At 68.7% G+C, this 54,339-nt stretch carries 61 protein-coding genes and 1 tRNA gene (1 of these 62 running past the window's edge); 38 read left to right on the forward strand and 24 right to left on the reverse strand.

The window, feature by feature from the left end; genetic code table 11:
- The first annotated feature begins 467 nt into the window (after positions 1-467).
- The gene (gene tssA, locus ASG87_RS09010; RefSeq protein WP_056004040.1) at positions 468-1,535 is read left to right on the forward strand and encodes a type VI secretion system protein TssA; all 1,068 of its coding nucleotides are present in this window, start codon (positions 468-470) and stop codon (positions 1,533-1,535) included.
- Positions 1,536-1,590: 55 nt separating this feature from the next.
- On the opposite strand, the gene ASG87_RS09015 is transcribed toward tssA, so the two are convergent.
- A complete protein-coding gene (locus tag ASG87_RS09015) occupies positions 1,591-2,340 on the reverse strand; it encodes a hypothetical protein (protein ID WP_056004043.1) in 750 nt (249 codons plus the stop codon).
- A 121-nt stretch (positions 2,341-2,461) separates the two neighbouring features.
- Between ASG87_RS09015 and ASG87_RS09020 the strand changes: the two genes are divergently transcribed.
- From ASG87_RS09020 to ASG87_RS09045, 6 genes are read left to right on the forward strand one after another with little or no spacing between them, the layout of a single operon-like run.
- On the forward strand, positions 2,462-3,319 hold the full coding sequence (locus tag ASG87_RS09020) for a M15 family metallopeptidase (protein WP_056004388.1): 858 nt from the start codon (positions 2,462-2,464) through the stop codon (positions 3,317-3,319).
- Between the two features lie 34 nt (positions 3,320-3,353).
- Positions 3,354-3,614 carry a PAAR domain-containing protein gene (locus tag ASG87_RS09025; RefSeq protein WP_056004046.1) on the forward strand — a complete coding sequence of 87 codons (261 nt, stop codon included), beginning with the start codon at positions 3,354-3,356 and terminating at the stop codon, positions 3,612-3,614.
- A gap of 43 nt (positions 3,615-3,657) precedes the next feature.
- A complete protein-coding gene (locus ASG87_RS09030; protein ID WP_056004050.1) occupies positions 3,658-5,040 on the forward strand; it encodes a hypothetical protein in 1,383 nt (460 codons plus the stop codon).
- A 34-nt stretch (positions 5,041-5,074) separates the two neighbouring features.
- Positions 5,075-8,809 (forward strand): type VI secretion system membrane subunit TssM, encoded by a 3,735-nt coding sequence (gene tssM / locus ASG87_RS20615; protein ID WP_056004053.1) that lies wholly within the window; start codon positions 5,075-5,077, stop codon positions 8,807-8,809.
- A complete protein-coding gene (gene tagF / locus ASG87_RS20620) occupies positions 8,806-9,801 on the forward strand; it encodes a type VI secretion system-associated protein TagF (RefSeq protein WP_235499601.1) in 996 nt (331 codons plus the stop codon). Before tssM ends, tagF begins: the two co-directional genes overlap by 4 nt.
- 3 nt (positions 9,802-9,804) lie before the next feature.
- On the forward strand, positions 9,805-10,587 hold the full coding sequence (locus tag ASG87_RS09045; RefSeq protein ID WP_056004056.1) for an OmpA family protein: 783 nt from the start codon (positions 9,805-9,807) through the stop codon (positions 10,585-10,587).
- A gap of 415 nt (positions 10,588-11,002) precedes the next feature.
- Here ASG87_RS09045 and lpxK read toward each other — a convergent pair whose 3' ends face one another.
- The 15 genes from lpxK to ASG87_RS19310 form a co-directional block, all read right to left on the reverse strand.
- Positions 11,003-11,986: a tetraacyldisaccharide 4'-kinase gene (gene lpxK / locus ASG87_RS09050; protein ID WP_056004059.1), complete on the reverse strand. Its 984-nt coding sequence runs from the start codon at positions 11,984-11,986 to the stop codon at positions 11,003-11,005.
- A gap of 10 nt (positions 11,987-11,996) precedes the next feature.
- Positions 11,997-13,766 (reverse strand): lipid A export permease/ATP-binding protein MsbA, encoded by a 1,770-nt coding sequence (gene msbA / locus ASG87_RS09055; RefSeq protein WP_326937889.1) that lies wholly within the window; start codon positions 13,764-13,766, stop codon positions 11,997-11,999.
- Positions 13,763-14,191 carry a biopolymer transporter ExbD gene (locus ASG87_RS09060; protein WP_056004062.1) on the reverse strand — a complete coding sequence of 143 codons (429 nt, stop codon included), beginning with the start codon at positions 14,189-14,191 and terminating at the stop codon, positions 13,763-13,765. The genes msbA and ASG87_RS09060 overlap by 4 nt, the downstream gene beginning before the upstream one ends.
- Positions 14,192-14,198: 7 nt before the next feature.
- Positions 14,199-14,852, reverse strand: coding sequence for a MotA/TolQ/ExbB proton channel family protein (locus ASG87_RS09065; protein ID WP_056004396.1), 654 nt, complete (start codon positions 14,850-14,852; stop codon positions 14,199-14,201).
- 118 nt (positions 14,853-14,970) lie between these two features.
- Positions 14,971-17,310: a DNA internalization-related competence protein ComEC/Rec2 gene (locus tag ASG87_RS09070; RefSeq protein ID WP_056004066.1), complete on the reverse strand. Its 2,340-nt coding sequence runs from the start codon at positions 17,308-17,310 to the stop codon at positions 14,971-14,973.
- A gap of 470 nt (positions 17,311-17,780) precedes the next feature.
- Positions 17,781-18,479, reverse strand: coding sequence for a lipoprotein-releasing ABC transporter ATP-binding protein LolD (gene lolD, locus ASG87_RS09075; RefSeq protein WP_056004069.1), 699 nt, complete (start codon positions 18,477-18,479; stop codon positions 17,781-17,783).
- Between the two features lie 4 nt (positions 18,480-18,483).
- Entirely contained in the window at positions 18,484-19,728 is a 1,245-nt protein-coding gene (locus tag ASG87_RS09080; protein WP_056004072.1) for a lipoprotein-releasing ABC transporter permease subunit, read from the reverse strand.
- Between the two features lie 104 nt (positions 19,729-19,832).
- Positions 19,833-20,264: a hypothetical protein gene (locus tag ASG87_RS09085; RefSeq protein ID WP_056004075.1), complete on the reverse strand. Its 432-nt coding sequence runs from the start codon at positions 20,262-20,264 to the stop codon at positions 19,833-19,835.
- Positions 20,236-20,475 carry a succinate dehydrogenase assembly factor 2 gene (locus tag ASG87_RS09090; RefSeq protein WP_056004399.1) on the reverse strand — a complete coding sequence of 80 codons (240 nt, stop codon included), beginning with the start codon at positions 20,473-20,475 and terminating at the stop codon, positions 20,236-20,238. The genes ASG87_RS09085 and ASG87_RS09090 overlap by 29 nt, the downstream gene beginning before the upstream one ends.
- 8 nt (positions 20,476-20,483) lie before the next feature.
- On the reverse strand, positions 20,484-20,906 hold the full coding sequence (locus ASG87_RS09095; RefSeq protein WP_082582860.1) for an MAPEG family protein: 423 nt from the start codon (positions 20,904-20,906) through the stop codon (positions 20,484-20,486).
- 27 nt (positions 20,907-20,933) lie between these two features.
- A complete protein-coding gene (locus ASG87_RS09100; protein ID WP_056004080.1) occupies positions 20,934-21,719 on the reverse strand; it encodes a succinate dehydrogenase iron-sulfur subunit in 786 nt (261 codons plus the stop codon).
- 104 nt (positions 21,720-21,823) lie between these two features.
- Positions 21,824-23,611: a succinate dehydrogenase flavoprotein subunit gene (sdhA, locus tag ASG87_RS09105; RefSeq protein WP_056004083.1), complete on the reverse strand. Its 1,788-nt coding sequence runs from the start codon at positions 23,609-23,611 to the stop codon at positions 21,824-21,826.
- 5 nt (positions 23,612-23,616) lie between these two features.
- Positions 23,617-24,006: a succinate dehydrogenase, hydrophobic membrane anchor protein gene (gene sdhD, locus ASG87_RS09110; protein ID WP_056004086.1), complete on the reverse strand. Its 390-nt coding sequence runs from the start codon at positions 24,004-24,006 to the stop codon at positions 23,617-23,619.
- Positions 24,003-24,398 carry a succinate dehydrogenase, cytochrome b556 subunit gene (gene sdhC / locus ASG87_RS09115; protein WP_056004090.1) on the reverse strand — a complete coding sequence of 132 codons (396 nt, stop codon included), beginning with the start codon at positions 24,396-24,398 and terminating at the stop codon, positions 24,003-24,005. Before sdhC ends, sdhD begins: the two co-directional genes overlap by 4 nt.
- A gap of 78 nt (positions 24,399-24,476) precedes the next feature.
- On the reverse strand, positions 24,477-24,644 hold the full coding sequence (locus ASG87_RS19310) for a DUF1674 domain-containing protein (protein ID WP_082582861.1): 168 nt from the start codon (positions 24,642-24,644) through the stop codon (positions 24,477-24,479).
- A 144-nt stretch (positions 24,645-24,788) separates the two neighbouring features.
- On the opposite strand from ASG87_RS19310, the gene ASG87_RS09120 reads away from it, so the two are divergent.
- Positions 24,789-25,592: a folate-binding protein gene (locus ASG87_RS09120; protein WP_056004093.1), complete on the forward strand. Its 804-nt coding sequence runs from the start codon at positions 24,789-24,791 to the stop codon at positions 25,590-25,592.
- Positions 25,593-26,025: 433 nt separating this feature from the next.
- Positions 26,026-26,460, forward strand: a complete 435-nt coding sequence (locus ASG87_RS09125; protein WP_235499602.1) for a cell wall hydrolase — start codon at positions 26,026-26,028, stop codon at positions 26,458-26,460.
- Between the two features lie 83 nt (positions 26,461-26,543).
- Here the strand turns inward: ASG87_RS09125 and ASG87_RS09130 are convergent, their stop codons facing one another.
- Both ASG87_RS09130 and ASG87_RS09135 read right to left on the reverse strand, forming a co-directional pair.
- Positions 26,544-27,029, reverse strand: a complete 486-nt coding sequence (locus ASG87_RS09130; RefSeq protein ID WP_056004100.1) for a glycine zipper 2TM domain-containing protein — start codon at positions 27,027-27,029, stop codon at positions 26,544-26,546.
- Between the two features lie 11 nt (positions 27,030-27,040).
- On the reverse strand, positions 27,041-27,625 hold the full coding sequence (locus ASG87_RS09135; protein WP_082582862.1) for a glycine zipper 2TM domain-containing protein: 585 nt from the start codon (positions 27,623-27,625) through the stop codon (positions 27,041-27,043).
- A gap of 179 nt (positions 27,626-27,804) precedes the next feature.
- Between ASG87_RS09135 and ASG87_RS09140 the strand changes: the two genes are divergently transcribed.
- The 22 genes from ASG87_RS09140 (at position 27,805) to ASG87_RS09245 (ending at position 46,736) form a co-directional block, all read left to right on the forward strand.
- Complete coding sequence (locus tag ASG87_RS09140) at positions 27,805-28,584, forward strand: TatD family hydrolase (RefSeq protein ID WP_056004103.1); 780 nt, start codon at positions 27,805-27,807, stop codon at positions 28,582-28,584.
- A gap of 113 nt (positions 28,585-28,697) precedes the next feature.
- Entirely contained in the window at positions 28,698-29,216 is a 519-nt protein-coding gene (locus tag ASG87_RS09145) for a MarR family transcriptional regulator (protein ID WP_056004106.1), read from the forward strand.
- Positions 29,217-29,236: 20 nt separating this feature from the next.
- Positions 29,237-30,736, forward strand: coding sequence for an efflux transporter outer membrane subunit (locus ASG87_RS09150; RefSeq protein ID WP_056004109.1), 1,500 nt, complete (start codon positions 29,237-29,239; stop codon positions 30,734-30,736).
- Positions 30,723-31,937, forward strand: a complete 1,215-nt coding sequence (locus tag ASG87_RS09155; protein ID WP_056004112.1) for an efflux RND transporter periplasmic adaptor subunit — start codon at positions 30,723-30,725, stop codon at positions 31,935-31,937. The genes ASG87_RS09150 and ASG87_RS09155 overlap by 14 nt, the downstream gene beginning before the upstream one ends.
- 9 nt (positions 31,938-31,946) lie before the next feature.
- A complete protein-coding gene (locus ASG87_RS09160) occupies positions 31,947-33,509 on the forward strand; it encodes a DHA2 family efflux MFS transporter permease subunit (protein WP_056004115.1) in 1,563 nt (520 codons plus the stop codon).
- A gap of 74 nt (positions 33,510-33,583) precedes the next feature.
- Positions 33,584-34,075 (forward strand): polyhydroxyalkanoate synthesis repressor PhaR, encoded by a 492-nt coding sequence (gene phaR / locus ASG87_RS09165; RefSeq protein WP_056004118.1) that lies wholly within the window; start codon positions 33,584-33,586, stop codon positions 34,073-34,075.
- 369 nt (positions 34,076-34,444) lie between these two features.
- Entirely contained in the window at positions 34,445-35,848 is a 1,404-nt protein-coding gene (locus ASG87_RS09170; protein ID WP_056004121.1) for an NAD(P)/FAD-dependent oxidoreductase, read from the forward strand.
- A complete protein-coding gene (locus ASG87_RS09175; protein ID WP_056004124.1) occupies positions 35,841-36,254 on the forward strand; it encodes a DUF3293 domain-containing protein in 414 nt (137 codons plus the stop codon). Before ASG87_RS09170 ends, ASG87_RS09175 begins: the two co-directional genes overlap by 8 nt.
- Positions 36,255-36,308: 54 nt before the next feature.
- Entirely contained in the window at positions 36,309-36,944 is a 636-nt protein-coding gene (ccmA, locus tag ASG87_RS09180) for a cytochrome c biogenesis heme-transporting ATPase CcmA (RefSeq protein WP_056004126.1), read from the forward strand.
- Positions 36,941-37,627 carry a heme exporter protein CcmB gene (gene ccmB / locus ASG87_RS09185; protein WP_056004129.1) on the forward strand — a complete coding sequence of 229 codons (687 nt, stop codon included), beginning with the start codon at positions 36,941-36,943 and terminating at the stop codon, positions 37,625-37,627. Before ccmA ends, ccmB begins: the two co-directional genes overlap by 4 nt.
- Positions 37,627-38,385: a heme ABC transporter permease gene (locus tag ASG87_RS09190; RefSeq protein WP_056004132.1), complete on the forward strand. Its 759-nt coding sequence runs from the start codon at positions 37,627-37,629 to the stop codon at positions 38,383-38,385. Before ccmB ends, ASG87_RS09190 begins: the two co-directional genes overlap by 1 nt.
- A gap of 2 nt (positions 38,386-38,387) precedes the next feature.
- Positions 38,388-38,570 carry a heme exporter protein CcmD gene (gene ccmD, locus ASG87_RS09195; protein ID WP_056004135.1) on the forward strand — a complete coding sequence of 61 codons (183 nt, stop codon included), beginning with the start codon at positions 38,388-38,390 and terminating at the stop codon, positions 38,568-38,570.
- Positions 38,571-38,610: 40 nt separating this feature from the next.
- Positions 38,611-39,093, forward strand: a complete 483-nt coding sequence (gene ccmE, locus ASG87_RS09200) for a cytochrome c maturation protein CcmE (RefSeq protein WP_056004138.1) — start codon at positions 38,611-38,613, stop codon at positions 39,091-39,093.
- Positions 39,090-41,060, forward strand: coding sequence for a heme lyase CcmF/NrfE family subunit (locus tag ASG87_RS09205; RefSeq protein WP_056004141.1), 1,971 nt, complete (start codon positions 39,090-39,092; stop codon positions 41,058-41,060). The genes ccmE and ASG87_RS09205 overlap by 4 nt, the downstream gene beginning before the upstream one ends.
- Positions 41,057-41,599 carry a DsbE family thiol:disulfide interchange protein gene (locus ASG87_RS09210; protein ID WP_056004144.1) on the forward strand — a complete coding sequence of 181 codons (543 nt, stop codon included), beginning with the start codon at positions 41,057-41,059 and terminating at the stop codon, positions 41,597-41,599. Before ASG87_RS09205 ends, ASG87_RS09210 begins: the two co-directional genes overlap by 4 nt.
- The gene (locus tag ASG87_RS09215; RefSeq protein ID WP_056004147.1) at positions 41,599-42,066 is read left to right on the forward strand and encodes a cytochrome c-type biogenesis protein; all 468 of its coding nucleotides are present in this window, start codon (positions 41,599-41,601) and stop codon (positions 42,064-42,066) included. Before ASG87_RS09210 ends, ASG87_RS09215 begins: the two co-directional genes overlap by 1 nt.
- Positions 42,063-43,112, forward strand: a complete 1,050-nt coding sequence (locus ASG87_RS09220) for a tetratricopeptide repeat protein (protein WP_056004150.1) — start codon at positions 42,063-42,065, stop codon at positions 43,110-43,112. The genes ASG87_RS09215 and ASG87_RS09220 overlap by 4 nt, the downstream gene beginning before the upstream one ends.
- Entirely contained in the window at positions 43,113-44,261 is a 1,149-nt protein-coding gene (locus ASG87_RS09225; RefSeq protein WP_056004153.1) for a homoserine O-acetyltransferase, read from the forward strand.
- A gap of 67 nt (positions 44,262-44,328) precedes the next feature.
- The gene (locus ASG87_RS09230) at positions 44,329-44,910 is read left to right on the forward strand and encodes a cysteine dioxygenase family protein (RefSeq protein ID WP_056004156.1); all 582 of its coding nucleotides are present in this window, start codon (positions 44,329-44,331) and stop codon (positions 44,908-44,910) included.
- A 25-nt stretch (positions 44,911-44,935) separates the two neighbouring features.
- A tRNA-Leu gene (locus ASG87_RS09235) sits at positions 44,936-45,021 on the forward strand.
- Positions 45,022-45,218: 197 nt separating this feature from the next.
- Positions 45,219-46,451 carry an integrase arm-type DNA-binding domain-containing protein gene (locus ASG87_RS09240; RefSeq protein ID WP_056004159.1) on the forward strand — a complete coding sequence of 411 codons (1,233 nt, stop codon included), beginning with the start codon at positions 45,219-45,221 and terminating at the stop codon, positions 46,449-46,451.
- A gap of 90 nt (positions 46,452-46,541) precedes the next feature.
- Positions 46,542-46,736, forward strand: coding sequence for a hypothetical protein (locus tag ASG87_RS09245; RefSeq protein ID WP_056004161.1), 195 nt, complete (start codon positions 46,542-46,544; stop codon positions 46,734-46,736).
- 581 nt (positions 46,737-47,317) lie between these two features.
- Here ASG87_RS09245 and ASG87_RS19990 read toward each other — a convergent pair.
- Complete coding sequence (locus ASG87_RS19990) at positions 47,318-47,680, reverse strand: hypothetical protein (protein ID WP_157510987.1); 363 nt, start codon at positions 47,678-47,680, stop codon at positions 47,318-47,320.
- 281 nt (positions 47,681-47,961) lie between these two features.
- On the opposite strand from ASG87_RS19990, the gene ASG87_RS19315 reads away from it, so the two are divergent.
- From ASG87_RS19315 to ASG87_RS19320, 7 genes are all read left to right on the forward strand, one after another.
- Entirely contained in the window at positions 47,962-48,324 is a 363-nt protein-coding gene (locus ASG87_RS19315) for a DNA-directed RNA polymerase (protein WP_157510997.1), read from the forward strand.
- Between the two features lie 164 nt (positions 48,325-48,488).
- Positions 48,489-48,701 (forward strand): hypothetical protein, encoded by a 213-nt coding sequence (locus ASG87_RS09250; protein WP_056004164.1) that lies wholly within the window; start codon positions 48,489-48,491, stop codon positions 48,699-48,701.
- Positions 48,698-49,546: a ParB N-terminal domain-containing protein gene (locus ASG87_RS09255; RefSeq protein ID WP_157510988.1), complete on the forward strand. Its 849-nt coding sequence runs from the start codon at positions 48,698-48,700 to the stop codon at positions 49,544-49,546. Before ASG87_RS09250 ends, ASG87_RS09255 begins: the two co-directional genes overlap by 4 nt.
- A gap of 213 nt (positions 49,547-49,759) precedes the next feature.
- Positions 49,760-50,287 carry a hypothetical protein gene (locus ASG87_RS09260; RefSeq protein ID WP_056004169.1) on the forward strand — a complete coding sequence of 176 codons (528 nt, stop codon included), beginning with the start codon at positions 49,760-49,762 and terminating at the stop codon, positions 50,285-50,287.
- Positions 50,280-50,849 carry a hypothetical protein gene (locus ASG87_RS09265; RefSeq protein ID WP_056004172.1) on the forward strand — a complete coding sequence of 190 codons (570 nt, stop codon included), beginning with the start codon at positions 50,280-50,282 and terminating at the stop codon, positions 50,847-50,849. The genes ASG87_RS09260 and ASG87_RS09265 overlap by 8 nt, the downstream gene beginning before the upstream one ends.
- Before the next feature lie 145 nt (positions 50,850-50,994).
- Positions 50,995-51,624 carry a hypothetical protein gene (locus ASG87_RS19995; RefSeq protein WP_157510989.1) on the forward strand — a complete coding sequence of 210 codons (630 nt, stop codon included), beginning with the start codon at positions 50,995-50,997 and terminating at the stop codon, positions 51,622-51,624.
- A 141-nt stretch (positions 51,625-51,765) separates the two neighbouring features.
- On the forward strand, positions 51,766-52,041 hold the full coding sequence (locus ASG87_RS19320; protein ID WP_082582864.1) for an AlpA family phage regulatory protein: 276 nt from the start codon (positions 51,766-51,768) through the stop codon (positions 52,039-52,041).
- A gap of 322 nt (positions 52,042-52,363) precedes the next feature.
- Here the strand turns inward: ASG87_RS19320 and ASG87_RS09270 are convergent, their stop codons facing one another.
- The 5 genes from ASG87_RS09270 to ASG87_RS09285 all read right to left on the reverse strand — a co-directional run.
- Positions 52,364-52,591 (reverse strand): hypothetical protein, encoded by a 228-nt coding sequence (locus tag ASG87_RS09270; protein WP_056004173.1) that lies wholly within the window; start codon positions 52,589-52,591, stop codon positions 52,364-52,366.
- Positions 52,588-53,040: a glycoside hydrolase family protein gene (locus ASG87_RS09275; protein ID WP_200949042.1), complete on the reverse strand. Its 453-nt coding sequence runs from the start codon at positions 53,038-53,040 to the stop codon at positions 52,588-52,590. The genes ASG87_RS09270 and ASG87_RS09275 overlap by 4 nt, the downstream gene beginning before the upstream one ends.
- Positions 53,041-53,196: 156 nt before the next feature.
- Positions 53,197-53,394 carry a hypothetical protein gene (locus ASG87_RS20000; protein WP_157510990.1) on the reverse strand — a complete coding sequence of 66 codons (198 nt, stop codon included), beginning with the start codon at positions 53,392-53,394 and terminating at the stop codon, positions 53,197-53,199.
- Between the two features lie 139 nt (positions 53,395-53,533).
- On the reverse strand, positions 53,534-53,776 hold the full coding sequence (locus tag ASG87_RS09280) for a hypothetical protein (RefSeq protein WP_056004176.1): 243 nt from the start codon (positions 53,774-53,776) through the stop codon (positions 53,534-53,536).
- Between the two features lie 175 nt (positions 53,777-53,951).
- A protein-coding gene (locus ASG87_RS09285) for a formylglycine-generating enzyme family protein (RefSeq protein WP_056004180.1) crosses the window boundary here: on the reverse strand, positions 53,952-54,339 show its final stretch. The gene runs 1,559 nt beyond the window's last position; the window shows 388 of its 1,947 coding nt (coding positions 1,560-1,947); its start codon lies beyond the right edge, outside the window; its stop codon occupies positions 53,952-53,954.

Consider the following 54,339-nt stretch of genomic DNA (forward strand, 5'->3'; position numbering starts at 1 on the left):
ACCGAGGCGGGCGCCTTGGCGGCGAGCGCGCTGGGTGCGGGTGCCGGCGCGATGGGCGTGGGCAGCACGGCGATCGGCGCGCTGGCCTATGCGACGGAGCAGGGTGCGTTCGCCGGNCGCGCCGTCGCCTTCCAGGGCGTACAGGCGGGTCGCGGCGCTGAACATGACTGACAGTTCGCCTGCGACGCTGAAATCCGATTCAGCCACCACCATCCATCTCCTTGGCCGCACGATCCCGCCCGATGTCGCCGGGCGGCTTTCCATGGCAAGTCGCAAGAATACCCGCAAAGCCTGCCCGCGACGTGAACAGGTAGCGTGAAGTGTGGCGCACAACTCCCTTATGATCGGTGCGATGGATTCGCCGCGCACGCCACCTGCCCGCAGGCGGAGTCACGCGGTTTCTTCGCGCCGCGGACCGCGCAACGACATACCCTCGCCCACGGATCATTCCAGCCAGGATCGCTGACATGCTCGACCTCCCTTCCCTGCTCGCACCGATCGCCGACGGCCAGCCCTGCGGCGAGGATCTCTCCTACTCGGCGGAATTCGACGCCATCCAGGAGTTCCGACGCGCCGACGATCCTTCGCTCGACCAGGGCGAATGGGTGACCGAACTGAAGAGCGCCGACTGGCCGGCCGTCGCCAGCCACTGCTCGGCATTGTTGCAGGCGCGCAGCAAGGACCTGCGCCTTGCCGCCTGGCTGACCGAGGCGCACACGCGCCTGCACGGGTTCGCCGGGCTCGATGCCGGCCTGCGGCTCACCGCCGGCCTGTGCGACCGCTATTGGGAGACCCTGCATCCGGAACTGGACGGCGAAGAGAACGAACTGCGTACCGGCACGATCGCCTGGCTGCTGAACCAGTCGATCCAGTGGGTGCGTTCGGTGCCGCTCACCGACGGTGCCCAGGGGCGCTACGCGCAGGTCGATTTCGAGGCCGCGCGCTCGCGCCATGCCCACGAGGGCGGCGAATCGCACCTGCCCGCACCGGCCCAGCTCGAAGCCGCGCGCGCGGCCACCGCCTTCGCGTTCTACCAGCGCCTGGCAGCCGAGGCCCCGGCCTGCCTGCAAGCCCTGCAGGCTCTGCAGGACGTGGTGGATGCGCGGCTCGGCCAGCAAGGGCCGAGCTTCGCCGCCACCCGCGACGCCTTCGAATCGGCGGTGCACACGGCGCTGCGCTTCGCGCGCGACGCCGGCGTGCACGCCGACGGCAGCGAGCAGCTCGCGGCCGCATCGCCGGCCGGCGATGCTTCGCCGCCGCCGGCCGATCGGCCGGCCGACGCCTCTTCGTCCCGGGCCATCGCGCACGGCGAGATCGGCTCGCGCAAGGAAGCGCTGGCGCAACTGCGCAAGGTCGCCGAGTTCTTCCGGCGCACCGAACCGCATAGCCCGGTGGCCTACCTCGCCGACAAGGCCGCGCGCTGGGGCTCGATGCCCTTGCACGTATGGCTGAAAAGCGTGGTCAAGGACAGCGGATCGCTGGCCCACCTGGAAGAACTGCTGGACGTGGGTCCGGACGAATCCCGCGACGCGTGACCAAGGCGCCGGCCCTGCCGGCGCGTCGACATCGGCGGATGCGGCCCGGCCCGGGCTAGTTGGCCTGCCTCGGCGCCGGGCACGAGGGCGTTTCGCCGAGGTGCCCGGCGCAGATCCGCTGGCGGCAGGTGACGCCGGCGACGGTATTCGCGGCCGGGCACACTTTCAGGCGGCGCTCGATACGCTCGGCCTCGGAGACCTGCACCGCCGCCGCGGCCCTGCCGCTCCCCGGCGGCGCCTTCGGCCGGCTGTCCAGGTGCCGCATCAGCGCAGTCAGCAGGTCCACGTCGTCGTCGCGCCTGGTCGACTTGCCGGCCGGGCGCCGCTCCGCCGCTGTCGTCGCCGCCGGACGGGCCGGCGGCGCGAAGACCTTGTCCAGTTCGATCGCCGCCTGGCGCTGCGCGGACGTGGCGGCGGCCGGCGCGGGAACCGCCGCCTGGCTTGCACGGGCCGGCGCGTCGCTGACGATCATCGCGGTCGCCTGGCCTGTCGTCGCGTCGATGGTGGCGCCGGTTCCGCCGGCGCGCCCCTCGCTGCCTGCGGCGGCCTTCGCAGGCGCGTCCGCCGCGGTCGCGGCCACCGGGCTGCGCGGCGATTCGTCCGAGGACAGCCACAACAGCAGGGCGACCACGCACACCCCGGCCACGCCGAACGCGATCCAGCCGAACCGCCGCGCTTTCGCCGGTCTCCCGGGCTTGGCCGTGGTGCCGGCGATGTCGGCTAGAATCCGGTTCCGCTGCGCGGCCGGTTCGGTATCGCCGACGAATAGGCTGGGCCGTTTCGGCCGTTGATCCTGCGGGTCCAAGCGTAACTCCCTTTCGGCTTTGGCCTCGGGCGAAGCACGGGACCCTGCGTGGTCCCGCCGCGATTGTAATCATCGGACCGGCTCGGTCCAACCAGTCTTAAGGATGGGGCTGCAACACGAAATGGCTTTCGCACTGATCCCGCTGTTCGTCGCCGCGCTCGCACTCGCCTGGCTGTGCTGCTTCCCGGATGCCCGCGAGCGCCTGGGCGCCCGGCTCGGGCGCATCGGGCAAGGCTTCGCCTCGCTGCTGCACCGACTCGGCCGACGCACGCATCGTACATGGCGCAACTCTTCCGATTCCGTGCGCCAGGGCAGCACATCGCTCGGTCGCGACATCCGCCGCCACCGCGCGGCCCTTGTCGCCATCGTGGTCCTGCTGCTGGTGCCCCCGCTGCTGGTGATCGGCCTGCGCCGGCACGTGATGCTCGACGGCTTCGACGTCACCCTGCGCGACGGCGGCAGCAATGCCGAGCTGGTCGCCAGCCTGCTGCGCGGCGAGCAACTGGTTCCGCCGCCGCCGCTGCCCCCGGAGATCTTCACCACCCGTGAGGTCGAGATGATCCGTCCCGACCTGGGCGGCGCGAGTCGCGCCTGGGACAGGCTCGACGACGATTTCCGCCAGCGCCTGCTGGCGGTGTTCAAGGTGATGAAGGAGCGCTACGGCTACGACATGGCGCTGCTGGAGGGCTACCGCAGCCCCGAGCGGCAGGCCATGCTTTCCACCCAGGCCAAGACCGTCACAAACGCCGGCGCCTATCAGAGCTACCATCAGTACGGTTTGGCCGCTGACAGCGCGTTCTATCGGGATGGTAAGGTTGTCATCTCGGAAAAGGATCCGTGGGCGATGCGCGGCTACCGGCTGTACGGCGAGGTGGCGCAGGCCGCGGGACTGGTATGGGGCGGACGCTGGAAACTGATGGACTTCGGCCACGTCGAGCTGCACAAGGCCGGGGCCGGGCCCAGCGCACGCCGGCATTGAACCCGGTCAGGGATTTTCGGTAGGGACACTGAGTATGACGAAACCTTTCATCGTGATCGGCGACAGGACCAGCCACGGCGGCGTGGTCACCGGCTCGTCCACCACCAGCGACGTCGCCGGCAAGAAACTCGCCCGGGTGGGCGACAAGGTCAGTTGCCCCAAGTGCGGCGCCAACGCGATCGCCACCGGCGACACCACCGTCATCATCGACGGCCAGCCCGTTGCACGCCACGGCGACACCACGGCATGCGGCGCCACCCTCATCGCAAGCCAGAGCACCACTGGCGCGGGCTGAAGGATCGGCCGGCGCCGCAGGCGCCGGTGGTGAGGAACCGTACATGGCGAAACGCCCGAAACTGCGCACGCTGCTGTGGATCGCCCTGGTCTTCGGACTGGTGTGGGCCGGCATGATCGTCTACTGGCGCAGTACCTATCGCATCCCCAACGCCGCCGACGTGGCGGTCTGGTTCGTCGGCCTGCCGCTGGCGCTGGTCGTCGGCTTCGTCGGCCTGCGCAGCGGCATCGACTGGCTCAAGCGCCCCCGCCCGTCGCCGTCCGCCGCCGGCGATGCGGTCCCCGCCACGGCCGAGGCCGCCGATCCGACGCTGTCCTTCACCCTGTCCCTGCTCGACAGCCGCCTGCGCCTGCCGGCGGGCGAAACGCCCGAGGAGGTCGCCGACGCCGCCCTGGCGAACCGGCGCCCGGGGCTGCATCCCTCGCTGCGCGACGCGCGCGGCCTGCCGGTGTACGCCGCATCGGTGGACGCGGTGGCGCCGGACGCCTTCGAGGACACCTCGACGGAACCGTTCGACGGCTGGCAGGACGAGCACAAACGGTCCCTCCTGCTCGCCGCCGAGATCGCCGCCGAACTGCTCGAACGACATGCGGCCCCCGCCGACGACGAGACGCCGGAGCCGACCGCGCCGATCGCCATCCAGTTGCTGCTGCCGGAGCGCTGGAGCGAGGCCGTGCGCACCGCGGCGGTGGCCTGGTTCGGCCACCGGCTGGTGAGCGAAGGCTGGCGCGCGCCGGCGATCTCGCTGCATGCCGTCGCGGTGGCGGACGGCGTGCAGGCCCTGGCGCGCATCGACGAGCTGAACCTGCTGCTGAACCGCAACGGGGCCGACTCCCGCCACCTGCTGCTGGCCTGCGACTCGCAGGTGGGCGAAACCGCCGTGGCGGCGCTCGCCTCGGCACGGCGGCTGATGGGCAACGAGCAGCCGGAAGGGCTGATTCCCGGCGAAGGCGCCTGTGGCCTGCTGCTGGCGCGCGGGCCGGCGTCCCCGGCCCTGCCGGCGGCACGCCTGCACCGGCTGCTCGCCGGCCTGCGCGAGCACTCCGCCGACGCCGCCGGGCGCCCACGCATCGACACGGTGGTCCACCTGCTCGAGCAGGCGCAGCAGCAGGCCGGGCCGGACGCGACGCCCGCCTGCGTGGTCAGCGATGCCGACCACCGCGCCAGCCGCGTCACCGAGATCACCGAGGCGATCGCCGCCGCGCATCCCGACCTCGACCCGACCGGCCAGGGGCTGCACCTGGGCATGGCCGGGGGCGACAGCGGCGCCGTGGCGATCCTCGCCGCGCTGGCGGTGGCCGCCCAGCGCAGCCTCGCCGGGCAGCAACCGAGTCTTGTCGTGTCCGTGCGCGAGCCGCATGCGCGGGCCGTCGTGCTGGTCGGCCCGCCACACGACGACGACGCAGTTCAAGGCAAGGCGGCCTGACCGCCGCACCGTTCCGACAGGGAAATCGCTCCAGATGAATCGTCTCCGCTATTTTCTCACCGACTCGCGCACGCTGGCCTCGATCGGCGTGGCGGTCATCGCCGCCATGTTCTTCCTCGGCAGCAATACGCTGAAGATGCTCGCGTTCTGGGCGGCGATCGCGCTGGCGGTGGTCCTGCTGGTGCTGCTGGCCCTGTGGATCGCCCGCCGCATCCGCCACCGCCGCGCCGCGCAGCAGCTCGGCGAGATCGTCACGCACAGCGCGCCGGGCAACGCCAAGGGCAGGCCCAGCGCCGAGACCGACGCGCTGCGCGAGCGCATGCACGAGGCGATCAAGGCGATCAAGACCTCGCGCCTGGGCCAGACCAAGGGCACCGCGGCGCTGTACGAGCTGCCGTGGTACATGGTGATCGGCAACCCGGCCGCGGGCAAAAGCACGGCGGTGATCAACTCCGGCCTGCGCTTCCCGTTCGCCGACAAGCAGGCCAGCGTGATCCAGGGCATCGGCGGCACGCGCAACTGCGACTGGTACTTCACCACCGAGGGCATCCTGCTGGACACGGCCGGCCGTTACTCGGTGCACGAGGAGGACCGCAGCGAATGGCTGACCTTCCTCGAACTGCTGCGCAAGAACCGCCCGCGCGCGCCGATCAACGGCATCATCATCGCCGCCAGCATCGCCGAGCTGACCGGCAACCGGCCGGAATTCGCGATCAACCTGGCCAAGAACCTGCGCCAGCGCGTGCAGGAGCTGACCGAGTGGCTGGAGGTGATCGCGCCGGTCTACGTGGTGTTCACCAAGGCCGACCTGATCTCCGGCTTCAGCGACTTCTTCCGCACGCTCGACCCGGCCGAACGCGAGAAGGTGTGGGGCGCCACGCTGCCGTTCCAGCCGGAGACGAACCGCGACGCGGTGGACCTGTTCGAGCGCTACTTCGACGAGCTGTCCGAAGGCCTCAAGGAAATGGGCCTGGCGCAGATGTCGCTCAACCGCGGCAACGCGCAGGCCCCCGGCCTGCTGACCCTGCCGCTGGAATTCACCGGCATCAAGGCCACCCTGCGCACCTTCATCACCACCCTGTTCGAGGACAACCCCTACCAGTTCAAGCCGGTGTTCCGCGGCTTCTACTTCACCAGCGCGATCCAGGAAACCGCCTCGGTGCACCACGCCTCCGAGCGGATCGCCAAGCGCTTCGGCCTGGGCCGCAGCACCGAGAAGCCCGAGGCCGGCATCGCCTCCAAGGATGGCTACTTCCTGCTCGACCTGTTCCGCAAGGTGATCTTCGCCGACCGCCAACTGGTGCAGCAGTATTCCAGCCGCAACCGCGTGCGCATGCGCTATGCGGTGCTGCTCGGCTCCGCGCTGGCGCTGGGCCTGGCCCTGGGCGGCTGGGCGTGGTCGTACACCAACAACCGCCAACTGGTCGCCAACGTGCAGGCCGACCTGGACAAGGTGGTGCAGTTGCAGAAGGACCGGGTCGACCTGCAGTCGCGCCTGCAGGCGCTCGAAGTGCTGCAGGACCGGCTCGAACAACTGGGCCGCTACAAGGTCGACCACCCGCTGATGCTCGGTCTGGGCCTCTACCAGGGCGGCGCCATCGAGGCCAAGCTGCGCGGCGAGTACTTCGCCGGCATGCGCTCGCTGATGCTGCAGCCCGCCACCCAGGGCATCGAATCCTACCTGGGCGAAGTCGTGTCGCACGCCGCGGAGCTGAAGCCGGCCCAGGCCGGCGCCGCCAGCGAGGGCGCGGCCAGGCCCGCCAGCGCGAACGACCTCTACCAGGGCCCCTCGCCCACCAACGCGCAGGACGCCTACAACGCGCTCAAGGCCTACCTGATGCTGGCCGACGCAGGCAAGGTCGAGCAGGTCCACCTGGCCGACCAGCTCACCCGGTTCTGGCGCCGCTGGCTGGACGCCAACCGCGGCGTGATGTCGCGCGAGGAGCTGAGCCGCAGCGCCGAGCGCCTGATGACCTACTACATCGCGCAGTCCGGCGCCCCAGGCTGGCCGACCATCGAGAACAAGATCTCGCTGACCGACGACACCCGCCAGGCCCTGCGCCAGGTGATGCGCGGCCTGCCGGCGCGCGACCGCGTCTACGCCGAGATCAAGGCGCGCGCCGCCACGCGCTTCCCGCCGGTGACGGTCAACAGCCTGCTCGGCGAACAGGACGGCAAGATCCTTGTCGGCAGCTATGCGATCCCGGGCACCTTCTCGCGCGAGGCGTGGGAGGGTTACGTGAAGGACGCCATCCGCGACGCCGCCAACAAGGAGCTCAACAGCACCGACTGGGTGCTGCAGGCCACCCAGGCCGAGGACCTCACGCTGTCCGGCAGCCCCGAGCACATCCAGAAGGAACTGGAGGCGCTGTACGCGAACGAATACGTGCAGCAGTGGAAGAAATTCCTCGCCGGCGTCGCGGTGACGCCGTTCGCCGACTTCGACGATGCCGTCGCCGCCATGAACCGCCTCGGCGACGCGCAGAACACCCCGATGCGCAAGCTGCTCGACGGCGTCTACCGGGAAACCTCCTGGGACAACCCGTCGCTGGTGAACGAGGGCCTGAAGAAAGCCCAGGGCGGCTTCATCAACTGGTTCAAGCGGGTGATCCTGCGCCGCCAGCCGCGCGGCGTGAACCTCGACGTGAACCTCAAGGCACCCGGCGGCGGCGAGATCCCGGTCGGCCCGGTCGGCAAGGAGTTCGCGGGGGTCGCCCGCCTGATGGTGGCGCGCGACAGCAATCCCCCGCTGGTGCAGAGCTACCTGGACGTGCTCTCGCGCATCCGCACCCGCCTCAATGCGATCAAGACCCAGGGCGATCCGGGCCCCGGGGCACGCCAGTTGATGCTCAAGACGCTCGACGGCAGCGGCTCGGAGCTGTCCGACGGCCTGCAACTGGTCGACGAACAGATGCTCACCGGCGTCACCGACAGCCAGCGCCAGGCCCTGCGCCCGCTGCTGCTGCGCCCGCTGGTGCAGACCTTCGGCGCGCTGATCGCACCCACCCAGACCGAGATCAACAAGGTGTGGGCGGCCCAGGTCTACGAACCGTTCCAGAAGGAACTGTCCGGCAAGTACCCGTTCGACGAACACGGCCAGGTGGAAGCGGCCAATGCCGAGATCGCGCAGATCTTCGGGCCGGACGGCGCCATCGCCAAGTTCAGCAACGACGCGCTCGGGCCGCTGGTGATCCGCCGCGGCAACACCATGATCGCCAAGCAGTGGGCCGACCTGGGCATCACCCTGGCGCCGGCGATGATGGCCGACTTCGCGCAGTGGGTCGCGCCGCTGGGCCAGACCACCGACAGCAATTCGCAGTCCACCTTCAAGCTGCAGCCGGGGCCGGCGGCGAACGGCATCTCCGAGTACACCATCCAGATCGGCATGCAGTTGCTGCGCTACCGCAACACGCCGTCGCAGTGGACCACCTTCGTGTGGGACAGCAGCCAGCAGGGCCAGGTCGTGCGCATCAGCGCGGTGACCTACGACGGGCGCACCACCGAGATCGCCAGCTACAACGGCCAGCGCGCGCTCACCGAACTGATGACCTCAGGGCACCCGACCCCGGTGGAAGGCTCCAAGGACGTCTACGACCTGAGCTGGACGAACGGCCCGTACACGGTGCCGGTGAGGCTGCAGATCATCAGCAGCCCCGGCCGCAACGCGAACGGCACCCAGCGCCAGGGCCTGCGCGGCATGACCCTGCCGGCCACCATCGCCGGCAACGCCGAGCCGGCGCCCGTCGCCGCTGCCGGAGCCGCCCAGTGAACGCCGCGGTGAACGGCCTGGAACAGTCGGTGGGGATCAGCTATTTCGGCAAGCTCCCCACGCGCGGCGACTTCGTCAAGGCGACCGACAACCACCAGTTGATCTCGATCCTCGACCGCTGGGTCGGCCAGGGCATCGAACTGCTCGCCCAGGACGTCGCCTGGAAGCAGTTGTACGACGGCGGCGTGCCGATGCACTTCGCCTTCATGGGCTCGCGCAGCAAGGCGGTGATCGCCGGCCACCTGCTGCCCAGCCAGGACGCCTCCGGCCGCCGCTTTCCGTTCATCGCGGCGGCCTCGATGGAGGTGGCGCAGCCGCTGCGCTTCATCGCGCGCAGCCCGCTCGGCTTCTCGCGCCTGTACGCGCGCCTGCAACGCGAGGCCCACCAGGCGCGCCACGCGCCGGACCCGGGGGAAACGCTGCAGAACCTCGCCAGCCAGCGCATCGGCGTGAATACCCATGCCGATGCGCTGGAGCCGGCGTTCCAGGATTTCCTGGAAATGCAGTCGATCGGCTCGCTCGAATCGCTAATCGCGGCCAGCGGGCACGCGGTTTCGGTGCGGCGCATCCTGATCGCGCTGGGCATCCTGCTGCAGCCGGTGCTGGGCGGCGGCGCCGGCCGGCTCGGCAAGGGCCTCACCCTGCCGCTGCCGCAGGACCCGATGTACCGCAGCCTGGTCGCCACTTTCTGGCTGGACCTGGTCTCCGGCTTCCTCGGCCGGGCCGACTTCGAGCTGCTCACCCTGGTCAAGGACGGCCCGGCGCCCACGCTCACCATCGGCTTCAACGGCGCCCAGGGGCGCAGCCTGCAGGCGATGTTCGACCGCAGCGTCGACGAAGAGGAAAACATCCTGCTGGACGACCCCGACTGGGCCGACGACCACGCCGACGACGACTACGCCTTGAAGAAACTGTCCAGCTACACCGGCCAGGAAGGGCTGTCGCTGCGCACCGCGCGCGACACCTTCCGCGAAACCTTTTTGGGAGCCTGACCCATGCGCATCCGATCCGCCGCCCTGCTCGCCCTGCTCCTCGCCGGCACGGCCGCCGGCGTCCCGGCCGCTGCCGACGGCACCGCCGCCGGCAACGACAAGGTGGTCGTCAGCGGCACCTTGCCGAGCGAGGCGGTCAAGGCGCAGATCCTGGCCAAGCTGCGCGAGATGTACGGCGCCGACAAGGTGGTCGATCGCGCCGAGGTCAGCAACGTGGTCGCCCCGGGCAACTGGGAGCAGTACGTCACCGCCATGCTCGACGCCAACCTCAAGCAGGTCAGCCACGGCCAGCTCAAGGTCGAGGGCAACGAGATCCGCATCAGCGGCGAGGTGCCCAACGAGTACCAGCGCCAGCAGGTGCCCAGCCAGCTGGCGGCGCATTTCAACGGCACGTACCATATCCATCCGGACCTGCGCATCGGTACCTCCGACCAGCAGGTGCTGGACCAGGCGCTGGCCAACCGGGTGGTCGAGTTCGAGAGCGGCAGCGCGATCCTCACGCCGCGCGGCCGCCTGGTGCTGGACGAGATGGCCGCGGCGATCGTGAAGCTGCAGGACCCGAAGATCGCCATCGTCGGCAACACCGACAGCTCCGGCAACCGCGCGGCCAACATCCAGCTCAGCCTGGCCCGCGCCGCCGCGGTGCGCGACTACCTGGCCGGCAAGCGGATCCCGGTGGCGAGCATGACGGTGAGCGGCAACGGCCCGGACCAGCCCATCGCCGACAACGCCACCGAGCAGGGCCGCGCGCGCAACCGGCGCATCGATTTCAAGATCCTGCGCTGAGACTCGGAGACTGCTCAAAGTCTCCCAGGCATCCCCCTGAAACGTCATCCCGGCGGCTCTAAACGGCCGAAGGGCCGGTCAAGCCGGAACCCAGAGCTTCTAGGTTTGGGGGAAGAGAAAGTCGCTGGATTCCTGCTCTTGCCCCCCCCCCTTTTCGGGGTTCGCAGGAATGACGAGCGGGGAGCGTGGGGGGATTCCAGTCTCCCAGGTATCCCCCTACGAAGCGTCATCCCAGCGAAGGCTGGGATCCAGTGCCTCTAGGTTTTAGGGAAGGGAAAAGTCGCCGGATGACCAGCCCCTCGGCTGTTGAAAAGCGCGCCCAGCTCGACCGGCCCTGCGACCGTTGAGAGTTGCAGGAATGACGAGCGGAGAGCGTGAGGGGAGCCAGTCCGACCGGGAGACTTTGAACAGGCTCTCAGCGCGACGGGCGCGCCTGCGCGATGCGCTGGCGCAGGGCCTCGTGGAAAGCGCGCGGCAGCTCCGCGCGCACTGGCACCCGCCACCAGTGCGGCTGCGCGAAGCGCTGGCACTTGACGGCGTCCTTGTCGGTCATCAGCACCGGCAGGGCATCGCCGAAATCCAGGTCGCCCGGTGCGAACAGGTGGTGGTCGGGAAAGGCGTGTTCGATCACCTCGATGCCCCGCTGGCGCAGGCTGTCGAAGAAGCGTTGCGGATGGCCGATCGCCGCCACCGCATGCACGCGCTCGCCGGCGAAGGCGGCGACGGGCTGGTGGTGGCCGTCGGCCAGGGCGCAGGCCTCGTCGCCCAGCAGCGCCATCGTATAGGCCCCCTCCAGCGCCGCCCCGTTGCAGACGCGCAGGTCGACCGCCCGCAGCCGCTGCAGCGGCTCGCGCAGGGGGCCGGCCGGCAGCAGCCTTTGGTTGCCGAAGCGGCGCACGCCATCGATCACGCAGATCTCCACGTCGCGCGCGAGCCGGTAGTGCTGCAGGCCGTCGTCGGCGACCACCACGTCGCAGCCGGCGTCGAGCAGCAGCCGCGCCGCCGCCGGGCGGTCGCGCCCCACCGCCACCGGCACGCCGCCGCCGCGCAGCAGGCAAGGCTCGTCGCCGAACTGCTGCGGATCGGGTGCCTCGCCCAGCAGCGCGGGCTCGCGCTGGCGCCCGCCGTAGCCGCGGCTGACCACGCCGGGGCGCAAGCCGTGTCCGCGCAGGTCCTCGACGATCGCCAGCGTGAGCGGCGTCTTGCCGGTGCCGCCCACCGTGATGTTGCCGACCACCACCACCGGCACCGGCAGGCGCTCGCTGCGCAGCCAGCCGAGGCGATACAGGCGCCGGCGCAGCCGGACCACGCCGCCGTAGAGGAACGCCAGCGCCCCGGCCCACCAGGGCGCGCGGCCGTTGCCGTACCAGGAGGCTTCCAGCGTGTCGGCCAGCGCCACCGCGGCGGCCTCAGTCGCCGGCCGGCTCGTGGAATTGCATGCGGTGCAAGGCGGCGTAGTGCCCGTTCGCCGCCAGCAGTTCGGCGTGCGTGCCGCGCTCGACGATGCGGCCCTGGTCCATCACCGCGATCTGGTCGGCGCCCTCGATGGTGGACAGCCGGTGGGCGATCACCAGCGTGGTGCGGTTCAGCATCAGCTTCTGCAGCGCCTGCTGGATCAGCCGCTCCGACTCGGTGTCCAGCGCGCTGGTGGCCTCGTCCAGCACCAGGATCGGCGCGTTCTTCAGGATCGCCCGGGCGATCGCGATGCGCTGGCGCTGGCCGCCGGAAAGCAGGTTGCCGCTCTCGCCGATCTCGTTGTGGATGCCCTTGGGCAACTTGGCGATGAACTCCATGGCGTTGGCCGCCTCGGCCGCGGCGACGATCTCCGCCTCGCTCGCGCCGGCCAGTTCGCCGTAGGCGATGTTGCTGGCCACGGTGCCCTCGAACAGCACCACGCTCTGCCCCACCCAGGCGATCTGCCGGCGCAGCGAGGCCAGCGTGTAGTCGGCGATGTCGTGGCCGTCGACCAGGATGCGCCCCTCGTTCGGTGCGTAGAATCGCGGCAGCAGGCTGACCAGGCTGGTCTTGCCGCTGCCCGAGCGCCCCACCACGGCGGTGACCGAGCCGGCGGGACACGCCAGGTCGATGCCGTGCAGCACCGCCGCCGTCGTGTTCTCGTAGGTGAGGCCCACGTGCTCGAAGCGGATATCGCCGCGGCTGCGCTCCAGCACGCGGCTGCCGCTGTCACGTTCCGGCGGCAGGTCGATGACGGCGAAGAGATCCTCGGCGGCGGACACGCCGCGCTGGATGTCGGCCTGCACGTTGGTCAGGCGCTTGAGCGGGGTCATCAGCCCGGCCATGGCGAAGATCACCGTGGTGTAGGTGCCGGCGGTCATGCTCTCCATCTGGAAGGGGCGCGTCGCCAGCCAGATGATCGCGGCCAGCGCCAGCGCCGCGGTGGCCTGCACCATCGCGCCGGACAGCGCGCTGGTCGAGGAGATCTTGAGGTTGAACTGCGCCGTGCGCTCGGCCACTTCGTCGAAGCGCTGCTGCTCGACGGCCTGCGCGCCGTAGATGCGCACCTCGCGGTGCCCTTCCACCACTTCCTTGACCGACCCGGCCACCGAGCCCATGGTGTTCTGCACGCGCTTGCTGATGCGGCGGTAGCGGCGGCTGATCCAGGTGACCACGCCGATCACGGTGGGCACCATCACCAGCAGCGCCAGCGTCAGATAGGCGCTGGCCAGCAGCATGTTGCCGATCAGCCCGACCACCACCAGGCCATCCTGCAGCACCGACTTGAACGCCGTGGTGGACGCCTTGGCCACCTGGTCGGTAGTGTAGGTGATGCGCGAGATCTGCTGGCCCGAGGATTCGTTGGCGAAACGCGGCACCGGCAGGCGCAGGTAGCTGGCGAACACGTCCTTGCGGATGTCCTGCACCACGTTGCGGCTGAGCAGGCCCATGCCGTAGTCGGAATAGTACGAGGTGAAGAAGCGCACCACCGCCAATGCCACGATGCCGATCGGCAGCCAGAAGATGGTCCAGGGGTCCTTGTCCACGAACAGGCCGTCGATCATCGGCTTGATCGCGCGCACGAACAGGGTCAGGCACAGCGCGTCCACGATCATCGCCAGTATGGTGCCGACGCCGGCCCAGCGGTAGGGCAGCAGGTAGCTCAGCAGGCGGCGGTAGACCTGCCAGGTCTGCATCCAGTCGATACGGCTTTTCTTGCTCACCGTGCGTCCGCCCTGGCTGGCGTCGTCGCGATGGAGAGCCGGGTGAAGCCGAGCTGCCCCAGCGCATCCATCGCGGTCACTACGTCCTGGTGCGGCGTCATCGCGTCGGCGCGGATCGTCACCTGGCGGTCGCGGTCCTCGCCGGCGACGCGCGCGATCGCCTGCTTGAGCGGGTCGATCCCCTCGCCCAGCACCTCGTCGCTGCCCACGTAGTAGCGGCCGTCGCGGTCGATCATCACGGTGAGCGCGGGCGCCTGCATGTCGCGGTCCTCGGTGCTGGCCTTGGGCAGGGTCACCTGCATGCGCGAATGCTGCACGAAGGTGGTGGTCAGCACGAAGAACATGAGCAGGGTCAGCAGCACGTCGATCAACGAAATCACGTTGATCTCGAAATCGTCCTGGCGGCGGTCGTTGCCTATGCGCATCGACGGCTCAGCCCGCGCTCGGCCCGACGGCGGCGGCGGGCGCCGCCGCGCGGCGCGTGCGCGCCGGGGCCGGCGCGGACACCGTCAGGTCGTCCAGCAGGGCGATGGCCTGCTTCTCCATCTCCACGCAGTAGCCGGCCACCCGCGAACGGAAGTAGCGATGCAGCACGTATGCGGGAATCGCCACGATCAGGCCCGAGGCGGTGCAGATCAGCGCCTCGCCGATGCCACCGGCCATCTTGGTCGGGTCGGCCATGCCGCCGCCCATCACCTGCATGAACATGCGGATCAGGCCGATCACCGTGCCCAGCAGGCCCAGCAGCGGGCCGATCAGCGCGATCGTGCCGAGCGTGTTGAGAAAGCGCTCCATCCGGTGCACCACGTGCCGGCCGGTGTCCTCGATGCGCTCCTTGATCTGCTCGCGCGGGCGGTTGCGCACGGCCAGCGCGGAAGCGAGCAGTTCGCCCAGCGGCGAGCCCTGCGCCAGCGTCTCCAGATGGCCCGGATCGAGCTGGCCGGCGCGCGCCCACTGGCGCACCTCCTCGCCCAGCCCGGGCGGCAGCACCACGCTGCGGCGCAGGGTCAGGCAGCGCTCCAGCACGATCGCCAGGGCCACCGCCGAACAGATCAGGATCGGCAGCATCGCCCATCCGCCAGCCATCAGGATTTCAAGCACGACGACTCCCGCGCTCCGCAGCTTGTGGAAAGCGCGCATCATAGCAGTCCGGCCCGGCGGTTCCGCGGCACCGGTGGCAGTTGCGGCAGCGCGCCGCCGGTGCCTATTCGCGCCAGTAGCGCGGCCGGCGCCGGCGCCAGGCATGCGCCGCGTGCGGCGCGTCGTCGACCGGAAACTCCAGTTGGATCGCGCCGCTGTCCGCCGTGTTCAGCAGCGGCACGCCCGCCGCGGCGTAGCGCTGCACCACCCGCGGGTGCGGATGCCCGAAGCGGTTCAGCCAGCCGGCCGAGACCACCGCCAGTCCCGGCCGCACGTCCGCGATGAAGGCCGCGCCGGACGAACTGCGGCTGCCGTGGTGCGGCACCAGCATCACCGTGTTCCCGTCGCGGCCGGGCCCGAGCGCCGCGGCCACCTGCGGCTCGACGCGGCGGCCGATGTCGCCGGTCAGCAGCAGCCGCCCGCCGCGGCCCTGCACCAGCAGCACGCAGGAGCGGTCGTTGTTCCGCGCCGCGGCGGCACCGGCTTCCGGAAACAGCACCCGGAAATCCACCCCGTCCCACCGCCATGCCTGCCCGGCCGCGCAGGCGCGCATCGGCAGCGGCATGCGCTCCGGCTCGCCGGCATAACGCCGCGCCAGCGGGAAGGCGGCCGCGACGGCGGGCGCGCCGCCGGCGTGGTCGTTGTCGGCATGGCTGACCATCAGCACGTCCAGCCGGCGCAGGCCCAGCGCATGGATCGACGGCAGCACCACCGCGCTTCCCAGGTCGTAGCCGGAGGGATACGCGGCCCCCGCGTCGTACAGCAACGTGTGGCCGCGAGTGTGCACCAGCACCGACAATCCCTGCCCCACGTCCAATACCCAGGCCTGGAACGCGCCGTCGTCCGGCACCGTGCGCCACGGCACCGCCAGCGGCAGGAACAGCAGCGGCGCCAGGCTGCGCAGAGGCATCCCCGAAGGTGCGAACAGCCAGAGCGCACCGAGCATTGCCAGCAGCAGCGCCCACGGCTGCACCTCGGGCAGGTACCAGTGCGCCCCCGGCCACGTCGCCATGCTCTCCAGCAGCCACCATTGGCCGTGCGCCAGCCAGCCGGACAGCCACCACAGCGGGGCGGCCGCCGGCGGGCACAGCAGGAGCAGCAGGGTCCCGGCCAGGGCGCACGGGACGATCACGAAGCTCACGAACGGCACGGCCACCAGGTTGGACAACGCCCCCACCAGCGACGCCTCGCCGAAGAACCACATCGTCAGCGGCAGCAGCGATACCGTCATCACCAGTTGCCCCATCGACAGCTCGTGCAGGAAGCCGCGCAGACCGGCGGGCCGTGCGGTCAGGCACAGCATCAGGAAGGCCACGCCCACGAACGACAGCCAGAAGCCTGCGCTCAGCGTCGACAGCGGATCGGCCAGCAGCAGCGCGACCAGGGCCAGCGCCAGCGGCTGCGCCCCGCCGCCGTGCCGGCGGCTGCAACGCGCGATCGCGACCACGGCGATCATCAGCAGGGTGCGCACGGTGGGCAGGCCCCAGCCGGCCAGCGCTCCGTACAGGCCCGCCGACGCCATCGCCGCCGCAGCCTGCGCCTGCAGCCTCGGCAATCGCAGCCCCCAGCGCGGGAACAGCCGGTAGCCCAGGCCGGCCAGCCACAGGCCGAACACTGCGGCGACCCCGACGTGGAATCCCGAGATGGCGATCAGGTGCGACACGCCATTGGCCCGCGCCACGTTCCAGTCGTCCGGGCCGAGGCCGCGCGTGTCGCCGATCGAGAACGCCTGCAGCAGGGCCGCGTCGTGCGGGTCGCGCACGCGTGCTGCAATGCCCCGCGCCAGCCGGTCGCGCAGGCCGTCGAGGCAGAAGCCGGGCTGGCCGAGCGGGTGGTTCGACGGCCCCTCGCGCACATAGCCGCTCGCGGCGACGCGATGCTCCAGGGCCGAGCGTTCGCGGTCGGAACCGCCCGGATCGACCAGCCCTCGCGGCCGCTTGAGCCGTACCCGCAACCGCCAGCGCGAGCACGGCGGCAGGGGCAACGCGTGCCTGTACCAGTTCAGGTCGAGCCGGCCATGCAGGGCGACCGGCCGGCCGTCGAGCGTGGCCCGTTCGATCCGCAGCGCGAAACGGGTCGCGTCGCTACCCACCCGCGGCAGGTCGTCGAGCGTGCCGGTCACCTCGAAATCGCGGCCTTCGAGCGCGCGCGGCAGGCGCAGTTCCAGCGCCAGCGAACCGCGCCACATCGCCCATGCCGCGCCGAACAGCAGCACGGCCAGCCAGCTTGCTGCGGACGGCCAGCGCCGGAACGCACCGGCCGCGAGCAGGCCCAATGCAAGCAGGCCCGCCAGCCCCGACCATCCGCGCGGCGGCAGCCCGGGCAGCCATTGCACCAGCAGCACGCCAAGCAGCAGGGCCACGCCCGTACCTGTCGCGCCCGGCATCCTTGCCGTTTGCGCCATGTCCTCGATTCCAGTGCAACGTATCGGGACAGCCTAGCCGGGTCCGCGCATCGCGGAAGCCGAAAAACGTGTAGGCATACGTCCCGCAACGGCGGGTTGCCGCAAGCGGCCTCAGAGTCTGTTCACAGTTTCCAGATGTCCCGCCATGAGACGTCGTCCCAGCGGCTTTCAACGGCCGAAGGGCCGGTGAGCTTTGGAGCATCAAGTCACTGGATGACCAGCCCTTCGGCTGTTGAAAAGCGCTTCCTGCTTGACCAGCCCTTCGGCTGTTGAAAAGCGCCCCGCAGGAATAATGACGAGGAGACGGTTGGACCGACGAAAAGATCGTCAACAGGCCCGCAGAAAGAAAGTACCCACGGCCGCGCCATCGGCCGAGCCGACGAGCGATCCACGCGGAATTCCCGCCGATACGCCCCCTGCCCCGTTCACGGCCAGCCTGCGCAGGGAAGGCAGGTTCGCCCGCGTTCGGACTAACCGCGCGGCCGCTCGATCAACTCGCCGTTGTGCAGCTCCAGCGTGCGGTCCATCCGCGCCGCCAGGTGGCTGTCGTGGGTGACCAGGATGAAGCTGGTGCCGATCTCGCGGTTGAGTTCAAGCATCAGGTCGTAGACCTGCGCGGCATTGCCTTCGTCGAGGTTGCCGGTGGGTTCGTCGCCCAGCACGCAGGCCGGCCGCGTCACCAGGGCGCGCGCCACCGCGCAGCGCTGGCGCTCGCCGCCGGAAAGCTCGCCCGGCTTGTGCTGCATGCGCTGGCCCAGCCCGACCCGGTCGAGCAGCACACCGGCCCGCTGCCACGCCTCGCCGATCGGCGTGCCGCGGATCAGCAGCGGCATGCACACGTTCTCCAGCGCGGTGAACTCGGGCAGCAGGTGGTGGAACTGGTAGATGAAGCCCATCGAGCGGTTGCGCACGCGGCCGCGCTCGGCGTCGGAGAGCCTGGACAGCACGCGCCCCTCCACCTCAACCTCGCCGCGGGTCAGTGTGTCCAGCCCGCCGATGATGTGCAGCAGCGTGCTCTTGCCCGAGCCGGAGGCGCCGACGATGGCCAGCGTCTCGCCGCGCTTCAGGGCGAAGCTGGCGTTGCTGAGCACGCGGGTTTCCAGGTCGCCTTCCCGGTAGGTCTTGGCGATGCCGCTGGCGCGCAGCACGATGTCGTTGGGTGCGGTCATGGGCTCACTCATAGCGCAGCGCCTGCGCCGGCTGCGTGCGCGAGGCGCGCCACGCGGGGTAGAGGGTGGCGAGCAGCGAGAACGCGAAGGTGACCAGCGCCACCCAGCCCACGTCGGTCGCCTGCAGCTTGCTCGGCAGCTCGCTGATGTAATAGATGTCCGGCGACAGGAAGGTCACCCCGGTCACGTGCTCGATCCACTTCACGATCACCGGCAGCTTCCACGACAGCAGCGAGCCCAGGCCCACGCCGAAGCCGATGCCGACGATGCCCACCAGCAGGCCCTGCACCATGAACATGCCCATGATGCTGCGCGGGGTAGCGCCGAGCGTGCGCAGGATGGCGATGTCCGCCTGCTTGTCGGTCACCAGCATCATCAGCATCGAGATCAGGTTGATCACTGCGACCAGGACGATCAGCGACAGGATGATGCCCATCACCTTCTTCTCCATCGAGATGGCGGAGAAGAAGTTGGCGTGGCTCTCGATCCAGGTTTCCACGCGGTAGAACTGGCCGAGCGAATCGGCAAGCTCCCGGGCCACCGGCCGCGCGTTGTAGATGTCGTCCAGCTTCAGGCGGATGCCGGTGGGCCCGCTCAGCCCGTTGAGCGCCTCGGCGTCGCTCATGTTGATCAGGGCCAGCCCGGAGTCGAACTCCTGCATGCCCATCTCGAAGATGCCGCTGACCCTGAAGCCGCGCTGCTTCGGCACCGAGCCGAACGGCGTGCCGCGGAACTGCGGCACCACCATGATCACCTTGTCGCCTACGCTCACCCCGAGCGTCATCGCCAGCTCCCTGCCCAGCACGATGTTCCAGCTATGCGGGGTGAGCTCGTCCAGCCGGCCCTCGACCATGTGCTTGCCGAGGTCGGACACCTTCGGTTCCTCCGAGGCCTCGATGCCGCGGATGAGCGCCGGCCCCGGGCGGCGCGCCAGCAGCATCGCCTGTGCTTCCACGTAGGGCGCTGCGCCCTTCACGTGCGGATTGGCGCCGACGACCTGCACGGCCCGCTGCCAGTCCTGCACGGACTCGCCCGGCAGGCCCGACACCGTGGCGTCGGAGATCGCGCCCAGGATGCGCGAGCGCAACTGGTCGTCGAAGCCGTTCATCACCGACATCACGGTGATCAGCGCCATCACGCTGATCGTGATGCACACGATCGAGATCGCGGAGATGAAGGAGATGAACTGGTTGCGTCGCTTGGCGCGCGTGTAGCGCAGGCCGATGAAGAGCTCGAGCGGTCGGAACATGGGCGGGTCGCTTGGGTCGAAGGGCTGGCCGCCCAGGCAGGCATTATCGGGCATTCGGTGAGACTGCGCCGCACCGATAAAGTGCCCGGCTCAATGCAATGCGTTCAATGCGGCGCGGCGGCCGCCTGCCCGGCGGCGAGCCGCATGCGCAGCCGGCGGCGGATGTCGGCATCGCTGTTGTCCGGCGCCAGCAGCAGCACCGGCCGGCCGACCGGGCCGCAGTGGAGTCGAAGCCAGATCACGTTTCCCCATGCCCTGTGCGAGACGAGCGTGGCCGGCACGTCGCCGCCAGGCCGCAGGCGCAGCGTCCAGCGACCGTCGCCGGCCCAGCCGGCCGCCGTCACCGGCAGGCCGGCGTGCGCGCGGACGGCCCGCCAGGCGGCCAGCGCGATGGCCGGCACCAGCAGCGCCTTCAGCCAGCCGTCGAGGCCGCAGCACAGCACCGCAACCGCCGCCAGCACGGCCATGCCAGCCAGCAGGCGCGCCATGCCCGTCGAGGGCCGGTACTCAAAGCCGATGGCGGGCGCGGATGCCATCGACGATCGCCTGCCAGTCCATCCGTGCCGGCCGGGCGTGGCCCATCAGCCAGTCCCACAGGTCCGGGTCCTGCACGTCCAGCAGTTCGCCGAATGCCTGGCGCTGCGCTTCGTCGGCCGCGGCGAAGCATTCGTCCAGCCAGCCCCCGAGCAGCGCATCCAGCTCACGCGTACCGCGCCGGCAGCGCCAGCGCAGTCGCCCCTCGGTCATCGGACCGCTCATCCGCGCAGCAGGCCGACGGCCAGCGCCGCCCACAACGCCCACAGCGCCAGGCCGCTGGCGACGTAGGCGTAGAAGCGGTGGATGACCTTGTTGTAGCCGCAGTGGATCGCGCTGTGCACGATCCGCAGCAGCACGAACGCCCAGGCCAGGGCCAGCGTGACCGGGCCGACCTGCCCGGCCTGCGCCGCGACGACGGCGGCGACGTAGAACAGCACCGGCAGCTCGAACAGGTTGCGGAAATTGTCCGCGGCCCGGCTGTCGGTGAGCAACGCGGCCGCCTGCGCCGAGGTGGCCACCTTCTGCGGGTGGATCCGCTCGCGCTTCATCTGGCCGATGCGGACCACGAACATCCGCAGCCACACGGCGAAGGTGAGCGCCGCCATGACCAATACCGGGAGATAGATTGCCCTGCCTTCCATGCCTCGGCCCTCGGTTGCGCGCGACGCTCAGGGAGAGCGCCGCTCCACGATCAGCTTCTTGATCTCCGCGATCGCCTTGGCCGGGTTCAGGCCCTTCGGGCAGGTGCGCGCGCAGTTCATGATGGTGTGGCAGCGATACAGCTTGAACGGGTCTTCCAGGTCGTCCAGGCGTGCGCCGGTGTCCTCGTCGCGCGTATCGACGATCCAGCGGTAAGCCTGCAGCAGGATCGCCGGGCCGAGGTACTTGTCGCCGTTCCACCAGTAGCTCGGGCACGAGGTCGAGCAGCAGGCGCACAGGATGCATTCGTACAGGCCGTCGAGCTTCTTGCGGTCTTCCGGTGACTGCAGGCGCTCCTTGTCGGCCGGCGCCGGGCTCTGCGTGCGCAGCCACGGCTTGATCGAGGCGAACTGGGCGTAGAAGTGGGTCAGGTCCGGCACCAGGTCCTTCACCACCGGCATGTGCGGCAGCGGATAGATCTTCACGTCGCCCTTCGCGCATTCCTCGATGGCGCGCGTGCAGGCCAGCGTGTTGGTGCCGTCGATGTTCATCGCGCACGAGCCGCAGATGCCCTCGCGGCAGGAACGGCGCAGGGTGAGCGTGGGGTCGATCTCGTTCTTGATCTTCAGCAGCGCGTCCAGAACCATCGGGCCGCACGCGGCCAGGTCGACCTCGTAGGTGTCGATGCGCGGGTTCTGGCCATCGTCCGGCGACCAGCGGTAGATGCGGAAAGTGCGCGGATTCTTCGCGCCCTTCGCCGGATAGTGCTTGCCCGGCTGGATCTTGGAGTTTTTCGGCAGGGAGAATTCGGCCATGGCTTTGATTTCCGGGATTCGGGATTCGGGATTTGGGATTCGTTCAAAGCGGGATGCGGCTCGGCTGTTACGAATCCCGAATCACGTATCCCCAATCCCCGCTCTTAGTAAACGCGCTTCTTCGGCGGCACCACCTCGACCTCGTCGGTCAGGGTGTACATGTGCACCGGACGGAAGTCGAAGCTGGCTTTGCCGGCCTCGTCCACCTTCACCAGCGTGTGCTTCATCCACACCGCGTCGTTGCGCTCGGGGAAATCCTCGCGCGCGTGGCCGCCGCGGCTTTCCTCGCGCTGCGCGGCCGAGTGCATGGTCGCCACGGCCTGGTCGAGCAGGTTGGCCAGCTCCAGCGTCTCGATCAGGTCGGAGTTCCACACCATCGAGCGGTCGCTGACCCGCACGTCCTTGAACGACTCGCGGATCGCGGAGATCTTCTCGGAGCCTTCCTTCAGGGTGGTGCCGGTGCGGAACACCGCGGCGTCGCTCTGCATCGTGCGCTGCATCTCCAGGCGGATCTGCGCGGTCGGCTTGCTGCCCTTGGCGTTGCGCAGCCCGTCGAAGCGCGCCAGTGCCTTGTCCAGGATGCTGGCCGGCAGGTCCTTGTGCGGCGTCTCCGGCTTGATCAGCTCGGCGCAGCGGTGCGAGACCGCGCGGCCGAACACCACCAGGTCGAGCAGCGAGTTCGAGCCCAGGCGGTTGGCGCCGTGCACCGACACGCAGGCCGCCTCGCCGATCGCGAACAGGCCCGGCACGATCGCGTCGACGTCGTCGCCCTTCTTCTGCACGACTTCGCCGTGGTAGTTGGTCGGGATGCCGCCCATGTTGTAGTGCACGGTGGGAATGACCGGGATCGGCTCCTTGGTCACGTCCACGCCGGCGAAAATGCGCGCCGATTCGGCGATGCCCGGCAGGCGCTCGTGGATCACGTCCGCGCCCAGGTGCATCAGGTTGATGAAGATGTGGTCCTTGTGCTCGCCGACGCCGCGGCCCTCGCGGATCTCCATCGTCATCGCGCGGCTGACCACGTCGCGCGAGGCCAGATCCTTCGCGTTCGGCGCGTAGCGCTCCATGAAGCGCTCGCCCTCGGAGTTGGTGAGGTAGCCGCCCTCGCCGCGCACGCCCTCGGTGATAAGGCAGCCGGCGCCGTAGATGCCGGTGGGGTGGAACTGCACGAACTCCATGTCCTGCAGCGCCAGGCCCGCGCGCAGCACCATGCCGCCGCCGTCGCCGGTGCAGGTATGCGCCGAGGTGGCGCTGAAGTAGGCGCGGCCGTAGCCACCGGTCGCCATCACCACGGCATGGCCGCGGAAGAAATGCAGGGTGCCCTCGTTCATGTCGAGCGCGAGCACGCCGCGGCAGACGCCCTCCTCGTCGAAGATCAGGTCGATCGCGAAGTATTCGATGAAGAAGGTGGCGTCGTGCGCCAGCGCCTGCTGGTACAGCGTGTGCAGGATCGCGTGGCCGGTGCGGTCCGCGGCGGCGCAGGTGCGCTGCGCGGTGCCTTTGCCGTAGTGCGTGGTCATGCCGCCGAACGGGCGCTGGTAGATCTTGCCTTCCTCGGTGCGCGAGAACGGCACGCCGTAGTGCTCCAGCTCGATGATCGAGGGAATCGCCTCGCGGCACATGTACTCGATCGCGTCCTGGTCGCCGAGCCAGTCGGAACCCTTGACGGTGTCGTAGAAGTGGAAGCGCCAGTCGTCCTCGCCCATATTGCCGAGCGCCGCCGAGATGCCGCCCTGCGCCGCCACGGTGTGCGAGCGGGTCGGGAACACCTTGGTGATGCAGGCGGCCTTGAGGCCCTTCTCGGCCAGGCCGAAGGTGGCGCGCAGGCCCGCGCCGCCAGCGCCGACCACGATCACGTCGTACTTGTGCTGTTGGATCTTGTAGCTTTCCATCGACCTCAGGCTCCCAATGCGATGCGCAATACGGCCAGCACGCTCGCCAGCGCGCCGAGCACCGCGAGGAACTTGATCGCCACCAGCAAAGACACTTCCTTCCAGCGGGTGTGCACGTAATCTTCCACCACCACCTGCAGGCCGAGCACGGCGTGCCAGAACGCGGTGACCAGGAAGGCGATCAGCAGCACGGCGTTCCACGGCTTCGCCACCGTGGCCTTCGCCGTGGCGTAGTCGGCATGCAGCAGGCCGAGCACGGTGATCACGAACCACAGCCCGAGCAGCACCAGCCCCGCCGCGGTGACGCGCTGGGTCCACCAGTGGCCCACGCCGGCCTGCGCCGAGCCGAGGCCGAGCGCGCGCTTCAGCGGATTGCGCAAGTCCTTCGCGCTCATGCGGCACCTCCCGCGCTCAGCACATAGGCCCAGACCGCCACGGTGAGCAGCACGCTGACGATCACCGACAGCCAGCTCGAACGCACGAACTGCGGGATCGCGTAGCCCGCGCCGGTGTCCTGCACCAGGTGACGGATGCCGTTGCACAGGTGGTAGAACAGCGCCCAGCTCCAGCCGAACAGCAGCACCAGCCCCAGCGGGCTGCCGATGCAGGTCTTGAACTGCCCGAAGCTCGCCTCGCCGCCGGCCAGCGCAAGCAGGCCCCACACGATCAGGAGCGTGCCCACGGCCAGCGCGATGCCGGTGGCGCGGTGCAGGATGGAAGTCACCATCTGCACTTGCCAGCTATAGATCTGGAGATGGGGTGAGAGCGGTCGTCGCGTATCTGCCATGGCGGCTATCCTGAGTGGAATCGCTGATGCCCGACTGCCTCTCCCCCTGTTCCGCGCCGGCAACGCCGGCACCGGCCGTCAGAAGTCGATGCAGCGTCCGTTTTTTTCCCAATCGCCGTAGCGGGTGGGATCCGGCGCCGGCCGCTCCGGCCGACTCGCGTCGCCCACCGGCTTGCCGGGCACGACCGCCCGTTCCGCGGGAGCGGAGGCAGGCATGGATTCGGTTTGGGAGAAGGTATCGGACATGGTTTTTGAAAGCCGCCGAAGCGTAATACTTGCGGCAAAGCAGCACAACCTTGACGCCGGCGCGCATCCCCGGCAGCGCGCGTGCCGGGCCGTTTTCCGCAGCGGCAAGTTGTCTTCCGTTTCCGAAGCCCCAAGATCATCGCGATGCCCGAACCCTACCTCGCCCAGACCCTGACGATCGAAGGCGCCGATGCGGTCGCCTTCGCCCAGGCGCAATTCAGCAGCAACGTCGCCACGCTCGCCGTCGGACACTGGCAATTCAGTGCGTGGCTCGACGCGCAGGGGCGCGTGCGCGCCCTGTTCCATCTGGCCCGGCCCGCCGACGACCGCCTGCTGCTGCTGTTGCGCGGCGGCGACGCGGCGGCGATCGCGGAGGCGCTGAAGCGTTTCGTGTTCCGCGCGAAGGCGAGGATCGAGGCGCAGCCGCCCCGGCGGCTCGCCACCGGCGAAGCGCGACCGCTCCATGCCCTGTGCACGGCCGGCGGCATCGAAGGCTTCGGCTGCGGCGACCACAGCCTGCTGCCCGAAGCGGCGCAGCATGACGAGCGCTGGCGCCTCGTGCAGTTGCGCGCCGGCTGGCCATGGCTTCCCGACGCCTTGCCGGGCGAACTGCTGGCGTCGACGCTGCGGCTCGAACGCCTGCACGCGACCTCCATCGACAAGGGTTGCTATCCGGGCCAGGAAATCGTCGCGCGGCTGCACTACCGCGGCGGCAACAAGCGGCATATGCAGCGCGTCGTATTGTCGCAAGCGGTCGAGCCAGGCACGCTGCTGCGCGTGGACGAGCGCGACGCCGTGCAACTGCTGGATGTCGTTCCGGTCGAGGGTGGCGCCGAGGCGCTCGCCGTGATGCACGACGCCTTCGCGGAACGGCTCGCGCAACAACCGTCGAGCATCGACGGCATCGCGTTGCGCGTCGCCGAAAACGGCGGCGCCGTGGATGCGTGACTCGCATCAAGAGATCGTGAGCGAAAGATGAATCGGACCGGCACGGCACTTGCCAGCGGCGAAGGCCGCCACTAGGCTCCGCCGATCATTTCATGGCGCCCACTCCAGTTGGGGCACCGTTTTACGCGACGAACCGGAGGGGTCCGGATCGGCGCGACCCGGCGGAACATGCCGGATGGAACACCTCCGCCTCACGCGGAATGCAGTTGCAGGCTACGGGGTCCCGAGGACCCGGCAACGCCCGACAGCACAATCAGCCGGTTGGTATCGGATCAATCGACCGGCAACGCCACAATCCCGTGGCAAAGCGCCCCCGGCCACAAGTTTCGGCCACGGCGATCAATCCAGGTGGAACGGCCTGCCCGCCCGTCCACCGCAACGGCGAGCGCAATCGAAGTCTGGTCGCGCACGTACAGCACGTTGGAGGCAGACAATGAAACTTTCCATGCTGTTGTGGCTGGCGTCCGTGCTGCCCCAACCCATCGCCGACCAGACCTGCCTGGCGACGACGGTCTACCTCGAAGCGCGCAGCGAGTCGATCAACGGCCAGATGGCCGTGGCCGAAGTGGCGCTCCGCCGCCGCGAGCGCGGCCAGTGGGGCGACACCGTATGCAAGGTGGTCACCGCGCCGCACCAGTTCGCCATCACCATGACGCCGGGTTCGTTCGAGTTGAACAACCTCGATGCCTTCGGCAAGGCATGGAAGATCGCCGGCGAATCCATCAGCAACTGGCAACTGCCGCTCGCGCAGCGCCGGCTGCTGGTGCCGCACGCGGACCACTTCGCCACCGTCGCCATCGCGCCCGCCTGGTCGCTCAACCGCGCCAGCACCACCATCGGCGAACACAGGTTCTACGCGGTGAACTGATCCGCGCCGCAACCGCCACGCAAAAAAAAGGCCATCCCTCCGGATGGCCTTTTTCGTTGGACGTCCAGACGTCCAAAGGAAAGCTACCTCGCGTAGACGCGATCGCCGCGGATCTCGACGTAGTCGCCCGGGCGAAGGCCCGGGTCCTCGCGTTGCGTCACCGTGGCGTACTGCCCGTTGTCCATCCGCACGCTGACGCGCCAGGCAGGCGTATCGCCGCTGTTGTGCTTGCCCACCTGGTTGCCGATCACGCCGCCCGCCACCGCGCCGGCTACGGTAGCGGCCTTGCGGCCGTCGCCCTTGCCGACCTGGTTGCCCAGCACGCCGCCGGCGACGGCACCGATCACCGCGCCCAGCGTCCCGCCGTTGCCGCCGCCCTGCACGTACACCTGCTGCACGTCCTGCACGACGCCGCACGACTGGCAACGCCCGCGGACGTAGCCGCCGTCGGAAGACGAATAGCCGCGGCCGTAGCCGCCATTGCCGTAGGAGTTGGTGGCGCACCCGGCCAGGGCGAGGCTGGAGGCCAGCGCCAGGGTCAGGACGAGCTTGCCGGACAAGGCGTTCATGGGAGGCTCCTTCAGCGGGCGTCGGAAACGGCGGTTACGCCTTCCTGCACCTGGACGCGATCGCCCGGATCGTGGTCCATGCGCACCGTGCGGGTCACGCCGTTGTATTCGTAGCGGACGTCGTAGCCGACGACCTTGCTGCTGGTGTTGTCGACCGTCGAGCAGCGACGCTCCGTCGTGGTGGTGACGGTGCCGTGCTGGCGGTCTTCCTGGATCTTCTTGCCGGCATAGCCGCCGCCGACCGCGCCAGCCACGGTTGCCAGGGTCCTGCCCTTGCCGCCGCCGACCTGGTTGCCGAGCACGCCGCCGAGCACGGCGCCGATCGCGGTGCCGGCGATCTGGTGCTGGTCCTTCGGCGGCGCCGTGTGGCTCACCACCTCGTCATGGCAGACCTGCTTGGGATTGTTCACGGTGGTGCGCACCGGATCGACACTGACGACCTTGGCGTACTTCGGGCCGTTGTCGGCGGACTGCGCAGCGGACTGTCCGGCGGCCACGCCGGCGTCGGCGCTGGCGTCGCGGTTGCAAGCCGACAAGCTCATCGCACATGCCAGCGCGATCCCCATGCTAAGCGTATTGACCATCAACCTGTTCATGCTGAATCTCCTCGTTGAACGCGGCGCGGCCGATGCCGATGCACGGTCCCGTCGCCTGCCCGAGCATTGAACCCGCGTCATACTGAATCCGGCCTAGACCAAAATCGTCACATGGCCTTCACGTCGTCGAGACGGCCGTGTCGGCGATCACAACTCCGGACATCGAGGCAAAAACCCCTTTGAACGAACTCGCCGACAGCCACGTCCACCTCGACGACCGCGCCTTCGACGACGACCGCGACGAAGTCGTCGCACGCGCCATGGCCGCGCAGGTGCGCACGCTGGTCATACCCGGCGTCGACATTCATAGCTGGCCGCGCATCAAGACGCTGTGCACGCCGGGTAGCGGCCTGTTCGCCGCCTATGGATTGCACCCCCTCTTCCTCGACCGGCATCGCGAAGCGCACGTGGCGGAACTCCCGTCCTGGCTCGAGGACCATCCAGCGGTGGCCGTCGGCGAGATCGGCCTGGATTTCCACGACCCCGCGCTCGATCCGGAGCGGCAGCGCTTCTTCTTCAGGCGACAGTTGGACGTCGCCCGCGAACACCGCCTGCCGGTGATCGTGCACGCGCGCAACGCGCTGGAGGAAGTGATCCAGACCCTGCGCCGCCTGCCCGGCCTGCGCGGCGTGGTGCACAGCTTTTCCGGCAGCGAGCAGCAGGCGCGGCAACTGTGGGACATGGGCTTTTGCGTCGGCATCGGCGGGCCGGTGACCTACGAGCGTGCGCAACGGCTGCGCCGCATCGTCTCCGGCATGCCGGTCGAATTCCTGCTGTTGGAAAGCGACGCACCCGACCAGCCCGACGCCGACCATCGCGGCCAGCGCAACGAGCCGGCGCGGCTCGCCGGGATACTGCGCTGCGTCGCGCAACTGCGCGGCGAAACGGAAGCGGCCGTGGCCGCCGCCACCACGGCCAACGTGCGGCGCCTGTTCGGGCTCGCACCGCCCGCTGGCTGATCGCCCCCCACTCCGGCGGGGCGATGCCCCACGCCATCGATCATGCCGGCACTTGCGGCCGGCTTTTCCTTCTTGCTACTTTTTATTTCATCAATGAAATGTAAGCTGGTGAAATGACGCGGCTGGCAAAATGCATCGACATGATGGACGAGGGCATCGACCGGATGAGCCGGATCATCCCGCAGGTGCCCGCGCTGGAGGCGCGGCTGTGCCGGTTGATGGCGATGGTCGGCTGCACGCTGGACGAAGAACTCGAATCCAAGCTCAAGCCGCACAAGCTCAACCACAGCGAATTCCTCACCCTGATGATCCTGTACAGCCGCCCGGACGGCAGTTCCACGCCGGGCGAACTGTGCGAGTTCACCAGCCAGGGCGCGACCAACATGACCCGCATCGCCAACGCGCTGGCGAAGCGCGGGCTGATCAGCCGCGGCGCCAGCGACGAGGACCGCCGGCGCGTGGTGATCCGCATCTGCCCGGCCGGGCGGGAATTCGTGCAGAAGATGCTGCCGCCGATGTTCCCGCGGCTGGTCACGATGTTTGCCGACTTCAGCGAAACGGACAAACGCACGTTCAACCGGCTGCTGCGCAAGCTGGCCGCCGGCCTCGAACGCCTGAGGGCGGACCATTGAAACCTTTGAAGGACGCACCGATGAAGCATGCCCTGCTCCGCGGCCGCACGGCGCTTGCCGCCGCGACCCTCCTTACGCTCGCCGCCTGCGCCACGCCCCCGACCAAGCTCGACCGCCCGGCACTGCGCGACGACGTGCCGCTGGCCGGGCTGCGGGCGCCCACCCGCGCCGGCTGGCCGGACGCGCAGTGGTGGCGCGGCTACGGCGATCCGCAGCTCGATCAACTGATGGACCAGGCCATGCGGCAGGCACCCGACCTCGCCGTGGCGCAGAGCCGGGTGCGCAGCGCCGAGCAGTCGGCGCGCCTGGCCGCCACGCAGATGGGCCTGACCGTCGGCGGCAGCGCCCAGTTCGCCCGCCAGCGCATGAGCGAGCACGGCCTGATCCCCAGCAAGTTCCTCGGCTTCACCTGGTACAACCAGGCCGACCTCGGCGTGCAACTGCAATACGACTTCGACTGGTGGGGCAAGAAGCGCGCCACCGTGGAAGCCGCGCTGGACCAGGCGCACGCCGCCGAGGCACAGCGCAGCGCGGCGGCGCTGGCGATCCAGTACGCGGTGGCCGACACCTATTTCGGCTGGCAGGCCGACCAGGCCCGGCTGCGGCTGGCCGAGCAGATGCTGGACGCGCAGCAGCAGTTCGCGCGCATCGCCGAGCTGCGCGTGAAACAAGGCGTGGACCTGCCCGACGAAGCGCAGAAAGCCCGGGCGCAGTTGGCGGCGGTGCGCGAGATGCGCGTGGCGCTGGACGGCTCGGCACAGATCCGCCGCGTCGCGCTCGCATCGCTGCTGGGGGTGGCGCCAGCCCAGTTGCCGGCATTGCAGGTGCGACCGCTGCCGCCGATCGAGCGCGGCGTGCCCACCGGCGCCGGCCTCGACCTGATCGCCCGCCGCCCCGACATCGCCGCCAGCCGCTGGCAAGTGGAGGCCGCGCTGAGGCAGACCAACGCGGCGCGCGCCGAGTTCTTCCCGGACGTCGGCATCACCGCGCTCGCCGGCCTGTCCAGCATCGACATGGGCAAGCTGCTCACCGCCGGCAGCCGCACCTTCGCGTTCACCCCGGCCCTGCACCTGCCGATCTTCAGCGGCGGCCAGCTCGAGGCGAACTACGGCCTGAGCAAGGCCCAACTGGAAAGCGCCGTGGCGCAGTACGACAGCACCGTGCTCGCCGCCGCCCGCGAAGTGGCGACGCAGGCGCTGGGCGCGGAACAGCTCGCCGCCCGCCGGCGCGAGCAGCAGGCGCAGGTGGATGCCGGCGAGCGCCTGTTCGCCAATGCCCGCGCCCGCGCCCGCCAAGGCGTGCGCGACGCCCGCGAGGAACTCGGCGCGCAGGCGCAGTGGCTGCAGCAGCGCGACGATGCGATCCAGTTGCAGGCGCAGGCCGTCAGCACCGACCTCGCCCTGATCAAGGCGCTCGGCGGCGGCTACCGCAGCGCGGACCACTCCGCCGACACCGCCACCGCCGCTTCCCCCACCTCCCCCTCAGACATCGCTGGAGCCGCCGACCATGAGCGCCACTGAATCCGCCGCGTCGCCCGCCGACCGACCGACCGACGACAGCGGCCTGGCCGCCAAGAACCCCGCCAAGCGCCGCCGCGCCCTGCTGATCGTCACCGCGGTGTTCGTCCTCGCCGCCGTGCTCTGGGTGCTGCTGTGGCTGTTCGTGTTCTCCACCCGCGAGAAAACCGACAACGCCTATGTCGGCGGCAACCAGGTGGCGATCTCGGCTCAGGTGCCCGGCACGGTGGTGGCGATCCTCGCCGACGACACCCAGCGCGTCGAAGCCGGCCAGGTGCTGGTGAAGCTGGACGGCACCGACGCCGACATCCGCCTGCAGCAGGCGCGCAGCGCGCTGGCCCAGGCCGTGCGCGGCGTGCGCCAGCAGACCAGCTCGGCCGGCAGTGCCGACGCCCAGGTCGTCGCGGCCCGGCTCGACCTGAAGAAGGCCGAGGCCGACCTCAAGCGCCGCTTGCCGCTGATCGCCGCGCAGGCCGAGTCGCCGGAGATCGTGCAGCACCTGCGCGACGGCGTGGAACAGGCGCGCGCCGCCGTGGCCGCCGCCGAGGCGCAGTCGGCCGCCGCGCATGCCGCGATCGAAGGCACCGACGTGGCGCGCAACCCGGCCGTGATGCAGGCGCGCGCGAACTTCCGCGCCGCCTGGGTCGCCGCGCAGCGCAACGCGATCTACGCGCCGGTCTCCGGCTACGTCGCCGAGCGCAGCGTGCAGCTTGGCAACAGCGTGCAGCCGGGCCAGCAGTTGATGACCGTGGTGCCGCTGCACGACCTGTGGATCGACGCCAACTTCAAGGAAAGCCAGTTGCGCCACATCCGCATCGGCCAGCCGGCCAAGGTGGTGTCCGACCTGTACGGCGGCGACGCCGTGTTCCACGGCAAGGTGATCGGCCTCGGCGCCGGCACCGGCAGCGTGTTCTCGCTGCTGCCGGCGCAGAACGCCACCGGCAACTGGATCAAGGTGGTGCAGCGCGTGCCGGTGCGCATCGCGCTGGACAACCGGGAGCTGGACAAGCATCCGCTGCGGATCGGCCTGTCCACCGACGTCACCGTGGACATCACCGACGACAAGGGCAGCGTGCTCGCCGGCACGCCGTCGCAGCAGCCGGCCGCGCAGACCGACGTCTACGACCAGATGGCCAGCAAGGCGGATGCGGAGGCCGACCGGGTCATCGCCGCCAACCTGTCCCGCGACGGCGCCGCGGACTGAGGCCCGGCCATGGCCACGCCCAACGACGAGGCGCCCGGCGCCGCGCCCCTGAAGCCGCTGCACGGCGCCCCGCTGGCGCTGCTCACCATCGCCGTCGCGTTCAGCACCTTCATGGAGGTGCTGGACATGACGATCGTCAACGTCGCGGTGCCGCACATCGCCGGCAGCCTCGGCGTGAGCCCCAGCGAAGGCACCTGGACGATCAGCTCGTACGCGCTGGCCAGCGCGATCATGCAGCCGCTGACCGGCTGGCTGGCGCGCCGCTTCGGCGAGGTGAAGACCTTCGTCGGTTCGGTGCTGATGTTCGTGGTGTTCTCGATGCTGTGCGGCCTGGCCACCAGCATGCCGATGCTGGTGATCGGCCGCCTGCTGCAGGGCGCCGGCTCGGGCCCGATGGTGGCGCTGTCGCTCACCCTGCTGCTGTCGAACTACCCGAAGGAACGCCAGGGCGTGGCGCTGGCGCTGTGGGCGATGACCGTGGTGGTGGCGCCGATCTTCGGGCCGATCCTCGGCGGCTGGCTCACCGACAACTTCTCCTGGCCGTGGATCTTCTACATCAACCTGCCGGTCGGGCTGGCCGCGGCGGCGGTCACCTGGGGCCTGCTGCGCAAGCGCGAGACCAAGACCGCCAAGGCGCCGATCGACATGGTCGGCCTGGGCCTGCTGGTGGTGGGCGTGGGCGCGCTGCAGTTCATGCTGGACAACGGCAACGACCACGACTGGTTCGCCTCGCCGATGATCCTCACCCTGGGACTGGTCGCGCTGGTCTGCCTCACCTTCCTGGTGGTGTGGGAACTGCACGCGAAGCACCCGGTGGTCGACCTGTCGCTGTTCAGGCAGCGCAACTTCACCGTCGGCGTGGTCAGCCTGTCGCTGGGCATGTTCGCGTTCTTCGGCATCAACGTGGTGTTCCCGCTGTGGCTGCAGGTGACCCTGGGCTACACCGCCACCTGGGCCGGCCTGGCCACCGCGCCGGTCGGCATCCTGGCTTTCCTGATCTCGCCGGTGCTGGGCAAGAACATGCACCGGCTCGACCTGCGCGCGGTGGTGACGTTCGCCTTCCTGGTGTTCGCGGGCACCGCCTGGTGGTTCTCCACCTTCGACAGCTCCGCCTCGTTCGCCACCCTGGTGGTGCCGCGCTTCGTGATGGGCCTGGCGATCCCGTGCTTCTTCATCCCGCTGAACCAGATCTACCTGTCGGGCCTGCCGGTGGACCAGATCGCCAGCGCCTCGGGCCTGTCCAACTTCTGCCGCACGATCGGCTCCAGCGTGTCCACCGCGATCATGGTCACCCTGTGGCAGCACCGCGGCGAGACCCACCACGCCACGCTCACCGAGTACGTCAGCCCCGGCCATCCGGCGGCTGCCCAGTTCGTGGGCCAGTTGTCGCATACCGGGCTGTCGCATACGCAGAGCCTTGGGCTGATCGACCAGTTGCTGACCCGCGAGGCGTTGACCCTCGCCGTGAACGACGTGTTCTGGGCGTGCGCGATCCTGTTCGTGCTACTGATCCCGATCCTGTGGTTCGCCAGGCCGCCCTTCGGCAGCGCCGGCGGCGCCATGGGGCATTGACGCGCGGATTGCTGCACCTGCGGGTGCAGCATGACCGGCTGGTGCAGCGCAATACCTTCTGCTAGGTTTGCCGCATGGCACAAACGACCCGCATCATCAAGAAATACCCGAACCGTCGCCTGTACGACACGGAAATCTCCAGCTACATCACGCTGGAGGAGGTCCGCCAGCTCGTGCTGGACAACGAAGTGTTCGAAGTGCGCGACGCCAAGAGCGGCGAGGACCTGACCCGCTCGGTGCTGCTGCAGATCATCTCCGAGCATGAGGAGAAGGGGCAGCCGATGCTGTCCCCGCAACTGCTCAGCCAGATCATCCGCTTCTACGGCGATTCGCTGCAGGGCTTCATGGGCCCCTACCTGGAACGCAGCCTGCAGGTGTTCCTCGACCAGCAGCAGCAGTTCCGCACCCAGCTCAACAGCCTGATGGGCCAGACGCCCTGGTCGATGCTCAACGACCTGACCGAGCGCAACCTGGACATGTGGAAATCCATGCAGCGCGGCTTCCTCGACGTCGCCGCCCAGGCGCAGCCCGCGACGCCACCCAAGGGCGGACGCAAGCCGGGCTGAACCGCGGCATCGGCCGCCTGCGCGCGGGTGGTCTCAGCGCACTTAGAGCCTGTTCAAAGTTTCCCTGTCGGATTGGAATCCCCTCACGCTCCATGCTCGTCATTCCTGCGGCTTTCAACGGCCGCAGGGCCGGTCAAGCAGGAATCCAGCGACTTTCCCTCCCCCAAAACCTAGAGGCACTGGATCCCAGCTTTCGCTGGGATGACGCCCCGTAGGGGAGATCCGGGAGCTTTTGAAAAGGCGCTTGGCGCCGTTCGCCGCGCCGGGCATGGGCGTCTCCGCAGGCCGCGCCGCCGCCGGCGAAATCCGCCGGTTGCACGAACGCGGCGCTTGCGGAACAGTGGCGCGATCCCCTCGGCGGAATGCAGCATGACGCAGCAACCCATCACGCTCATCGGCGGCGGCCTGGTCGGCGCCCTGCTCGCCCAGCAATTGGCGCAGCGCGGTTTTCCCGTCGACGTCTACGAGAAGCGCGCCGACCCGCGCCTGGCCGGTTTCAGCGGCGGCCGCTCGATCAACCTCGCCCTGGCCGAACGCGGCCTGCAGGCGCTGCGCAGCGCCGGCCTCGCCGATGACGTGCTGCAGCGCGCCGTGATGATGCGGGGCCGCATGGTGCACACCCGCGACGGCCGTTCCGGCCTGCAACGCTACGGCGTGGACGACAGCGAAGTGATCTGGTCGGTCTCGCGCGGCGCCCTGAACATGCTGCTGCTGGACGCCGCCGAGGCGGCCGGCGTGCGTTTCCATTTCGGCCAGTCGCTGCTCGACGCCGATTTCGACGCACGGCGCATCCGGCTGGCCGACGAACAGGGTGCGCAGCGCAGCATCGACGCCGGCCTGCTGATCGGCGCGGACGGCGCCGGCTCGGCGCTGCGCGCGGCGATGAATGCCCATGCCCCCCTGGGCGAGCGTGTCGAATCGCTCGGCCACGCCTACAAGGAACTGGAGATCCCGCCGGCCGACCGCCTGCCGGCCGGGGCGCTGCGCGACAGCGGCGGCCAGCGCCAGTTCGCGCTGGAGCCGCATGCGCTGCACATCTGGCCGCGCGGCGGCTACATGTGCATCGCGCTGCCCAATACCGAGGGCAGCTTCACGGTCACCCTGTTCCTGCCGGCGCAGGGCGCACACCCGAGCTTCGCCACCCTGCCCGATGCCGCCGCGGCCGGGGCGTTCTTCCGCGACGAGTTCCCGGACCTGCTGCCGCTGATCCCGCGCTTCGCCGAGGACTACGACGAGCACCCGGTCGGCACCCTGTCCACGCTGTACCTGGACCGCTGGCACCTGGACGGCCGCGCCCTGCTGGTCGGCGACGCCGCGCACGCGATCGTGCCGTTCCACGGCCAGGGCATGAACTGCGGCTTCGAGGACACCGTGGCGCTGGCCGACCTGCTGGCCGCGGAGCCCGGCGACAGCGCCGGCGTGTTCGCCGAGTTCCAGCGCATCCGCCAGCCCAACGCCAACGCGATCGCCGCGATGGCGCTGGAGAACTACGTGGAAATGCGCGACTCGGTGGCCGATCCGCACTACCTCGCCAAGCGCGAGCTGGGCGCCCTGCTGGGCGAACGCGCGCCGGCGCACTTCATGTCGCGCTACCGCATGGTCACCTTCACCCACCTGCCCTACGCCTACGCGCTGGAGCGCGGCCGCGCGCAGGACCAGTTGCTGCAGCAATTGCTGCGCGGATCGGACCGGGCCGCCGACGTCGACCTCGACGCCGCCGTCGCCGCCCTGCAGGCCACGCTGCCGCCGCTGCCCGCGCTGCGGCATGGATAAGGCACTGGTCGAGGCGTTCGAGGCCACCGATTACCTCGTCTGCCTCGATCCCGCCGCCTGGGCGACGATCCGCGTCCGGCAGCCCCTGCCGGAATCGCTGCAAGCCCTGGTCGGCAACCGGCCCTGGGGATTCGTCACCGCCTGGAACCCGCACGCTCAGACGCGCCCCTGGCGCGCCAACCTCGCCGCGCAGGCCGGGCTGCTGGCCGCGTTGCGGGCCCTGCCGGAAACCGCGTCGGTCCATCCGGGGATCGGCATCGGCGCCGGCGGCTGGCACGAGCCGAGCCTGTTCGCGGTCGGCCCGGATACGCCGCAACTGGACAGTCTGGCCAACCGCTACGAACAAAGCGCCTATGTCCATGGCCGCGGCGGCGAAATCGCCCGCCTGCGCCTGCTGCATCGCTGAGGCGTCACTGCGCCGCATGGACAAGCGCGCCGGGCATTGCGGACAATCGTGCGGATGACTGCCGCCGCCAACGCCATCCCGCTGCTCGAAGCGCGGGGCCTGTCCTTCCTCCGTTCGGACGAAGCAGTGTTCGGCCCGCTGGACTTCAGCCTCCACGCCGGCGAACTGGCCCTGGTCGAGGGCGACAACGGTAGCGGCAAGACCACCCTGCTGCGCCTGCTCGCCGGCCTGCTGCACGTGGGCGAAGGCGCGCTGGACTGGCGCGGCCGGCCCCGGCGGCGCGACGACGCCCCGGGCGAGATCCATTTCCTCGGGCACCACCTCGGGCTTAAGGCCGACCTCAGCCCGCGCGAGAACCTGCGCGTCGCCATCGGCCTGCATGGCTGCCGCGCCGGGGCCGGCATCGGCCAGGCCCTCGCCGACGTCGGCCTGGCGGGCTACGAGGACGAACCCGTGCGGCGGCTCTCCGCCGGCCAGAAGAAGCGCGCCGCACTGGCCCGGCTGCGGCTGCTGCCGGCCACCCTGTGGCTGCTGGACGAGCCCTACGCCAACCTCGACCGCACCGGCATCGAGCTGGTCAACCGCCTGCTGCGCGAGCACGTCGCCGCCGGCGGCGCGGCCCTGGTCACCAGCCACGGTGCGGTGGATTTCCTCGGCAGCGAGGCCAAGCGCATCCGGATGCACGCATGACCGCCGCGCCGCTTCCCGCCGCCTGTGCCGCCGTGCTGCGGCGCGACCTCACGCTGGCCTGGCGCCGCCGCGGCGACATCGCCATGCCGGTGCTGTACGCGCTGATCGTCGCCACCCTGTTCCCGTTCGCGCTGGGCCCGGAGCAGGCGCTGCTGCAGCGGATCGCCGGCGGCGTGGTGCTGGTGACCGTGCTGCTGGCGATGCTGCTGGCGCTGGATGCGATGTTCCGCAGCGACATCGAGGACGGCTCGCTGGAGCAACTGGTGCTCGCGCCGCAGCCGCTGGCCGTGCTGCTGGGCATGAAGATCCTCGCCCACTGGCTCACCACCGCGCTGCCGCTGATCGTGGTCGCGCCCTTGCTGGCCGGCATGCTGCACCTGCCCGCCGAGGTGATCCCGGTGCTGCTGCTGGCGCTGCTGCTGGCCACGCCGATGCTCAGCCTGCTCGGCGCGGTGCTGGTGGCGCTGACGGCCGGCACGCGGCGCTCTGGTATGCTGCTGGCCTTGATGCTGCTGCCGCTGTGCGTGCCCGTGGTGATCTTCGCCGCCGGCGCCGTGGCCGCCGCGCAACAGGGGCTGCCATGGCTCGCGCCGATCGCCTGGCTCGGCGCCGCGCTCGCCCTGACCCTGGTACTGGCGCCGCTGGGCTGCGCCGTGGCCCTTCGCATTGCCCTGGATGCCTGATGTCTGACTGGATCCCGCTCTGGTTGCACAAGCTCGGCTCGCCGCCGGTGTTCTACCGCTTCGCCGGCGCGCTGCGGCCGTGGATGCTGGCGCTCGCGCTGCTGCTCGGCGCCGTCGCCCTGTACGGCGGACTGGTGCTGGCCCCGGCCGACTACCAGCAGGGCGACGCCTACCGGATCATCTTCATCCACGTGCCCAGCGCGTGGATGAGCCTGTTCATCTACGGCGTGATGGCGGTGGCCTCGTTCATCGCGCTGGTGTGGCGGATCAAGCTGGCCGAGGTGGTGGCGATGGAATCGGCGCCGGTCGGCGCCTGCTTCACCTTCATCACCCTGGTCACCGGCTCGCTGTGGGGCAAGCCGATGTGGGGCACCTGGTGGACCTGGGACGCGCGGCTCACCTCCGAGCTGGTGCTACTGTTCCTCTACCTGGGTGTGATCGGCCTGTACCACGCCTTCGAGGATCGCCGGCAGGGCGCGCGCGCCGCCGCCTTCCTCGCCATCGTCGGCATCATCAACGTACCGATCGTGCATTTCTCGGTGAACTGGTGGAACACCCTGCACCAGGGTTCCACCGTGCGCATCCTCGGCCCCTCGAAGATGAGCGGCGACATGCTGTGGCCGCTGCTGACGATGATGGCGGCGACCAAGTTCTACTACCTCGCCAGCCTGTTCGGCCGCATCCGCGCCGACCTGCTGGCGATGGAGAGCGGCAAGGACTGGGTGCGCCAGATCGCCGCGCGGGAGGAAGCACGGTGAGCATGGGGAGCTTCCTCGCCATGGGCGGCTACGCCGCCTACGTGTGGCCGGCCTATGCCGTGTTCTTCGTGGTGCTGGCCGCCGACTTCTTCGCGCCCGCGCTGCGCCGCCGCCGCAACCTGCGCGAGCTGCGCGCGCGTTTGGCGCGCCAGAGCGCCCGCCAGCAACGTTCCGCGTCGTCCTGACCGCGCGCCATCCCGATTCCGCGATTCGCCAGAGCCTGCCATGAACCCCACCCGCAAGCGCCGCCTCACCATCGTCGTCTCGGTCCTCGCCGCCGCCGCGGTGGCGATCGGCCTGACCGTGTTCGCGCTGCAGCAGAACATGAACTACCTGTTCACCCCGAGCCAGGTGCAGTCGGGCGAAGCGAGCGCCTACAAGACCTTCCGCCTCGGCGGCATGGTCAAGGCCGGCTCGATCCAGCGCGCCAGCGATTCGCTTAAGGTCACCTTCACCGTGATCGACGCCGGCGGCGCGATGCCGGTGGAATACACCGGCATCCTGCCCGACCTGTTCCGCGACAACCAGTCGGTGATCGCCACCGGCCACATGGACAACGCGCGCTTCATCGCCACCGAGGTGCTGGCCAAACACGACGAGACCTACATGCCGAAGGAGCTGAAGGACGCGATGGCTAAGGCCCACGAAGGCAAGAAGGTGGACGGTGCCGCCGCGCAGGACAACAAGCCCGGAGCCCCGCAGCCATGACGCCGGAACTGGGACAACTCGCGCTGATCCTGGCCCTGCTGCTGGCGCTTGCGCAGGGCGTGCTGCCGATCGTCGGCGCCTGGCGCGGCAATGGCGCGCTGATGGCGGTGGCACGGCCCGCGGCGGCCGGCCAGGCGGTGTTCGTGGCGCTCGCCTTCGGCCTGCTGGTGTGGGCCTTCGTGCATTTCGACTTCTCGGTGCAGTACGTGGCCGACAACTCGAACCTCGCCCTGCCCTGGTACTACCGTATCGCCGCGGTGTGGGGCGCGCACGAGGGCTCGCTGCTGCTGTGGATCTTCATCCTCAACCTGTGGACGGTGGCGCTGGCCGCGTTCAGCCGGCAACTGCCGGAGGTGTTCGCCGCGCGCGTGCTGGGCGTGCTCGGGCTGGTCGCGGTTGGCTTCCTCGCCTTCATCATCTTCACCTCCAACCCGTTCGGCCGGCTGCTGCCGATGCCGGCCGACGGCGGCGATCTGAACCCGGTGCTGCAGGACCCGGGCATGACCTTCCATCCGCCCGTGCTGTACATGGGCTACGTCGGCTTCTCGGTGGCGTTCGCGTTCTCCATCGCCGGCCTGCTCGGCGGCGAACTGGAACAGGCCTGGGTGCGCTGGGCGCGACCGTGGACCAACGTGGCCTGGGCGTTCCTCTCCGGCGGCATCGTCGCCGGCAGTTGGTGGGCCTACGCCGAGCTGGGCTGGGGCGGCTGGTGGTTCTGGGATCCGGTGGAGAACGCCAGCTTCATGCCGTGGCTGGTCGGCGCCGCGCTGATCCATGCGCAGGCGGTGACCGAGAAGCGCGGCTCGCTGCGCGCCTGGACGATCCTGCTGTCGATCTTCGCCTTCTCGCTGTCGCTGCTGGGCACCTTCCTGGTGCGCTCGGGCGTGCTCACCTCGGTGCACGCCTTCGCCTCCGACCCGCGCCGCGGCCTGTTCATCCTGTGCTTCCTGGCGGTGGTGGTGGGCGGCTCGCTGCTGCTGTACGCGCTGCGCGCGCCGAAGGTGGCCGGCGGCAAGCCGTTCCGCGTGGTGTCGCGCGAAACGGCGATCCTGGTCAGCAACCTGATGTTCACCGTGGCCGCGGCGATGGTACTGCTGGGCACGCTGTTCCCGCTGGTCGGCGACGCGCTGCACCTGGGCAAGGTCTCGGTGGGCCCGCCCTATTTCGGCTTCCTGTTCCCGCTGCTGATGCTGCCGGTGGTCCTGCTGCTGCCGTTCGGGCCGTTCCTGCGCTGGGGCAAGAGCGACGCCGCGCCGCTGAAGAGCGTGCTGCTGCGCGTCGCCATCGCCGCGACGGCCTGCGCGATCGTCGCCGCCTTCCTCGTCGACGGCCAGCTCAAGGCGATCGCCGGCGTGGCCGCCGCGGTATGGTGCGCGGTCGGCACCCTGCTCTACGTCTACAAGCGCTGGCGCGAAGTGCCGCGCGGCCGCCGCTATCCGGCGGAGATGGCCGGCATGCTGCTGGCGCACTTCGGCGTCGGCGTGTTCCTGGTCGGCGTGCTGCTGTCCGAGTCGCTCAGCGTGACGCGCGACGTGCGCATGGCGCCGGGCGAGACGCAGACCATCGGCAGCTACCAGTTCCGCTTCGACGGCGTGCACGCCAGCCGCGGCCCCAACTGGCATGCCGAGCAAGGTGTGGTCACCGTCACCCGCGACGGCAAGCCGGTGGCCGTGATGCACCCGCAGAAGCGCACCTACCTGCGCGGCCAGGTGCAGACCGAGTCGGCGATCGACCCGGGCATCACCCGCGACCTGTACGTCGCACTCGGCGAGCCGATGGACCCGGCCAAGCTCGAAGGCGCCTGGGCATTGCGGCTGTACCACAAGCCGTTCGTCCGCTGGATCTGGGCAGGCGGCCTGTTCATGATGCTGGGCGGCTTCGCCAGCGCGGCGGACCGGCGCTTCCGGGTCAGGCGCGCGGCGGCCGCGGCGCAGATCGAGCCGGTCGCCGGGGAGTCGCGCGCATGAGCCGGCTGGCCCCGTTCTTCGGTTTCATGCTGCTGGTGGCGCTGTTCGGCTTCGGCATCTGGTGGAACACCCGGCACGACCAGCGCGAGGTGCCCTCGCCGCTGATCGGCAAGCCGGCGCCGGAGTTCGTGCTGCCGCTGCTGGACGATCCCGCGCGGACGGTCAGCAAGGCCTCGATGCTCGGCAAGCCCTACCTGGTCAACGTGTTCGCCAGTTGGTGCATCGCCTGCGGCGAGGAACACCCGGTGCTGATGGCCGAAGGCCGCACGCTGGGGATCCCGGTGGTGGGCTACGACTACAAGGATGCGCCGGAGGACGCCAAGGCCTGGCTCGCCCGGCACGGCAATCCCTACGACATGGTGATCGCCGACCGCGAGGGCCGCACGGCGATCGACTTCGGCGTGTACGGCGCGCCGGAAAGCTTCCTGATCGACGCCAAGGGCGTGATCCGCTACAAGCGCATCGGCCCGTTCACTCCCGAGGTGATCGCCAGCGAACTGAAGCCGGCGATCGCCGCCTTGCAGAAGGAGGCCCCGTGATGCGCATGCTGCCGCGCCTGCTGCTGGCCGCGACGCTGGCGTTCGCCGGCCTCGCCGCGGCCCAGGCGATCGATCCGCTGCCGTTCAAGGACCACGCCCAGGAAGTGCGCTTCCAGAAGCTCACCGCCCAGTTGCGCTGCCTGGTGTGCCAGAACGAGAACCTGGCCGATTCCAACGCCGACCTCGCGCGCGACCTGCGCCACGAGGTGTTCGGCCTGATGCAGTCGGGCAAGAGCGACGACGAGATCAAGCAGTACCTGGTGGACCGCTACTCCGACTTCGTCCTGTACGACCCGCCGGTGCAGGGCAACACCCTGCTGCTGTGGTTCGGTCCGCTGCTGATCCTGCTGGCCGGCGCCGCCACGGTGGCGGTCACCGTGCGCCGGCGCAACCGCGGCACGACGCCCGCCGCCGTCGACAGCAAGCTGCTCGACGGCGCGTCGAACGACCGGGGGGACGACTGGTGAAGCTCGCTTTCTATATCGCCGCCGCCGCGATGATCGCGGTGGCGCTGGCCCTGCTGTTGCTGCCGCTGGTGCGCCACGGCCGCCGGCTCGGCCGCCCGCGCGGGGTGTTCGCGCTGGCCCTGCTGATCGCCTTCGCGGTGCCGCTGGCCACCGCCGGGCTGTACCTGCTGGTGGGCACGCCGGTCGCGCTGAACGGCGTGCCGACGCAGAAGCCGCCGCTCGACATCGACCAGGCCGTGGCCGAACTGCGCCAGCACCTGGCGGCGACCCCGGACGACCTGCAAGGTTGGATGCTGCTGGCGCAGACCATGAACGCGATGCACCAGCCGGAGCAGGCGCGCGACGCCTACGACCGCGCGCTCAGGCTCGACGGCAACAACACCGCCGCGATGGTGGGCTGGGCCGAGGCCGATTCGATGACCCGCCCGGACCACCGCATCGAGGGCCGCGCCCAGGACCTGCTGGAACGCGCCGTGCAGCTCGAACCGGAGAACCAGCGCGGCCTGTGGCTGCTCGGCATCGGGCAGTTCCAGCACGACCGCTACGCCGACGCCGCCGCGACCTGGCGCCGCCTGCTGCCCCTGCTGGCGCCCGGCAGCAACGTGGCCAGGGCGGTCGCCGAACAGATCGCGGTCGCCGATGCGCGCAGCGGCAAGCAGCCCGTCCAGCAACCGGCCCAGCCCCTGCAGCAGAATCCGCAGGGCCCGCAGTTGCAGGTCGAGGTATCGCTGTCGCCAGCGCTGAAGGACAAACTGGCCCCGGGCGACACCCTGTTCGTCTACGCCCGCGCCGAGCAGGGGCCGCCGATGCCGCTGGCGGTGGCGAAGCTGCCGGCCAGCACGCTGCCGACCACGGTGACGCTGACCGACGCGATGGGCATGACCCCGCAACTGAAACTCTCCGCGGTGCCCAGGGTGTTCGTCGGCGCGCGGATCAGCCGCAGCGGCCAGGCGATCGCCCAGGCAGGCGACCTGGAAGGCGATGCCGGCGTGGTCGAGGTGAACCGCAAGACGCCGATCCCGATCGCCATCGACAAGGTGCACTGAATGGACGCACGCATCTACCACGCCCTGCCCTCGCCGTTCCCGATGAAGCGCGGCGGCAGCCTGCACGGCGCGCGCGTGGCCTACGAAACCTGGGGCCGGCCGAACCCGATGCGCGACAACGCGGTGCTGATCCTCACCGGGCTCTCGCCGAGCGCGCACGCCGCCTCCTGCCCGCAGGACACGGCGCCGGGCTGGTGGGAAGACATGATCGGCCCGGGCAAGGCGATCGATACCGACCGCTGGTTCGTGGTCTGCGTGAACTCGCTGGGCAGCGACAAGGGCTCCACCTGCCCGGCCTCGATCGATCCGGCCACCGGCGCGCCCTATCGCCTCGGCTTCCCGGAGCTGTCGCTGGAAGACGTCGCCGACGCCGCGCATGCGGTGGTCCGCGACGGCCTCGGCATCGAACGGCTGGCCTGCCTGATCGGCTGCTCGATGGGCGGCATGAGCGCGCTGGCCTACATGCTGCAGCATCCCAGCAGCGTGCGCGCGCATATCAGCGTGGACACGGCGCCGCAGGCGCAGCCGTTCGCCATCGCGATCCGCTCGCTGCAGCGCGAGGCGATCCGGCTCGACCCGGACTGGAACGAAGGCAACTACCGGATCCAGGGATGGGAGGGCGGCGACACCGGCGCGGAAGACGGGCAGCCGGACGGCCGCTACCCCGACACCGGCATGAGCATCGCGCGCAAGCTGGGCGTTATCACCTACCGCTCCGCGATGGAGTGGAACGGCCGCTTCGCGCGCATCCGGCTCGATCCCGAGCAGCGCGAGGACCAGCCGTTCGGCGCCGAATTCCAGGTCGAGTCGTACCTGCAGGGGCATGCGCAACGCTTCGTGCGCACGTTCGACCCGAACTGCTACCTCTACCTCTCGCGCGCCAGCGACTGGTTCGACATCGCCGAGTACGGCGACGGCAGCGTGCTCGAAGGGCTGAAGCGGATCCGCATCGAGAAAGCCATGGTGATCGGCGTCAGCACCGACATCCTGTTCCCGCTGGAGCAGCAGGAACAGATCGCCGACGGCCTGCGCGCCGCGGGCGCCGAGGTCGAATTCGTGGCGCTGGACTCGCCCCAGGGCCACGACGCCTTCCTGGTCGACATCCCCAACTACAGCCGCGCGATCGGCGGCTTCCTCGCCCGGCTCTGAACGGGCGGCGGCCGCCCCGCCGCCGCGCTGCTAAGATAGGCCGGCAATACAGTCATTCGAGAACGCCATGCTCACTACGGAATTTCCCGGTTGTCGCGAACTGATCGATGCGATCGATACGGCGGTCAGCAAGGATTCCACCTTCGCCATCACCGACAGTCTGCGCAACAGCCTGTGCAAGCTGATGCGCAGCGGCGAGGTGAAACTGCCCGAGTGCGTGTTCGAGACCGCCGAGGGCCGCTACGCGCGGCGCGAGCTGTACCGCAGCGAGCGGCACGGCTACTGCGTGGTGGCGATGACCTGGGGTCCGGGCCAGGGCACGCCGATCCACGACCATTGCGGCATGTGGTGCGTGGAAGGCGTCTGGAGCGGTGCGCTGGAAGTGGTGCAGTACGAGCGCCTGGCCGACGAGAACGGCCACTACCGCTTCCAGCCGGTCGGCTCGATCCAGGCCGGCCCCGGCTCCGCCGGCAGCCTGATCCCGCCGCACGAGTACCACACCATCCGCAATCCCAGCGACGACGCCATCGCCGTCAGCCTGCACATCTACTCCGGCAACATGACCCACTGCGCCGTGTTCCAGCCGCTGCCGGAAGACCACGCCTACCAGCGCTACGAGCGCCAACTGGGACTCGACCCGGTCCACTGAAGCCGGCATAATGCGCCGCTCGCATGCCGGTGTGGCGGAATGGTAGACGCGGCGGACTCAAAATCCGCTTCTGGCGACAGAGTGTAGGTTCGAGTCCTATCACCGGTACCATGTGAGGGTTTCAGGCGGTACCACCGAAACCCATGAATCTCCCAAAACCCGCATAACAGCGGGTTTTTTCATGTCGGGCATGTCCCAGGCAGTCCCAAGGGATACCAGCTAAGCCGATGGTATCTGTTGGTACTTTTGCTGGTACCTGTGGCAGGATGCGGCCCCATGAGGCCCGCAACGGGTCGCCAGGCCCCGCCATGCTCACAGATACCAACATCCGCCGAACAAAGCCCGCAGCCAAGCCGCTCAAGCTCAGCGACGGCGGCGGCATGTACCTGCTCATAAAGCCCGATGGCGGGCGGTACTGGCGGATGAACTACCGCTTCGAAGGCAAGCAGAAGACGCTAGCCCTTGGCGTGTATCCCACTGTGACCCTCGCAGACGCACGGCAGCGCCGGGAAGACGCGCGGCGCCTACTGGCGAATGGCAATGACCCCGGTGAGGTCAGGAAGGCCGCCAAGGTTGCGCGCGCCGTGGCCGCAGCGATTGCCGCTGACACCTTCGAGGCCGTGGCGCGCGAGTGGCTGAAGAAGCGCGAGGCCAACGGAGAGACCTCAGTCGCTACCATCGGCAAGGATCGATGGCGGCTGGAAGGGTACCTGTTCCCCGCCATCGGCTCCCGACCGATCACCGAGGTAACGGCCAAGGAGCTACGGGAGGTGCTGCGGTCTATTGAGGACAGCGACAAGCGCGAGACCGCGAGTCGCGTGAAGATCACGGCCGGACAGGTGTTCCGCTGGGCCATCCTGGAAGGAAAGACCGAGACCGACCCCACCGCACCACTACGCCGCCAGTTCACCACGCCGACCCCGAAGCACCGAGCGGCCCTCACCGACCCCGCGAAGATAGGCGAGCTACTGCGAGCCATCGACGGGTTCACCGGCCGGGCAGTCACCCGCGCAGCCCTGAAGCTGGCCCCGCTGGCGTTTGTGCGTCCCGGCGAGCTGCGAAAGGCGGAATGGGCAGAGTTCGACCTGGACGCGGCAATGTGGCGCATCCCGGCGGCGCGCATGAAGATGAAGCAGCCGCACCTAGTCCCGTTGTCTGAGCAGGCCGTCGAGGTGCTGCGGGAGCTTCAGGCGCTCACGGGTAGCGGCTCCCTGGTCTTCCCTGCCCTTGGCAAGGCTGGCCGACCGATGAGCGAGAACACAGTGAATCAGGCTCTCCGGCGCCTTGGCTACGGCACCGACGAAATGACCGGGCACGGATTCCGCAGCATGGCAGCAACCCGGCTCAACGAAATGGGCTGGAATGCGGATGCCATCGAGCGCCAGCTAGCGCACGCCGAGCCGAACAAGGTCCGCGCGGCCTACACCAGCGCCGCGCAGTATCTCGATGAACGCGCCCGCATGATGCAGACATGGGCCGACTATCTGGACGGTTTGAAGACCGGCGCCAAGGTTGTCCCCTTCCGGCGCCAGGCGGGCTAAGAGGCGCGCGCGCGTTCCGCTTGCGTCTGTGCTGATCTGTCGTTTTCAACCATGCCCTCCAGCCGCCGCACCGCACGAAGGAACCACACCATGCTCAATACGCACGCCGCCGAAGCTCCCCGCGACGACAGCGAACTAGCCAAGCTTCGGGCGGAGACTGCCAAGCTGATAGCGGAGACCACGAAGATCGAGGCACAGACGCGGCGCGTACCATACGTGGCATTTGCGAAGGTCGCGGCCATAGCGGGCATTGTCGCTGTACTGGTGAAGCTGCTGATCGAATAACCCGGCCTGCCACATATGAAAACAAAACGGCCCCGTATGGGGCCGTTATCGTCTCTGCTGAAGCTAATAGGCGCCTCAACAAGTCAGGAGGAACCGTCCAACCTCCAGAGAGAAACGCGGGTATGTCGAAGGTGGCGCCGCATCGGACTCCTCGCCAGGTATGCGAATAGGTGGCAACTCGGTCCCCTCAACCCACAAAGTCCACGAACGGAAATGAAAAGTAGTAGCGGAATCGCCGAATCCCGACAAGTTCCGCCCGAACCACCCGTGCCCCCTCAGCCTCAACAGAAGCCCATCGTTCCGCAAAGTGAACACGTGACCAAAAGCACGGACAGCAATCTCGACATCAAGCATGAAATACCCCTGTAACCCCGCAGAAAACCACAGCCACACCGGCAGGAAACGATGTGGCAAGGGGAAAGGTATTGATAAGAGATAATCATGCAAGTTATATTTGATAGCGCTTTCCGCGATAGTAATTCCGATAAGTCAACTATCCCGATAAGTCAACTAGTAACGACTGAAAAATGCCAGCCGCTACGCGGACTACCATCGCTAACCAATGAAGACGCAATAGGCCGCTACGGTACAGGCGGCTCCTTCCACTGTTCCGCATTGAAGTCGTATTCATACCCATGCGCCGTGAGTTTCAAATACAGCGCATGGCGCCGCGCTCGACCCCGCTTTTCTTGCAAATAGTCACGGGCCAACCATAACCCACAGACCAGCAGAGCCATGTAAGAGAAGGTCACCCCAAATTCCCCAAATTGCGCGTAAAGGGCGGCCAGCGCCTCACCACCCCGAAAGATACGCACGGTACCTGCAAGACCAACAAAGCCAATTACCAGCAGCCACATGCGACGCTTACGGTTCGCAGTCAATTCGGCGCGCAATGCGGCATGTTCACGAGTGGCGGCCCATCCGTCGAAAAACTCTTGCGCCATAGTCATCTCCCCTGTTGAGGCAGACATCCTAGTCAAACATGCACGCAGTCGGAACATCTGCCAGGTGCCGCGCCGGATAAATCTTGCAGCCTAGGGGGAACGTAGTTCCTCCCCTACCGGCATGCCCATCCGGCGAAGCTTGGCCGCCGAATGTGTATAACCCCGAGCCTAGGAGCAAGCGGTATAAGTCGGAACCTAGAAGGAAGGCGGGCGCCACGACGAATAAAACCCGGAACCTAGGAGCATGGAGGCCCTAGCAGGCTCAGGCGGCGGCAAGGGGTATAACCTGCAACGTAGAAGGAACAAAACTCGACTCTCGCAGACAGGCCCTCGGCATCTCGCCGAACTTCGCCCACTCTTGCGACGCCTCCCACATGATGCTGTCGGTCTGCACAGCCTTGGATAAGGGGGCCATACGGGCCGCACTGGCACTCAGGGGTTGCCCTGTCGTTTTTGGTCAATCGGCATCACTCAGTCTCACTCAAGACCGCCGCCCCACGCCCCGTCCCGCACGATTAGGAGGGCCTCTGCTGTCTCAAGGCAGCGAGAATCACGAGCCCCGCAGCAGTTCCACCGCCAGGTTCCACCATGACCAAGCCAGGTTCCACCGCCAGGTGCCACACCTAATAAAAACTGCAACCTAGGAGGAACGTAGTTCCTCCCCTTAGGTTCCCTAAAGACCCCTCAGGGTCTCCTCAGAACCGCCCGGCACCACCGGGAACCGAGAGGCACTCCACGGTCTCCCGGCGCTTCGCCGTGTCCGTCATCCGGACACATCCACCACCGACCCACAGAGGGAACAACCGCAATGACCGACCTTGACCCACAGACCCTAGCGGCAGCCGTTGTGCTGGCCGAGCCTTTCGTACTGCGAACCATCGCGTTCGATACCCCCACGTTTGACCGGCTGAAGGCAGCGCAGCGCAAGCTAGAAAGCTCACTACGCAGGGACACCAGTAACGCCGAGGTGCTGAAGTACCTGCTACACACCCACCCGGAAGCCCGACAGGCCACGAGGTGAACCCACAGGCAGCACTAGAGCGGCTGAAGGCTGCCGAGGTGCGACCGGTGCCACTGAAGGCATTGAAGACCGATGAGGCCCTGCAACCCCGTGAGGGGCGCATGGTGCCCTTTCGGGAACAGACGCGAGTCGAGGCTCGCAGCGCCGAGCACGTCGGCACGATGCGGCTCGCGCTGGAGGCTGCTCAGCATGTCGAACTGGAGCCGCTGCTGGTGGTCGAGATTGACGGCCGCCTGCTGGTGGTGGATGGACACCACCGCCTGAGGGCATACCACCTGGCAGGCCGGGAGACCGTGCCGTGTCGCGTGGGGTCAATGGATCATCACGGAGCCGTCATGGTGTCCAAGCTGGTGAACTGTGCGGAGCGGTCGCTGGAGATGCACCGCGAGCAGCGCGCGGATGCCGCATGGCAGTACGTGGCACACATGACCCGACAGGGGACCGATGGGCTGCCCGTGGGGGAATCCCGGCGAACCATTGCGGGCCGCTTCGGCATCGGCGTCGCCACCGTTCAACGGATGCTGCACAAGCTCCCAAATGTGAACCCGCGAGAATACGCAACCGAAGCCCATGATCCCGGCACGGGCTTTCCTCGCTGGCGGTATGTGCGAGAGGCCGGCGCGGGCTGGCAAGACATGGAATCCAAGATGACCCCGGAGCAACTGATGCAGCTCGAAGCCGAGAAGCTGGCAAGGAAGATTGGCGCCCTGATCGACAAGGCGTCCCCCGAGGCAACCCGTAGGGCACTGGCGATGCTGGCGAACGAGGCCAAGCTGGCCGCCAGCAATGCGGACGCGTTGGACTTCCTGACGGAGATTGCCGAGCCGGACAGCGGGGAGTTCTGAAGCCCCTGAGGGTGTTCCATTGGAACACCTGCGAATGGCTCAACCACGCGGAGCGGTGTTCCATCTCAAGCGTTCCATTGGAACACCTCGCCACCCCTTCGCTCCCGCCGTCACTCTGCCACACCAGGCACCCGCCACCACCCGCACACTGCCTCGCTTGCTTCCGCTTCGCGGACGGCAAGCCATGCTGCACCCATCACCCATGAGGGAATCATGAACACACAGACCACAGACGCACCTACGGAAGCCGCCTACTACCCCTTCACTGGTCACCCGGCCGATAGCCCGATCACCTTCCACACCCCCACCATCGACGCCCTGCGCCACATCGCCGAGCACATGTGTCCCGCCGACCGCGCCGAACTGGCCGCCACAGGCCAGCATGACCCGCTGGCGTCCCTGATGAAGTCCGTGGAGACCAGCCGAGAATCTTTCGTCGCCGAATGGAACGGCGAGCCGCAGGCTGCGCTCGGCGTGGCCGATCTACCGCAAGACCACCGCTTTGGGGTGCCGTGGATGTTGTCCACCGGCAACGGCTCGCAGCATGCACGCGAGTTCATGGCTGCCTCACGGTCCATCGTGGAGGCATGGGCACCGATGTACTTGGCGCTTGCCAACGTTGTGAGCCGAGAGCACCACGTGGCGCGGCGCTGGCTGCGGGCGCTGGGCTTTGCCCCACTGGCTGAGCACACAATTAACGGGCATCTGTTCGAAGAATTCGCTAGGTTCTCGCATGTGTGAGCCAACCACGATTGCGCTGGCGACGATGGCTGCGCTCTCCGCCGCAACCGCCATCTACGCCTCGAACGAGCAAAAGCACGCGACCGAGGACCAGCTCAAGCTCCAGCAGAAGCAGCAGGATGCGGCGGCCCAGGTACAGACCAATGACCGCCTGAAGGCCGCGCGAGAGGCCCGAGCCTCCGCCCGAGCGGCTGCGGCGGAAGTTGGCCTCTCCGGCAACTCCGCTCAGGCCATCCTCCAGGACATCCAGATGCAGGCCGGCACGGACGTTTCACGCATCGAGAAGAACCGGGAGAGCGGCAACATCGAGGCAACCCAGCAGGCCAAGTCCCGCTTCGCGGAGATCAACGGCAACCTTGCACAGGGTGTGGCCGGTGCCTTCAGCCAAGGCATGAGCGCATACGCAAACAGACCGCCGCACAGCAACGGCGCGCAATACGACTTTGTGAAAGATGGTGTTGCGTCAGATGTCGAGGGATATAAGCGAGACCTCAGCCGCTTCACTATCCGCGATGAGCGCCCCTCGCTTCCGTCGCTTCCGCGACCGGAGCGCAGACAGTGACTGACGGCCAATCACATACGGCGCACTAACCAACGGTAGCCCGCACACCGCGCAGTAACCGTTACACACCCCAAACCGCGCCTCCTGACCACCGCCCGCCTCGCGGGCGGTGGCGGGCGGCTATTGCCTTTAGAGAGATAGACGCATGATGAAGAAGTACAAACAGCAAGCCCCCACAACCTACACGACTGACGCCACCGGGCAGCGCCTCGCGCATGTCGCCCTGACGGGCACCTGCCAACGGGCCACTCTGTATGCCGATGACCTGGAACGCTTGTTGGAGGCCGGATGGTCGCCGCACTGGTCATGGTGCAAGACCAACCCCCGTTTCTCATATGTGCTGGTCGGCGCTCGCACGATGAAAGGGGTTCAACGGTCATTGACCGTTGCGCGACTGATCGCGGATGCCGGCAAGGGGCAATGTGTCGTATACAACGATGGCGACCGCACCAACCTGCGCAGGGACAATTTGCGACTGGTGCGGGGAAGTGGGCGCGTACAGACCCCTGCGGCCGCCGTACTGCCAAAGCTGGGCGAGTGCGTAGCGGAAGACGCACAAGACGCCTCAATAGGGCCACAGAGGGCCACGCAGGGGGTGGGCAATACCATCCCCACAGATCAGGCGGAGAACGCCCCTCCGCGCCATACCTCACCCGTCACGCAGCAGGCCCTTTCAGAGCCCCGCCGCCTCTTTACGCCCCGCGTGGTGAATCGTGCGGCCCTGTCGGCAAAGGTGAAGGTCATGCACGCCAGGAGCAGCGAAGGCGCCCCCTGAAATATCTGCCGCAAATTTCCGTCGGGGTATCAGACGGAGAGCTTCGCGCGCCGATCCCCCCGTACCCCGTCGATTGCATAGCGCACCATGGCACCCCGGCACCTCAGCCGGGCGTGCTGTCGTGCCAGAGAGAATGAACGCATGAAGCAAGCCTTACCGAACGGCCCTGCCCTACTCCGCCTCCCTACCGTGCTCCAACTAGTCGGTGTCAGCAAAAGCACCTTGTACCGCTGGGCAGAGGCGGGGATGTTCCCAAAGCCGCGCGCCCTCACCCCGACCCGCAGCACAGTGGCATGGTCAGCCTCAGAGGTTCATACGTGGATCGCGGCGAAGCTCGGCGCAACAGCAGCACAAGAAGCGGCACCCGTTGGTACTTTTGTTGGTACCTTTGACTTACGCCACCCACAGGCCGCATAAATGCTGCATTTCCCGTTCCTATCACCGTACCAATACTTAGGCCGCTTTTGCGGCCTTTGTTTTGGTCCGCGAAATAGCGAGTCTGCCCGCAATTCGACCCATCCAGCCGTCACGTACGACCGTCCGGCTGCCCGAGCCCCTACGGCGGCGTGGACTGCACGGCCTCGTAGTAGGCGCCGCGGTCGCCGAAGATGAGCCGGCTCCCCGCCTTGAAGAACTGCTGGCATCCGGTGTCCAGGAGACCTTCTCCGGCAGGCCGATATGCTGCGGCGACAGGTCCCCGGGCGAGCCCAGCTCCATGGCGGAATCCACCACTCTGGCGCTAACCGCGTGGCCCGCGAGTCGCCCCCTCTTCCACCTTGTCCGCCGATATCGTCACGATCGTGCCGACGAGGGCCTTCATATCGGCCTCGCTCATCGATCCGTCGCCTGCCGCGACAATCCTCGCCACCTTCCACGTACCGTAGAAGTCGGCCGGCCTGACCGTATCCGTGGCGCCGCACGCGCCGATGGCGAGCAATCCGGCAAGAAAAATCGCCGAGGCTTTCACGGGCGGCCCCCATCGAACGGAGCGGCTTCGCGGTTGCGGCGGTTCACCAAACCGGCGCTGATCCGGCAGCGCCCGGGCACGATCCGTCCGGAACGGTCGCGTTGGCAGACATGGACGAAACCGCGCATCCGCGAAGCAACGCCAGCCATGTCGCCCTCATTGGCCGGCCGCAATGCCGACAGGCCGCGATGCCCCGTGCTGTACACGAAGGAAACCGCGGCATCGAATTGCTCCTGCGTAAGATCGTGGCCCGTTACCGCATTGCGAACCTGGCGCTCGGCGACGGCAAGGCTGCCATCGAGACTCCGCTCGACCATGGCGTCGGTCACGGGAGCCGCCATCTCCGTCGCCGTGCAAGGTCCGAAATGGACCAACGTGCCCACCCCATACGTGCAGTTGTTGCCCTGGTCGTCGTAGTGCGCGCGGCGCACCGCTTCGCCATGCATCATGCGTTGCGACCGGCGGAACTCATCCGCATGTTCTCGTTGGCCATATCGGCATTCTTCGCCAGGGATCCAGCCGAGCGTAGCGGCTGCGAATCGCGCCGTTCAATCCATGTGCGCTTTTCGGGACGGACTTCTCGTCGATTGGCAGGCTGCGTGCCCTCAGGAACCGTCCAGCGGCTCGTCCGCTTCGGTGAGCGCGGCCACGGTGCGCTCCACCGCCCGTATCTGCATCACGCCCGCGGGATACCGCTGCAACTGGTTGCGCAGCAGTTCGCACTCCAGCTTGAGCTTGTCGCGCTCGGCGCGCGTCTCGGCGAGCGCAAGCAATAGCGACGCGGACGTCCGGTTTGCCGGCATGGCTACCTCCCTTCGATCTGCGCGAGCTTGCCTTCCGGTTTGTCGATGCGCCGTCGAGAAGGCGTTGGATTGGCATTGGCCCCGCGAGTCCGGCGCCGGTTTTCCTTGCAGCGACGCGGGATCGCGTCCGCGGGACGTGTCAGGTGGATGGCCTCGACACGTCGTCCGCCACGGCCTCGTGCCAGCTACCGTCGCTTTCCTGCACCTGCACCGGGGGATGCGCGTGCCCCCACGCGCGGGCGAGCTTGGCGCGCATGGCGATGGCCGCGGCGATCGCGTCGGTGCGGCTGGCGTAGGTGCCGACGCGGGTGACCTCCCGCCGCACGATCCACGGGCTGTCCACGCTGTAGGGCACGTACAGGCTTACGTTTCCGGGGTTCATGGCGCCTCCCGCGGTGCTCTTGCCGGGCTGAAGCCCTTTCGGCCCCGGCGAAGGGTTGCGAAAGGACTGCCGGCCGCGCCTGGCGCGGCCGGAAAGCCAGTCTTGCACGATGCCTGTTGCAGTTGATGGAGCATCGCGGCGTGCATATCGCCGCCGTTCATCAAGCGAACGCGGCCTAGAGTTCCCGCACCACGCGAAAGCCGACGCGCCCGCTGCGCACGCGGCCTTCCGCTCCCTGCCGGTAGGCCGAGCGCACCTGGTCGGGCGAGCTGCCCCACGAGCCGCCGCGCACCACGCGGACGCTGCAGCCGGGATTGATCCAGGCGCTGCCGTCGTGCGGCGCGCGCACGTAGTTGTCGTGCCAGCAATCGGCCACCCACTCCGAGACGTTGCCGTTGATGTCGTACAGGCCGAACGGATTGGCCGCGAAGCTCATCACCGGCGCCGGTCCCCAGTAGCCGTCGCGGTAGTTGCTGAAGGCGTTGCTCCAGCGCCGGCCGCTGGCCGAACGGTCGCCGGAGCCGGTCAGGTTCTCGACCCGGCTGGACGGCGTGCCGTTGCCC

It is taken from the genome of Frateuria sp. Soil773 (assembly GCF_001428405.1).
Taxonomy (GTDB): Bacteria; Pseudomonadota; Gammaproteobacteria; order Xanthomonadales; family Rhodanobacteraceae; genus LMSL01.

Bases quoted from the DNA above. Each gene is read 5' to 3' on its own strand.
- tssA (WP_056004040.1), top strand. From the start codon at position 468: ATGCTCGACCTCCCTTCCCTGCTCGCACCGATCGCCGACGGCCAGCCC.
- ASG87_RS09020 (WP_056004388.1), top strand. From the start codon at position 2,462: ATGGCTTTCGCACTGATCCCGCTGTTCGTCGCCGCGCTCGCACTCGCC.
- ASG87_RS09025 (WP_056004046.1), top strand. From the start codon at position 3,354: ATGACGAAACCTTTCATCGTGATCGGCGACAGGACCAGCCACGGCGGC.
- ASG87_RS09030 (WP_056004050.1), top strand. From the start codon at position 3,658: ATGGCGAAACGCCCGAAACTGCGCACGCTGCTGTGGATCGCCCTGGTC.
- tssM (WP_056004053.1), top strand. From the start codon at position 5,075: ATGAATCGTCTCCGCTATTTTCTCACCGACTCGCGCACGCTGGCCTCG.
- ASG87_RS09045 (WP_056004056.1), top strand. From the start codon at position 9,805: ATGCGCATCCGATCCGCCGCCCTGCTCGCCCTGCTCCTCGCCGGCACG.
- ASG87_RS09060 (WP_056004062.1), bottom strand. From the start codon at position 14,191: ATGCGCATAGGCAACGACCGCCGCCAGGACGATTTCGAGATCAACGTG.
- ASG87_RS09065 (WP_056004396.1), bottom strand. From the start codon at position 14,852: ATGGCTGGCGGATGGGCGATGCTGCCGATCCTGATCTGTTCGGCGGTG.
- ASG87_RS09070 (WP_056004066.1), bottom strand. From the start codon at position 17,310: ATGGCGCAAACGGCAAGGATGCCGGGCGCGACAGGTACGGGCGTGGCC.
- lolD (WP_056004069.1), bottom strand. From the start codon at position 18,479: ATGACCGCACCCAACGACATCGTGCTGCGCGCCAGCGGCATCGCCAAG.
- ASG87_RS09080 (WP_056004072.1), bottom strand. From the start codon at position 19,728: ATGTTCCGACCGCTCGAGCTCTTCATCGGCCTGCGCTACACGCGCGCC.
- ASG87_RS09085 (WP_056004075.1), bottom strand. From the start codon at position 20,264: ATGGCATCCGCGCCCGCCATCGGCTTTGAGTACCGGCCCTCGACGGGC.
- ASG87_RS09090 (WP_056004399.1), bottom strand. From the start codon at position 20,475: ATGACCGAGGGGCGACTGCGCTGGCGCTGCCGGCGCGGTACGCGTGAG.
- ASG87_RS09095 (WP_082582860.1), bottom strand. From the start codon at position 20,906: ATGGAAGGCAGGGCAATCTATCTCCCGGTATTGGTCATGGCGGCGCTC.
- ASG87_RS09100 (WP_056004080.1), bottom strand. From the start codon at position 21,719: ATGGCCGAATTCTCCCTGCCGAAAAACTCCAAGATCCAGCCGGGCAAG.
- sdhA (WP_056004083.1), bottom strand. From the start codon at position 23,611: ATGGAAAGCTACAAGATCCAACAGCACAAGTACGACGTGATCGTGGTC.
- sdhD (WP_056004086.1), bottom strand. From the start codon at position 24,006: ATGAGCGCGAAGGACTTGCGCAATCCGCTGAAGCGCGCGCTCGGCCTC.
- sdhC (WP_056004090.1), bottom strand. From the start codon at position 24,398: ATGGCAGATACGCGACGACCGCTCTCACCCCATCTCCAGATCTATAGC.
- ASG87_RS19310 (WP_082582861.1), bottom strand. From the start codon at position 24,644: ATGTCCGATACCTTCTCCCAAACCGAATCCATGCCTGCCTCCGCTCCC.
- ASG87_RS09120 (WP_056004093.1), top strand. From the start codon at position 24,789: ATGCCCGAACCCTACCTCGCCCAGACCCTGACGATCGAAGGCGCCGAT.
- ASG87_RS09125 (WP_235499602.1), top strand. From the start codon at position 26,026: ATGAAACTTTCCATGCTGTTGTGGCTGGCGTCCGTGCTGCCCCAACCC.
- ASG87_RS09130 (WP_056004100.1), bottom strand. From the start codon at position 27,029: ATGAACGCCTTGTCCGGCAAGCTCGTCCTGACCCTGGCGCTGGCCTCC.
- ASG87_RS09135 (WP_082582862.1), bottom strand. From the start codon at position 27,625: ATGAACAGGTTGATGGTCAATACGCTTAGCATGGGGATCGCGCTGGCA.
- ASG87_RS09145 (WP_056004106.1), top strand. From the start codon at position 28,698: ATGACGCGGCTGGCAAAATGCATCGACATGATGGACGAGGGCATCGAC.
- ASG87_RS09150 (WP_056004109.1), top strand. From the start codon at position 29,237: ATGAAGCATGCCCTGCTCCGCGGCCGCACGGCGCTTGCCGCCGCGACC.
- ASG87_RS09155 (WP_056004112.1), top strand. From the start codon at position 30,723: ATGAGCGCCACTGAATCCGCCGCGTCGCCCGCCGACCGACCGACCGAC.
- ASG87_RS09160 (WP_056004115.1), top strand. From the start codon at position 31,947: ATGGCCACGCCCAACGACGAGGCGCCCGGCGCCGCGCCCCTGAAGCCG.
- phaR (WP_056004118.1), top strand. From the start codon at position 33,584: ATGGCACAAACGACCCGCATCATCAAGAAATACCCGAACCGTCGCCTG.
- ASG87_RS09170 (WP_056004121.1), top strand. From the start codon at position 34,445: ATGACGCAGCAACCCATCACGCTCATCGGCGGCGGCCTGGTCGGCGCC.
- ASG87_RS09175 (WP_056004124.1), top strand. From the start codon at position 35,841: ATGGATAAGGCACTGGTCGAGGCGTTCGAGGCCACCGATTACCTCGTC.
- ccmA (WP_056004126.1), top strand. From the start codon at position 36,309: ATGACTGCCGCCGCCAACGCCATCCCGCTGCTCGAAGCGCGGGGCCTG.
- ccmB (WP_056004129.1), top strand. From the start codon at position 36,941: ATGACCGCCGCGCCGCTTCCCGCCGCCTGTGCCGCCGTGCTGCGGCGC.
- ASG87_RS09190 (WP_056004132.1), top strand. From the start codon at position 37,627: ATGTCTGACTGGATCCCGCTCTGGTTGCACAAGCTCGGCTCGCCGCCG.
- ccmD (WP_056004135.1), top strand. From the start codon at position 38,388: ATGGGGAGCTTCCTCGCCATGGGCGGCTACGCCGCCTACGTGTGGCCG.
- ccmE (WP_056004138.1), top strand. From the start codon at position 38,611: ATGAACCCCACCCGCAAGCGCCGCCTCACCATCGTCGTCTCGGTCCTC.
- ASG87_RS09205 (WP_056004141.1), top strand. From the start codon at position 39,090: ATGACGCCGGAACTGGGACAACTCGCGCTGATCCTGGCCCTGCTGCTG.
- ASG87_RS09210 (WP_056004144.1), top strand. From the start codon at position 41,057: ATGAGCCGGCTGGCCCCGTTCTTCGGTTTCATGCTGCTGGTGGCGCTG.
- ASG87_RS09215 (WP_056004147.1), top strand. From the start codon at position 41,599: ATGCGCATGCTGCCGCGCCTGCTGCTGGCCGCGACGCTGGCGTTCGCC.
- ASG87_RS09225 (WP_056004153.1), top strand. From the start codon at position 43,113: ATGGACGCACGCATCTACCACGCCCTGCCCTCGCCGTTCCCGATGAAG.
- ASG87_RS09230 (WP_056004156.1), top strand. From the start codon at position 44,329: ATGCTCACTACGGAATTTCCCGGTTGTCGCGAACTGATCGATGCGATC.
- ASG87_RS09240 (WP_056004159.1), top strand. From the start codon at position 45,219: ATGCTCACAGATACCAACATCCGCCGAACAAAGCCCGCAGCCAAGCCG.
- ASG87_RS09245 (WP_056004161.1), top strand. From the start codon at position 46,542: ATGCTCAATACGCACGCCGCCGAAGCTCCCCGCGACGACAGCGAACTA.
- ASG87_RS19990 (WP_157510987.1), bottom strand. From the start codon at position 47,680: ATGGCGCAAGAGTTTTTCGACGGATGGGCCGCCACTCGTGAACATGCC.
- ASG87_RS09250 (WP_056004164.1), top strand. From the start codon at position 48,489: ATGACCGACCTTGACCCACAGACCCTAGCGGCAGCCGTTGTGCTGGCC.
- ASG87_RS09260 (WP_056004169.1), top strand. From the start codon at position 49,760: ATGAACACACAGACCACAGACGCACCTACGGAAGCCGCCTACTACCCC.
- ASG87_RS09265 (WP_056004172.1), top strand. From the start codon at position 50,280: ATGTGTGAGCCAACCACGATTGCGCTGGCGACGATGGCTGCGCTCTCC.
- ASG87_RS19995 (WP_157510989.1), top strand. From the start codon at position 50,995: ATGATGAAGAAGTACAAACAGCAAGCCCCCACAACCTACACGACTGAC.
- ASG87_RS19320 (WP_082582864.1), top strand. From the start codon at position 51,766: ATGAAGCAAGCCTTACCGAACGGCCCTGCCCTACTCCGCCTCCCTACC.
- ASG87_RS09275 (WP_200949042.1), bottom strand. From the start codon at position 53,040: ATGATGCATGGCGAAGCGGTGCGCCGCGCGCACTACGACGACCAGGGC.
- ASG87_RS20000 (WP_157510990.1), bottom strand. From the start codon at position 53,394: ATGCCGGCAAACCGGACGTCCGCGTCGCTATTGCTTGCGCTCGCCGAG.
- ASG87_RS09280 (WP_056004176.1), bottom strand. From the start codon at position 53,776: ATGAACCCCGGAAACGTAAGCCTGTACGTGCCCTACAGCGTGGACAGC.